The organism is Methylobacterium mesophilicum (assembly GCF_022179445.1).
Lineage (GTDB): Bacteria > Pseudomonadota > Alphaproteobacteria > Rhizobiales > Beijerinckiaceae > Methylobacterium > Methylobacterium mesophilicum.
This window is the reverse complement of sequence record NZ_BPQU01000006.1, coordinates 52,712-108,419: the sequence shown is the minus strand read 5'-3', so window position 1 is coordinate 108,419 and position 55,708 is coordinate 52,712. Positions and strand designations below refer to the sequence as shown.

At 69.9% G+C, this 55,708-nt stretch carries 54 protein-coding genes (2 of these 54 cut by a window edge); 26 read left to right on the top strand and 28 right to left on the bottom strand.

From position 1 onward, the window contains the following. The 3 genes in view from speG to apaG are tightly spaced (at most 35 nt apart) and all read right to left on the bottom strand, a layout consistent with a single transcriptional unit that may run on beyond the window. On the bottom strand, positions 1-307 hold the 5' portion of the coding sequence (gene speG, locus MFF40_RS09065) for a spermidine N1-acetyltransferase (protein ID WP_147857100.1). It extends 260 nt beyond the left edge of the window; the window shows 307 of its 567 coding nt (coding positions 1-307); it begins with the start codon at positions 305-307; the stop codon falls past the left edge of the window. After that, positions 304-1,473 carry an acetylornithine deacetylase gene (gene argE, locus MFF40_RS09060; protein WP_147857101.1) on the bottom strand — a complete coding sequence of 390 codons (1,170 nt, stop codon included), beginning with the start codon at positions 1,471-1,473 and terminating at the stop codon, positions 304-306. The genes speG and argE overlap by 4 nt, the downstream gene beginning before the upstream one ends. A gap of 35 nt (positions 1,474-1,508) precedes the next feature. After that, positions 1,509-1,901, bottom strand: coding sequence for a Co2+/Mg2+ efflux facilitator ApaG/CorD (gene apaG / locus MFF40_RS09055; protein ID WP_007562424.1), 393 nt, complete (start codon positions 1,899-1,901; stop codon positions 1,509-1,511). A 264-nt stretch (positions 1,902-2,165) separates the two neighbouring features. Here apaG and MFF40_RS09050 point away from each other — a divergent pair, with 264 nt between their 5' ends. Next, positions 2,166-3,305, top strand: coding sequence for a 2'-deoxycytidine 5'-triphosphate deaminase (locus MFF40_RS09050; protein ID WP_147896345.1), 1,140 nt, complete (start codon positions 2,166-2,168; stop codon positions 3,303-3,305). A 38-nt stretch (positions 3,306-3,343) separates the two neighbouring features. Further along, a complete protein-coding gene (locus MFF40_RS09045) occupies positions 3,344-3,805 on the top strand; it encodes an Lrp/AsnC family transcriptional regulator (RefSeq protein ID WP_147856497.1) in 462 nt (153 codons plus the stop codon). A 180-nt stretch (positions 3,806-3,985) separates the two neighbouring features. Here the strand turns inward: MFF40_RS09045 and argC are convergent, their stop codons facing one another. The 9 genes from argC to MFF40_RS09000 form a co-directional block, all read right to left on the bottom strand. Continuing rightward, on the bottom strand, positions 3,986-4,963 hold the full coding sequence (argC, locus tag MFF40_RS09040) for an N-acetyl-gamma-glutamyl-phosphate reductase (protein WP_147856498.1): 978 nt from the start codon (positions 4,961-4,963) through the stop codon (positions 3,986-3,988). 214 nt (positions 4,964-5,177) lie between these two features. After that, positions 5,178-5,699: a cysteine dioxygenase family protein gene (locus tag MFF40_RS09035; protein WP_238260192.1), complete on the bottom strand. Its 522-nt coding sequence runs from the start codon at positions 5,697-5,699 to the stop codon at positions 5,178-5,180. A 309-nt stretch (positions 5,700-6,008) separates the two neighbouring features. Beyond that, on the bottom strand, positions 6,009-7,076 hold the full coding sequence (locus tag MFF40_RS09030) for an HD-GYP domain-containing protein (RefSeq protein WP_238260190.1): 1,068 nt from the start codon (positions 7,074-7,076) through the stop codon (positions 6,009-6,011). Positions 7,077-7,188: 112 nt separating this feature from the next. Further along, positions 7,189-7,914, bottom strand: coding sequence for a 6-phosphogluconolactonase (gene pgl / locus MFF40_RS09025; protein WP_147854497.1), 726 nt, complete (start codon positions 7,912-7,914; stop codon positions 7,189-7,191). 25 nt (positions 7,915-7,939) lie between these two features. Continuing rightward, the gene (gnd, locus tag MFF40_RS09020) at positions 7,940-8,920 is read right to left on the bottom strand and encodes a phosphogluconate dehydrogenase (NAD(+)-dependent, decarboxylating) (protein ID WP_147854503.1); all 981 of its coding nucleotides are present in this window, start codon (positions 8,918-8,920) and stop codon (positions 7,940-7,942) included. Between the two features lie 274 nt (positions 8,921-9,194). Beyond that, complete coding sequence (locus MFF40_RS09015) at positions 9,195-12,041, bottom strand: bifunctional transaldolase/phosoglucose isomerase (protein WP_238260188.1); 2,847 nt, start codon at positions 12,039-12,041, stop codon at positions 9,195-9,197. 237 nt (positions 12,042-12,278) lie between these two features. Further along, entirely contained in the window at positions 12,279-14,354 is a 2,076-nt protein-coding gene (gene tkt / locus MFF40_RS09010; protein ID WP_147854499.1) for a transketolase, read from the bottom strand. Further along, entirely contained in the window at positions 14,351-16,240 is a 1,890-nt protein-coding gene (locus tag MFF40_RS09005; protein WP_147854500.1) for a glycoside hydrolase family 15 protein, read from the bottom strand. Before MFF40_RS09005 ends, tkt begins: the two co-directional genes overlap by 4 nt. Before the next feature lie 139 nt (positions 16,241-16,379). Further along, complete coding sequence (locus MFF40_RS09000) at positions 16,380-16,967, bottom strand: hypothetical protein (RefSeq protein ID WP_187277691.1); 588 nt, start codon at positions 16,965-16,967, stop codon at positions 16,380-16,382. A gap of 181 nt (positions 16,968-17,148) precedes the next feature. Here MFF40_RS09000 and MFF40_RS08995 point away from each other — a divergent pair, with 181 nt between their 5' ends. The 12 genes from MFF40_RS08995 (at position 17,149) to MFF40_RS08940 (ending at position 30,247) form a co-directional block, all read left to right on the top strand. Next, positions 17,149-17,736, top strand: a complete 588-nt coding sequence (locus MFF40_RS08995; protein ID WP_147854501.1) for an ANTAR domain-containing response regulator — start codon at positions 17,149-17,151, stop codon at positions 17,734-17,736. Then, the gene (locus MFF40_RS08990; RefSeq protein ID WP_238260186.1) at positions 17,733-18,746 is read left to right on the top strand and encodes a CmpA/NrtA family ABC transporter substrate-binding protein; all 1,014 of its coding nucleotides are present in this window, start codon (positions 17,733-17,735) and stop codon (positions 18,744-18,746) included. The genes MFF40_RS08995 and MFF40_RS08990 overlap by 4 nt, the downstream gene beginning before the upstream one ends. Before the next feature lie 95 nt (positions 18,747-18,841). Beyond that, positions 18,842-19,054, top strand: coding sequence for a hypothetical protein (locus tag MFF40_RS08985; protein WP_187278025.1), 213 nt, complete (start codon positions 18,842-18,844; stop codon positions 19,052-19,054). Positions 19,055-19,586: 532 nt separating this feature from the next. Next, entirely contained in the window at positions 19,587-20,840 is a 1,254-nt protein-coding gene (locus tag MFF40_RS08980) for an NAD(P)/FAD-dependent oxidoreductase (RefSeq protein ID WP_238260184.1), read from the top strand. A 101-nt stretch (positions 20,841-20,941) separates the two neighbouring features. Beyond that, positions 20,942-22,753 carry a NirA family protein gene (locus MFF40_RS08975; protein WP_147856327.1) on the top strand — a complete coding sequence of 604 codons (1,812 nt, stop codon included), beginning with the start codon at positions 20,942-20,944 and terminating at the stop codon, positions 22,751-22,753. Beyond that, positions 22,750-24,354, top strand: a complete 1,605-nt coding sequence (locus tag MFF40_RS08970; protein ID WP_147896336.1) for a sulfite reductase subunit alpha — start codon at positions 22,750-22,752, stop codon at positions 24,352-24,354. The genes MFF40_RS08975 and MFF40_RS08970 overlap by 4 nt, the downstream gene beginning before the upstream one ends. 267 nt (positions 24,355-24,621) lie before the next feature. Next, a complete protein-coding gene (locus tag MFF40_RS08965; RefSeq protein ID WP_147896335.1) occupies positions 24,622-27,318 on the top strand; it encodes a nitrate reductase in 2,697 nt (898 codons plus the stop codon). Positions 27,319-27,471: 153 nt separating this feature from the next. Then, positions 27,472-28,950 carry a siroheme synthase CysG gene (gene cysG / locus MFF40_RS08960; protein ID WP_147896334.1) on the top strand — a complete coding sequence of 493 codons (1,479 nt, stop codon included), beginning with the start codon at positions 27,472-27,474 and terminating at the stop codon, positions 28,948-28,950. An 89-nt stretch (positions 28,951-29,039) separates the two neighbouring features. After that, on the top strand, positions 29,040-29,285 hold the full coding sequence (locus MFF40_RS08955) for a type II toxin-antitoxin system Phd/YefM family antitoxin (RefSeq protein ID WP_147856309.1): 246 nt from the start codon (positions 29,040-29,042) through the stop codon (positions 29,283-29,285). Beyond that, a complete protein-coding gene (locus tag MFF40_RS08950) occupies positions 29,275-29,562 on the top strand; it encodes a type II toxin-antitoxin system RelE family toxin (protein ID WP_147856308.1) in 288 nt (95 codons plus the stop codon). The genes MFF40_RS08955 and MFF40_RS08950 overlap by 11 nt, the downstream gene beginning before the upstream one ends. A 98-nt stretch (positions 29,563-29,660) precedes the next feature. Next, positions 29,661-29,912 (top strand): DUF4926 domain-containing protein, encoded by a 252-nt coding sequence (locus MFF40_RS08945; RefSeq protein ID WP_187277834.1) that lies wholly within the window; start codon positions 29,661-29,663, stop codon positions 29,910-29,912. Then, on the top strand, positions 29,909-30,247 hold the full coding sequence (locus tag MFF40_RS08940; protein ID WP_238260183.1) for a DUF6883 domain-containing protein: 339 nt from the start codon (positions 29,909-29,911) through the stop codon (positions 30,245-30,247). The genes MFF40_RS08945 and MFF40_RS08940 overlap by 4 nt, the downstream gene beginning before the upstream one ends. 15 nt (positions 30,248-30,262) lie before the next feature. On the opposite strand, the gene nudC is transcribed toward MFF40_RS08940, so the two are convergent. From nudC to MFF40_RS08915, 5 genes are all read right to left on the bottom strand, one after another. Then, a complete protein-coding gene (gene nudC / locus MFF40_RS08935) occupies positions 30,263-31,162 on the bottom strand; it encodes an NAD(+) diphosphatase (protein ID WP_147856306.1) in 900 nt (299 codons plus the stop codon). Between the two features lie 6 nt (positions 31,163-31,168). Beyond that, entirely contained in the window at positions 31,169-31,588 is a 420-nt protein-coding gene (locus MFF40_RS08930) for an HIT domain-containing protein (RefSeq protein WP_147856305.1), read from the bottom strand. Positions 31,589-31,670: 82 nt separating this feature from the next. After that, on the bottom strand, positions 31,671-32,276 hold the full coding sequence (locus MFF40_RS08925; RefSeq protein WP_147856304.1) for a hypothetical protein: 606 nt from the start codon (positions 32,274-32,276) through the stop codon (positions 31,671-31,673). A gap of 61 nt (positions 32,277-32,337) precedes the next feature. Next, positions 32,338-33,201: a universal stress protein gene (locus MFF40_RS08920; RefSeq protein WP_147856303.1), complete on the bottom strand. Its 864-nt coding sequence runs from the start codon at positions 33,199-33,201 to the stop codon at positions 32,338-32,340. A gap of 27 nt (positions 33,202-33,228) precedes the next feature. Beyond that, entirely contained in the window at positions 33,229-34,377 is a 1,149-nt protein-coding gene (locus MFF40_RS08915) for an acyltransferase family protein (RefSeq protein ID WP_187278024.1), read from the bottom strand. 208 nt (positions 34,378-34,585) lie between these two features. Here MFF40_RS08915 and MFF40_RS08910 point away from each other — a divergent pair, with 208 nt between their 5' ends. After that, the gene (locus tag MFF40_RS08910) at positions 34,586-35,290 is read left to right on the top strand and encodes a DUF4142 domain-containing protein (protein ID WP_238260182.1); all 705 of its coding nucleotides are present in this window, start codon (positions 34,586-34,588) and stop codon (positions 35,288-35,290) included. A gap of 283 nt (positions 35,291-35,573) precedes the next feature. On the opposite strand, the gene MFF40_RS08905 is transcribed toward MFF40_RS08910, so the two are convergent. From MFF40_RS08905 to MFF40_RS08895, 3 genes are all read right to left on the bottom strand, one after another. Next, positions 35,574-36,236 carry a carbonic anhydrase gene (locus tag MFF40_RS08905; RefSeq protein WP_147856742.1) on the bottom strand — a complete coding sequence of 221 codons (663 nt, stop codon included), beginning with the start codon at positions 36,234-36,236 and terminating at the stop codon, positions 35,574-35,576. 45 nt (positions 36,237-36,281) lie between these two features. Continuing rightward, entirely contained in the window at positions 36,282-36,797 is a 516-nt protein-coding gene (locus MFF40_RS08900; protein ID WP_147896331.1) for an NUDIX hydrolase, read from the bottom strand. 90 nt (positions 36,798-36,887) lie between these two features. Then, a complete protein-coding gene (locus tag MFF40_RS08895; protein ID WP_147896330.1) occupies positions 36,888-37,628 on the bottom strand; it encodes a DUF429 domain-containing protein in 741 nt (246 codons plus the stop codon). A 95-nt stretch (positions 37,629-37,723) separates the two neighbouring features. On the opposite strand from MFF40_RS08895, the gene MFF40_RS08890 reads away from it, so the two are divergent. The 3 genes from MFF40_RS08890 to MFF40_RS08880 all read left to right on the top strand — a co-directional run bounded on the left by MFF40_RS08890 (position 37,724) and on the right by MFF40_RS08880 (position 41,733). Further along, positions 37,724-38,605 (top strand): HpcH/HpaI aldolase/citrate lyase family protein, encoded by an 882-nt coding sequence (locus MFF40_RS08890; RefSeq protein WP_147856743.1) that lies wholly within the window; start codon positions 37,724-37,726, stop codon positions 38,603-38,605. Then, a complete protein-coding gene (gene dut / locus MFF40_RS08885; protein WP_147896329.1) occupies positions 38,602-39,072 on the top strand; it encodes a dUTP diphosphatase in 471 nt (156 codons plus the stop codon). Before MFF40_RS08890 ends, dut begins: the two co-directional genes overlap by 4 nt. 495 nt (positions 39,073-39,567) lie before the next feature. After that, entirely contained in the window at positions 39,568-41,733 is a 2,166-nt protein-coding gene (locus tag MFF40_RS08880) for a TonB-dependent receptor (protein WP_238260181.1), read from the top strand. Between the two features lie 409 nt (positions 41,734-42,142). Here the strand turns inward: MFF40_RS08880 and MFF40_RS08875 are convergent, their stop codons facing one another. Continuing rightward, a complete protein-coding gene (locus MFF40_RS08875) occupies positions 42,143-43,009 on the bottom strand; it encodes an ATP-binding protein (RefSeq protein ID WP_147855608.1) in 867 nt (288 codons plus the stop codon). Between the two features lie 151 nt (positions 43,010-43,160). Here MFF40_RS08875 and MFF40_RS08870 point away from each other — a divergent pair, with 151 nt between their 5' ends. The 5 genes from MFF40_RS08870 to MFF40_RS08850 all read left to right on the top strand — a co-directional run bounded on the left by MFF40_RS08870 (position 43,161) and on the right by MFF40_RS08850 (position 46,925). Continuing rightward, positions 43,161-43,604 carry an OsmC family protein gene (locus MFF40_RS08870; RefSeq protein WP_147855607.1) on the top strand — a complete coding sequence of 148 codons (444 nt, stop codon included), beginning with the start codon at positions 43,161-43,163 and terminating at the stop codon, positions 43,602-43,604. Positions 43,605-43,725: 121 nt separating this feature from the next. Continuing rightward, the gene (locus MFF40_RS08865) at positions 43,726-44,091 is read left to right on the top strand and encodes a YybH family protein (protein ID WP_147855606.1); all 366 of its coding nucleotides are present in this window, start codon (positions 43,726-43,728) and stop codon (positions 44,089-44,091) included. Positions 44,092-44,182: 91 nt separating this feature from the next. Continuing rightward, entirely contained in the window at positions 44,183-45,517 is a 1,335-nt protein-coding gene (serS, locus tag MFF40_RS08860; RefSeq protein ID WP_147855605.1) for a serine--tRNA ligase, read from the top strand. Further along, positions 45,517-46,281, top strand: a complete 765-nt coding sequence (surE, locus tag MFF40_RS08855) for a 5'/3'-nucleotidase SurE (RefSeq protein ID WP_147855604.1) — start codon at positions 45,517-45,519, stop codon at positions 46,279-46,281. The genes serS and surE overlap by 1 nt, the downstream gene beginning before the upstream one ends. Further along, positions 46,278-46,925 (top strand): protein-L-isoaspartate O-methyltransferase family protein, encoded by a 648-nt coding sequence (locus MFF40_RS08850; RefSeq protein ID WP_147898981.1) that lies wholly within the window; start codon positions 46,278-46,280, stop codon positions 46,923-46,925. Before surE ends, MFF40_RS08850 begins: the two co-directional genes overlap by 4 nt. Before the next feature lie 155 nt (positions 46,926-47,080). On the opposite strand, the gene MFF40_RS08845 is transcribed toward MFF40_RS08850, so the two are convergent. From MFF40_RS08845 to MFF40_RS08820, 6 genes are all read right to left on the bottom strand, one after another. Further along, complete coding sequence (locus tag MFF40_RS08845) at positions 47,081-47,959, bottom strand: phytoene/squalene synthase family protein (RefSeq protein WP_147855369.1); 879 nt, start codon at positions 47,957-47,959, stop codon at positions 47,081-47,083. Further along, the gene (locus MFF40_RS08840) at positions 47,959-48,357 is read right to left on the bottom strand and encodes an Mth938-like domain-containing protein (RefSeq protein WP_147855370.1); all 399 of its coding nucleotides are present in this window, start codon (positions 48,355-48,357) and stop codon (positions 47,959-47,961) included. The genes MFF40_RS08845 and MFF40_RS08840 overlap by 1 nt, the downstream gene beginning before the upstream one ends. 12 nt (positions 48,358-48,369) lie before the next feature. Beyond that, positions 48,370-49,311: a protein translocase subunit SecF gene (secF, locus tag MFF40_RS08835; RefSeq protein ID WP_058191332.1), complete on the bottom strand. Its 942-nt coding sequence runs from the start codon at positions 49,309-49,311 to the stop codon at positions 48,370-48,372. A gap of 232 nt (positions 49,312-49,543) precedes the next feature. Continuing rightward, complete coding sequence (gene secD / locus MFF40_RS08830; protein WP_147855371.1) at positions 49,544-51,148, bottom strand: protein translocase subunit SecD; 1,605 nt, start codon at positions 51,146-51,148, stop codon at positions 49,544-49,546. A gap of 57 nt (positions 51,149-51,205) precedes the next feature. After that, positions 51,206-51,541, bottom strand: a complete 336-nt coding sequence (gene yajC, locus MFF40_RS08825) for a preprotein translocase subunit YajC (protein WP_147855372.1) — start codon at positions 51,539-51,541, stop codon at positions 51,206-51,208. 120 nt (positions 51,542-51,661) lie between these two features. Continuing rightward, the gene (locus tag MFF40_RS08820; RefSeq protein WP_238260180.1) at positions 51,662-52,546 is read right to left on the bottom strand and encodes an alpha/beta fold hydrolase; all 885 of its coding nucleotides are present in this window, start codon (positions 52,544-52,546) and stop codon (positions 51,662-51,664) included. A 137-nt stretch (positions 52,547-52,683) separates the two neighbouring features. On the opposite strand from MFF40_RS08820, the gene MFF40_RS08815 reads away from it, so the two are divergent. Together MFF40_RS08815 and MFF40_RS08810 are read left to right on the top strand one after the other, a co-directional pair. Beyond that, positions 52,684-53,076, top strand: coding sequence for a YidB family protein (locus MFF40_RS08815; protein WP_147855368.1), 393 nt, complete (start codon positions 52,684-52,686; stop codon positions 53,074-53,076). Positions 53,077-53,256: 180 nt separating this feature from the next. Then, entirely contained in the window at positions 53,257-53,598 is a 342-nt protein-coding gene (locus tag MFF40_RS08810) for a YidB family protein (protein WP_147855367.1), read from the top strand. Between the two features lie 94 nt (positions 53,599-53,692). Here the strand turns inward: MFF40_RS08810 and MFF40_RS08805 are convergent, their stop codons facing one another. After that, positions 53,693-55,147: a peptidoglycan DD-metalloendopeptidase family protein gene (locus tag MFF40_RS08805; RefSeq protein WP_238260179.1), complete on the bottom strand. Its 1,455-nt coding sequence runs from the start codon at positions 55,145-55,147 to the stop codon at positions 53,693-53,695. 190 nt (positions 55,148-55,337) lie between these two features. On the opposite strand from MFF40_RS08805, the gene MFF40_RS08800 reads away from it, so the two are divergent. Further along, on the top strand, positions 55,338-55,708 hold the 5' portion of the coding sequence (locus MFF40_RS08800; protein WP_147856042.1) for a GNAT family N-acetyltransferase. It continues 184 nt past the right edge of the window; only the first 371 of its 555 coding nucleotides appear in the window; it begins with the start codon at positions 55,338-55,340; the stop codon falls past the right edge of the window.

Sequence of the window (55,708 nt, the reverse complement as noted above, 5' to 3'; positions counted from 1 at the left end):
CATAGCCCCGGCCCTGGAAGCTGGGGTGGATCGCGATCTGGAACTCGCAGCGCCGGTGCAGGTGGTTGATCTCCACGAGCTCGATCAGCCCCGCCGGCTCGCCGCTCGGATCGGCCACGATGAAGCGGCGCTCGGTCTGGTTGTGGATGTTGCGCTCGTAGAGCTGCTGCAGTTCGGCGAAGGACTCGTAGGCCTCCTCGAACCAGTAGCGCATGATGCTGTCGTTGTTGTTCAGCTGGTGGACGAAGCGCAGGTCCTCGCGTTCCAGCGGGCGCAGCTTGATGGTGATGCCGATGAGCGCGTTCATGACGCACAAGCCTCGATCAGGGCCCTCAGGAACCGCTCGCCCTTGCCGAGCGCGTCGAGGGTGATGAACTCGTCGGGTTGGTGGGCCTGGGCGATGTCGCCGGGCCCGCACACGACGGTCGGGATCCCGGCCTGCTGGAAGCGCCCGGCCTCCGTGGCGTAGGGCACCGCAATGGTGCGGTTGCGCCCCGCGAGCCTCAGGCACAGCCGTTCGGCCTCGGAGCCTGGATCTGGTGCGAGCCCCGGGATGTCGACCTCCTCGAGCGTCTCGATTCGCCCGTACTCACCGTAGCGGTTCAGGCGCTCGCGCGTCACCTGCTCGACCACCTCGGCGAACAGGCGCGGGACCTCGCCCGGGTCGAGGTCCGGCAGCCCGCGGTATTCCCAGAGGAAGCGGCATTCCTTGGCCAGGATGTTGCGCGCGGTGCCACCGTGGATCGTCCCGACATGGACCGTGGTGGCGGCCGGATCGAAGCGCCCGGAGGCGTCGCCGCGCTCGATCATCAGGTCGGCGATCCGGTTCAGGCCGGCGACCAGGTCGCAGGCCGCCGCCACCGCGTTCGCCCCCAGCGCCGGCCGGGCCGAATGGGCCTCGTGCCCGTGCACGGTGGTCAGGCAGGTGACGATGCTCTTGTGCGCGTCCGCGACTTCCATGCCGGTCGGCTCGCCGACGATCACCGCGCCCGGTCGCGGCAGGTCGACGCCGAACCGGGTGATCGCGTCCATCGAGCCGAGGCAGGTGGTCTCTTCGTCGTAAGAGAGCAGGATGTGGATGGGCCGCGTAAGGTTGGTTGCCAGCATGTCGGGCACCAGAGCCAGCGCCAGGGCGTCGAAGGCCTTCATGTCGACCGCGCCGCGTCCGTAGGCCCGCCCGTCGGCGACGCGCAGGGTGAACGGGTCGCTGGTCCAGGCCTGACCCGCCACTGGGACCACGTCGGTATGGCCGGAGAGCACGACGCCACCATCGGCCATCGGGCCGATGGTGGCGTACAGGGCCGCCTTGTCCCCGCCTGCGTTCGGCAGGCGCAGGTAAGGGACACCCCAACCGTCGAGATAGGTGCAGACGGAATCGATTAGGGCCAGGTTTGGCTTGTCGCTCTCGGTATCGAACGACACGAGGCGGGCGAGCATGTCGAGCGGGCTGAGCCGCTCGCCGATCCCAGGCATAGGTCCCTCCGGAGCAAGGCCCCGGAGCCGGGACCTCAATGCAGGCTGCGGCGAACGTGCGGGCTGTCGAGGGAGAAGGCGGGAATCTCGGCCTCGAAGCTCTCGCCGGCCACCGTCGCCATGGTGTAGCTGCCGGCCATCAGGCCATCGGGCGTGTTGAGCGGGCAGCCGCTCGTGTAGCAGAAGGACTCGCCGGGCTCTAGCACCGGCTGCTTGCCGACCACGCCCGTGCCCCGCACTTCCTGGCAGGCCCCGTGCCCGTCGATGATGCGCCAGTGCCGGGAGCGCAGCTGCACCTGCTCGCTGCCGGTGTTCACGATCTCGACCGTATAAGCGAAGAAGTAACGACTTTCATTCGGCGAGGATTCCTCCTCGACGAAGCGAGGCTGAACGGTCACACGAATTCCCCGCGTCTCGGCCTTGTACATCGCCCTATTAGGCCCTTCTTCGAACGGTGCGATTCGATGAAGACGAATTGAACGCGCTTCACTGGCGGTGGTAGTGGCCAGTGAAATCGGCGTCAATTGCGGCGGACTACCTCGCGCGGATGATGCCGCAGCCTCGTCCGAGGGTGGTCGAGTCCCGAGCCGCGCGTATCGTACCATCCGGATTAAGCCGGCATTAGCCAGTCTGGGCGGAGAACGTTGGGGATCGCGGATCCACCCGGAGGCGCGCGAAGGAGTCGAGGCGCGATGAACGCGGGCGCAGGCCAGGATGCCGCCGATTCGCAGGCCGCCGATCCGGACGTCGAGACCCGTGGCGGCATCCTGCCGGCCGAGGCGATCGCGGCGCTGGCGCAGGCGGGCGGGATCCGCGCCGCTGCGGCCTTCGCGCCGGACCAGATCCAGCCGGCGAGCCTCGACCTGCGCCTCGGGGCCACGGCCTACCGGGTCCGCACCAGCTTCCTGCCCGGCGCGACCCGGACGGTCCAGGCCTGCGTCGAGCGCCTGTCGCTGCACAGGATCGACCTGCGCCCCGGCGCTGTGCTGGAGACGGGCTGCGTCTACATCGCGGAACTGCAGGAGGGCTTGGCGCTCCCCGCCGACCTCGCGGCGGCCGCGAACCCTAAGAGTTCGACCGGCCGCATCGACGTGTTCACGCGAGTGATCACCGACCGGGGCGAGGCGTTCGACCAGGTCGAGCCCGGCTATACCGGGCCGCTCTACGCCGAGATTTCACCGCGCACCTTCCCGGTGCTGGTCCGGACCGGATCGCGCCTGTCGCAGATCCGCTTCCGCCGCGGGGCGCCACGGCTGACGGAGGCCGAACTCGGCCAGTTGCACCTGCGCTCACCGCTGGTCGATTGCGCTGCCCCGTCCTTCCAGGGCGGGGTCGCGGTCTCGGTGGACCTGTCCGGCTTCGATGGATTGATCGGCTACCGGGCCAAGCGCCATACCGGGCTGGTCGACGTCGACGCCCCGGGCCGCCACAGGGCGGCGGACTTCTGGGAGCCGCTGCCGGCCGACGGCTCGGGCGCCCTGATCCTCGATCCCGGCCAGTTCTACATCCTGGCCTCCAAGGAATCGGTGCAGGTCCCCCCCGACCACGCCGCCGAGATGGTGCCGTTCGATCCGCTGGTCGGCGAGTTCCGGGTCCATTACGCCGGGTTCTTCGACCCGGGCTTCGGCCATGCCGGGGCCGGCGGGGCGGGTGCCCGCGCCGTGCTGGAAGTCCGCTCCCGGGACGTGCCGTTCCTGCTGGAGGATGGCCAGATCGTAGGCCGGCTCGTCTACGAGCGGATGCTGGCGATCCCCGGGACGCTTTACGGCGCCGGGGCCGGATCGAACTACCAGGCTCAGGGGCTGAAGCTCTCGAAGCACTTCTTCCTGTAGACCCGGCAGCCCGGACCCCGCGCGGGAGCGATGGTCGTATGGACGCGGTGGACCGAAAAATCCTGGACGTCCTGCAGCAGGACGCGACGCTGCCGGTCGCCGAGTTGGCCGAGCGCGTCGGTGTGAGCGCCGCCCCGTGCTGGCGCCGGGTCAAAAAGCTGGAGGCGTCCGGCGTGATCCGGGGTCGCGTCGCCCTGGTGGACCGTCGCAAGGTCAACGTCCCGACCACGGTGTTCGTGGCCGTGAAGGCGCCGCGCCACGCCGCGGACTGGTCCGATGCGTTCCGCCGGGTGGTCGCGGGCTTCCCCGAGATCGTCGAGGCCTGGCGGCTCACCGGCGAGATCGACTACCTGCTGCGCATCGTCGTGCCCGACATCGAGACCTACGACGCGGTCTACCAGCGCCTCATCGCCAAGCTCGAATTCTCGAACCTCTCCTCCTCCATCGCCATGGAGGAGATGAAGTACACGACCGCCGTGCCGACGATGTATATGGCGTGAGGCAGCTTTTCAGCAGGGCGTCGGGCAGGCGCCTTCGGCATCATCGCGACCAGGGACGCAATCCGGAGCGACGCGCGGTCCCGGCCAATCGCCGATGTGCCGTGATGCAAATCCCGACCGAGGTCTGCGCGTTACGCACTTCCGGCCGTCCCGAATCGACAACGCGCACGCGCAAAAGCCTCACGGCCAGACTGGAACGCCATCCAGCCCTGCGGTTTCCGGCAGGCCGCAGATGAGGTTTGCATTCTGGACGGCCTGACCGGCAGCCCCCTTGCCCAAATTGTCGACGACGCCCATCGCGATCACCAAGTTACGCTCGGGATCTGCCGCATAGCTGACGAACGCGAGGTTCGAGCCGGTCGCCCATTTGGTCTGCGGCGGCTTGTCGGTGACGCGGACGAACGCACGTCCATCGTAGAAGCGCCGCGCCGCGTCCAGGCAGTGATCCGTCGTGGCGCGGCCACGGCAGTAGATTGTGACGAGGACGCCGCGGGTCATAGGAACCAAGTGCGGTGTGAACACCAGCCCGGCCGCGCTGCCGCCGCTCAGCCGCTCGATCGTCGCGGCGATCTCGGGCATGTGGACGTGCTTGAGCAGGCCGTAGGGCACCAGGTTCTCGTTGCTCTCCGCGTATCCGAACCGGCTGTTGGCGCCGCCCCGGCCGGCGCCGGAGATACCGGTCTTGGCATCGATCACGATGTTGCCGGGCTCGATCAACTTGTCGGCCAGCAAGGGCGCCAGCGCGGTCAGGGTCGCTGCGGGGAAACAGCCGGGGTTGGCGACGCGAGCCTGATCCACGATCCGGGCCGGCCAGACGTCTGCCAGGCCGTATGACCACCCCTCGACGTAGCGGTGGTCACCACCGATATCGACGATCTTCACGTCCCTGGGGACGCGCGCCAGCGCCTCGGCCGAGGTGCCCGTGGGCAGCGACGCGAACAGCACGTCGAGCTTGGGCAGGGCCCCGGGGTCCCACTTCTCGATCACCAGCTCGGCCAGCTTGGCCGGCACGCCGGGGAAGCGATCCGCCAACCGGCTGCCGGCGCTACCCTCGCCCGCAGCGTAGACGAGGTCGAAGGACGGGTGACCCGCGATCAGGCGCATCGCCTCGCCGCCGCCAAAACCACTGATCCCGACGATGCCGACGCGAAAGCTCATGTTAGCGTCCTGCTGCTGGAGTGAGCGAACCGTCGAGCCGAGTGACGACTCGGTCGAGGGTCGCCTTTCGTTCCTGTAGCGGACTTCTGCCCTGCGCCGGAAGCAACCGCCGCAAGGAGGTACCACGCGTGAGACCCGGGCGACCGGGTTGCCATGCGCCGGCCAAGGAGCAAAATCCGAACGCCTCAGCCGGGCGCCGTATAGGCGCCCGCCGTCACCCCGCCGCGACCGCGTAGGTGCGGTGGACCGAGGACGCCCGCTCCCGGTGATCGTAGCCGTAGACGTGGATCGAGATCGCCGGCTCCGGGCCGTCGTTGGCGATGCGATGCAGGTTCGGCCCCGAGGGCATCATGCAGGCCACGTAGCCCGGCTCCCGGACCGCATCGCGGGTCGCGACCGCGTGGCTGTCGCTGATTGGGCGATACCAGGTCTCCCGCAGGCTGCCGCTCAGCAGACCGAAGCAGCAGGAACAATGGTGATCGTGCACCGGCGTGACGGCGCCTGGGCTCCAGACCATGGCCCAGACGCTGATCGCCCGCGTCCCGAACAGCAGGTTGCGGCCCAAACCCTCCGGCGGTGCGGCGAGCCGCGTCCGGTCGAGCAGGTCCGGGCGCGCCAGGATCCGCACCAAGGTCGTCCGGGCCGAGGCCAGGTAGGCGTCCGGCGAGCGCGCGGCCGAGAGCGCCAGGTCCGCCATCATCGCCTCGATGTCGGCCGGATGGGTCAGCGGGGTCACGGCGATCTCCTTCGAAGCCCTCCGTCAGGCTGAGTGGAGCCTAGCGCGGAGGGGCCGGAGACGGGTTGCGAAGTTCGCGCTCGGGTGGCCTGCGTGAGCAATGGCATTGCGCGGAATGGCGGACGATAGAAATGTCATTCCCATCCCACTGAAAGAGGCGCAGTGAGACCGCGGGTCGGCCCGATATCGCGCAATGAGATCAGCGCGCGTCGCATGCGAGTCTTGGTCCGTCCGTGCGCAGCTCAACCATCGTCGTTGCGAGCGCTGGATAGAGGGGCCGGATCGCGCTTCGGCACCCGCCCCCGTCCATCAGGATCCGGCGACGGAGCGCTCGAAGGCGCGCACCAGCGCCCGGTCGAGCTTGCCGTCCATGCCGTGCAGGATCGCCATGGCCGCGGCGGCCGGCATCGGGGCCCGGTAGGGACGGCGCTCCACCAGGGCGGCGTAGACGTCGCAGACGGTGATCAGCCGGACGATGTCGTCGATGGCGTCCCCGGCGAGCCCGTCCGGATAGCCCGAGCCGTCGAGCAATTCGTGGTGGTGGCGCACCACCTTCAGAACCGCGTCGTCGAAGCCGCCGGCCTGAACCAGGATCTGGTGACCCAGAGCCGCGTGCTCGCGCATCACGGCCCGCTCCGCCCCGTCGAGGGGACCGGCCTTGTTCAGGATCTCCAGGGGGATCTTGGCCTTCCCGACATCGTGCACGAGGGCGGCGCGCACGAGCTGCTGGCGGTCGGCGTCGGAGAAGCCGAGGTCGATCGCGAAGGTGGCGGCGAGGCCGGCGACCAGGAGGCAATGCTGATAGGTCGCGTCATCGTAGGCGCGCACCGTGTCGAGCCAGGCGGTGAGGCCGCCCTGGCCGATCGCCCCGAGGATCGGTTCGAGGCCGTCGTCGACCACGGCGGCATCGACCGATCCGGAGGCGCGCGCCGCGTCGAGCAGGTTGGCGATGACGGCGCCGGCCTTGTCGGCGGCCTGGACGATGAGGGGCGTCCCGACGCGCCCGCCCGGCCGCGGCACCTCCGGGACGGGCGGCAACTGCGCCAGCAGGGCCTCGGCCACGGTCTCGGCCGGCGTATCCACCGGGAGGCAGAGGCGCGCCCCGAGCCCGCGCGCCGCCGAAAGGCTGCGAGACCCCATGCTGCGCATCAGGAACACCCGCGGGAGAGCCGGGGCGGCGGCGATCAGGGTTCGCAGGCCGACGAGCGGGGAGGGCTGAAGCAGGTCGAGATCCGCCACCAGGGCGAGGCAGGGACCGGCAGGCGGCATCGCGGCCGCGTCCAGCACCGTGCAGGGGGCGATGTCTCCGAGCACGCGCAGGAGTTCGCCGCGGCGGTCGGGCTGGTCGGTGTAGAGGACGACGGTGCCCGCGCGCATCTGGCTCTTCGTGGCATGCCCCCGGGTCCGACAGGCGGCGGGATCCGCGTCGCGTCGCAGGCAGGGCGTTTTAACGCCTCGACCTTGCCAGACGGTAACGCCGGATCCGCGCCTACTGCGCCGCCGCCGCGTCGAGCAGCCAGGCCACGTCGCCCACGCTGGTGACCCGCCCGGCCGGCAGGTCCTCCCCGGCGGCGAGCCGGGCCAGGGCCTCGCGCTTTCCGGCGCCCGTGACCAGGAACAGCACGTGCCGCGAGGAGGCGAGCGCCGGCAGGGTCAGGCTGATCCGCGGCACGAACGGCGCCAGACCGGCTTCCGGCACGGGGGCGACCAGCCGGTGGGGCTCGGCCACGGCCGGCTTGCCCGGGAACAGGGAGGCCGTGTGCCCGTCCTCGCCGAGGCCGAGCAGCACCAGGTCGAACAGCGGCCTGGAAGGATCGAGGCTGTCGGCTCCGTAGAAATCCAGCAGGGTCTGCTCGTAGGCTCGCGCTCCCGCCTCCGCGCCCGCGTCGGAGGGAATGAAGTGCAGGTGGGTCGCGGGGATCCGGGAACCGTGCCCGAACGCCTCGCGGACCATCCGGACGTTGCTGCGCTCATCGTCCCAGGGGACCACCCGGTCGTCGCCGAAGAACCAGTGGATCCGCTCCCACGGCACCCGGGCGGCATAATCTGGGCCGGCAAGCAGGCCGTAGAGCAGCTTCGGGGTCGAGCCGCCGGACAGGCAGATCGCGATCCGCTCGGATTCGGTCTCGCCGCAGGCCACGATCAGCCGCTCGGCCGCCTCGCGGGCGACCGCCTGCGGATCGGACAGGACATGGGTTCCGGTGGGAAGGCTCATCGGCGCCTCGGGATGATTATCGGCTTCAGGACTTCTTGGGCTCCTGGTGGCCGCCGAACCCCTTGCGCATGGCCGAGAGCAGCTTGTCGGCGTAGCTCTCGTGCTCGCGGGAGCGGAAGCGGCGGTACAGGGCGGCGGACAGTACGGTCGCCGGGACGCTCTCCTCGATGGCGGCGTTGATCGTCCAGCGGCCCTCGCCGGAATCCTCGACGTAACCGGAGAAGTCGTGGAGGCTCTCGTCGCCGGCCAGCGCCTGGGCGGTCAGGTCGAGCAGCCAGGACGAGACGACGCTGCCGCGCCGCCAGACCTCGGCGATGTCGCCCATGTTCAGGTCGAAGCGCCGCTCCGGCGGAAGCGCATCCGAATTGGCGTGCTTCAGGATGTCGAAGCCCTCGGCATAGGCCTGCATCAAGCCGTACTCGATGCCGTTATGGACCATCTTGACGAAATGGCCGGCCCCGGTGGGTCCGGCATGGATGTAGCCCTGCTCGGCGCGCGGGTCGCGGCCGTCGCGGTTGGGGGTCTTGGGGATGTCGCCGATGCCCGGTGCCAGGGTCTTGAAGATCGGGTCGAGGCGGTCGACGGTCTCGGTGTCGCCGCCGATCATCATGCAATAGCCGCGCTCCAGGCCCCAGACGCCGCCCGAGGTCCCGACATCGACGTAGTGCAGGCCCTTCTGCTTCAGCTCCAGCCCCCGGCGCACGTCGTCGCCGTAGAAGGAATTGCCGCCGTCGATGATGCAGTCGCCGGATTGCATCAGGCCGCCCAGGGTCTTGACCGCCTCCTCGGTGATCGCGCCGGCCGGGAGCATCACCCAGGCGGTGCGCGGCACCTCCAGCTTGGCGACCAGATCCTCCAGGCTCGACGCGCCGACCGCGCCGGCTTCCACCAGCGCGGCAACCGCCGCCGGGTTCTGGTCGAAGACCACGGCCGTGTGCCCGTCGCGCAGGAGGCGCCGGACGATGTTGCCGCCCATCCGGCCGAGGCCGATCATGCCGAGTTGCATCGCTGCCATCCCTTACCGATCGCCCCCGCGGGGCGGGGCTTAAGTGCTTCGCCGGCTACGCCAATACTGAAGTATGCGGCGCACCCTTTTCCCGGACACCTGTAACGTAGTGAACGGCAATCCCGGATCCCGTGAGAAAAGCGCCGCGCAGCGGCTCGAACTCGACGCTGGGTCTCGATGTCACGACGTTTCGCGCGCTCTTGTGCCGGCCCCCGGGTCGCATTTCGCTGACGCTGCATGCGCCCGGGAACGGGCGGCCAGACCCATCCGCTCTCTAAGCCACGGCCGCCTTCAATGCCGCCGCCACGCGCTTCAGCCCGGCGTCGAGATCGCCCTTGATGTGGACCCGCAGCGCCCGGCGGCCGCGCTCGGCCAGCACCGCGAAGTCGCCCCGCGCCTGCGCGGCCACCACGGTGCTGAAGCCCAGCGCCCGGCCGGGGATCGGCAGGTCCTCGGAGGGGGCCGAGGTGATCTGCAGGAACACGCCGGTATCCGGGCCGCCCTTGTAGGCCTGCCCGGTCGAGTGCAGGAACCGGGGCCCGAATTCCAGGCAGGTCGCGACCTTCCGGGCGTCGCGCACGGCGAGCCGGGCCTCCTGCAGGATGCCGGCGGCCTTCGCGTCCCGCGGGACGTAGGCGAGCAGCCCGAGATAATCGCCGTCCTTCAGGCGGGCGAGCTGCGCCTTGAGCGCAGCCTCCAGGCCCTGCGTAGCCTGCGGCAGGGAAGCGGCATTCTCCCGGTCGGCGTAGAGGGCGACGGCGTCGTCCTCGAACAGTGGCGTCTCGGCGGGGAGGGCGCCGTTCGCTTCCGCTTCCGAGAACAGCTTCTTCGTCTCGATCTTGCTGGCCTCGACATCGGGCTGGTCGAACGGGTTGATGCCGAGCACCGCGCCGGCGACCGCGGTCGCCATCTCCAGGCGGTAGAATTCCTGCGGCAGCTGCTCGATCGAATCGAGGGTGATCCGGGCGATCGGGTGGCCGTCGCGCTCCAGGGCGCGCAGGGCCTCGTCCTGTGCCTCCTGAGCCTGACCGTCGAGGCGCAGGTAGATGAAGAACCGGTCGCGGCCATAGACCGCCGGGACGCTCGCCGGCTCGCCGTCCACCGGCACGAGGCCCTTGCCCTGCTTGCCGGTCGACTCGGCGATGAGCTGCTCGGCCCAGGCGCCGAAGCTGTCGATTCCCGGCGAGGCGATGATCGTGACCTTGTCGCGTCCGGCAAGACCCGCAACGCCCATCGCGGCACCGAGCAGCACGCCCGGATTCTGCGCGGGCGGCACCACCGGCCCGCAGGAACGGACCATGATCCGGGCCGTCTCCAGCAGCGCCTTCACGTCGAGGCCGAGGGCCGCGGCCGGCACCAGCCCGAAGGCCGACAGCACGGAGTACCGCCCGCCGATCTGCTTCACGCCGTAGAAGATTTTCTTGAAGTTATCGGCTTTGGCGGCGCGCTCCATGTCGGAGCCCGGGTCGGTCACGGCGACGAAGTGATCGCCCGCCCGGTCGCCCAACTTCTCCTTCACCCGCCCTAGGAAGTAGTCGCGAAAGACGTTCGGCTCCAGCGTCGAGCCGGACTTGGACGAGACGATGAACAGGGTCCGCCCAAGATCGATGCTCGCCTCCAGGGCGCGCACCTGATCCGGGTGGGTCGAATCGAGGATCTGGAGCTTCGGGAAGCCTTCGCGCTGGCCGTAGGTGAGGCTCAGCACCTCGGGGCCGAGGCTGGAGCCGCCCATGCCCAGCACCACGGCGTCGGTGAAGCCCTGCTGCTTCACCCACTCCGAGAAGGCGGCGTAGTCGGCGGCCTTCTCTAGCTCGTCCTCGACGATGTGCAGCCAGCCGAGCCAGCTCGCCTCGTCGTGGCCGGACCAGACCGTCGCGTCCCCGGCCCAGAGCCGGCGGATGGCGCCGCTCGCCCGCCAGGATTCGACAGTCTTCTTCGCCTCCGCGGCGAGGCTGTCGTCCATCACGAGGCTCTGGCCGTCGAGGCGCTGGCCGAGAAGCGCCGCGCGCTTGCCAGCGACCGCGCCGAGCAGGTCGTCGGCGGCGTCGATGAAGAGCTGCACGCCCTCCCTCACCAGCTGCTCGGCGACCTTCTCGATGTCGATGCCGGCCCGGGCGAGCCGGGTCATGACCGCCTCGGCGCCCGGCACTTCCTCTTCGATCGTCGCCCGCACGGTGCCGTGGTCACGGAACGCGTCCATGGTGGCGGGGGGCATGGTGTTGACGGTGTTCGGGCCGATCAGCTCCTCGACGTAGAGCACGTCGGAATAGGCCTTGTTCTTCACGCCCGTGGAGGCCCAGAGCAGCCGCTGCGCCTTGGCGCCCTTCTCGGCCAGGGCCGTCCACTTGGATTCGGCAAAAATCTTCCGGTAGCGCTGGTAAGCCAGCTTGGCGTTGGCGATCGCGACCTTGCCCTTGAGCTGGGCGAGCGCCGTCTTTTCGTCGGGGTCGTTGGCCTGGGCGATCTTCTCGTCCAGCAGCTTGTCCACCAGCACGTCGATCCGGCTGATGAAGAAGCTCGCTACGCTGGCGATCTTCGACACGTCGTGGCCGGCCTTGGCCCGCGCGTCGAGTCCGTCGATGAAGGCGCGGGCCACCGCTTCGTAGGCCTCCTGCGAGAACAGGAGCGTTACGTTGATCGAGATGCCCTCTTCCGTAAGCTGCCGGATCGCCGGAATGCCCTCCGGGGTGGCGGGCACCTTCACCATCAGGTTGTCGCGGGCGACCGCCTTGTGCAGGCGCCGCGCCTCGGTGAGCGTCGCCTCGGTGTCGAGCGCCAGGTAGGGCGAGACTTCGAGGCTGACGTAGCCGTCCGCCCCGTCGCTCGCCTCGTAGACCGGACGGAGCACGTCGGCGGCGGCCTGGATGTCGGCGATGGCCAAGCCCTCGTAGAGGTCGATGACGCGGCTGTCGCCGGTCTCCTGCACGGCCTTCAGGCTGGCATCGTACTCGTCCGAGTGACCGATCGCCTTCTCGAATATCGACGGGTTGGACGTCACCCCGCGCAGGCCGTCCTCCTCGACGAGGCGCTTCAGCGCACCTTTCTGGATGAAGCCGCGGGCCACGAAGTCCAGCCAGACCGCCTGATCCTGTTCGTCGTGCAGGGCCTTGAGCGCGTTCATGTCGGTTCCTCGTCTCGCATACCGCTACTCGGCGGGCGCCCTCCCTCCCCCCTTTGCGGGGGAGGGTGGCCCTCGCGTCAGCGAGGGTCGGGAGAGGGGAGCCCGGCTTCCAGAAGAGGCGCGACCCTCATGAAGGCCAAGCCATATTCTGCACCGTCGCTCCCCTCTCCCGACCCCCTTTCGGGGGCCACCCTCCCCCGCAGAGGGGCGAGGGGACCGTCGCGCATCCGCCGTTACTTACCGCCTGTGCTTGGCGAGCTGCGCCCGGGCGGCCTCCAGCACCTTGTCGGGGGTAAAGCCGAACTTGGTCTGGAGATCCTTGATCGGAGCCGAGGCGCCGAACGTATCCATGCCGATGACCGTGCCCTCGGTTCCGGCGTAGCGGTCCCAGCCGATGATGCTGCCCTGCTCCACGGTCACCCGCGCCTTGACGGCGGGGGGCAGCACGGAATCCCGGTAGACTTGGTCCTGGCGCTCGAACAGGTCCCAGGACGGCATCGAGACCACTCGGGCCTTCACGCCCTCGGCCTTCAGCGTCTCGTAGGCGCCGACGCAGAGCTGCACCTCTGACCCGGTGCCGATCAGGATCACGTCGGGCGTCCCGTCGCTGTCGGCCAGCACGTAGGCGCCCTTGGCGGTGCCGGAGGCCGCGCCGAACTTGGTCCGGTCCATCGTCGGCAGCGGCTGGCGCGAGAGCGCCAGCACGGCCGGCTGGTCTTTGAGCGAGAAGATGACCCGGTAGGCCTCGGCGACCTCGTTCGCGTCGGCCGGGCGCAGGGTGACGAGGCCCGGGATGCAACGCAGCGAAAGCAGCTGCTCGACCGGCTGGTGCGTCGGCCCGTCCTCTCCCACACCGATCGAATCATGGGTGAAGATGTGGAAGATCGGCAGCTCCATCAGGGAAGCGAGCCGGACCGGCGGCCGCATGTAGTCGGCAAACACCAGGAAGGTCGCACCGTAGGCTCTCAGGCCGGAAAGCCCGAGGCCGTTCACGATCGAGCCCATGGCGTGCTCGCGCACGCCGAAATGCAGGTTGCGGCCGCCGGGCGTGAACGGTCCGAACGAGCCGGCGCCCTCGAAGGTCAGGTTCGACTTGTTGGACGGCGCCAGGTCGGCCGAGCCGCCGAGCAGGAACGGCACGTGCTGCGCGATCGCGTTGAGCACCTTGCCGGAGGATTCGCGGGTGGCCAGGCCCTTCGCATCGGGCTCGAACACCGGGATGTCCTTGTCCCAGCCGTCGGGCAGGCGGCCTTCCAGCAGGGCGTCGAGGTCCTCGGCGTGGTCGGCATCGGCCTCCCGGGCCTTGGACAGCAGATCCTGCCAAGCATCGTAGAGGGCGGCACCGCGCTTGCCGATGCCGTCTCGGAAGTTCTCGTGCACGCCATCCGGCACCAGGAACTGCGCGTCCTCCGGCCAGCCGTAGGCCCGCTTCGCGCCCTTGACCTCCTCCTCGCCGAGCGCGTCCGAGTGCGCCTTCGAGGTGCCCTGCTTCTTCGGGGCGCCGTAGCCGATCACCGACTTGACGACGATCAGGGTCGGCCGATCGTTGGTGGCCAGGAACGTCTCGATCGAGCCGGCGATCGCGTGGACGTCGTTAGCGTCGGCGACCCGCAGGACTTGCCAGCCATAGGCCAGGAACCGGGTGGCGACCTCTTCACCGAAGGCGAGTTCCGTGTGGCCCTCGATGGTGACGGTGTTGTCGTCGTAGATCCAGCAGAGGTTGGCCAGCCGCAGGTGGCCGGCGAGAGAGGCGGCCTCCGAGGCGACGCCCTCCATCAGGTCGCCGTCCGAGCAGATAGCGTAGACGTTGTAGTCGAACAGCGGCAGGTTCGGCCGGTTGAGGTGCTGGCCGAGGAAGCGGCCGCCGATCGCCATGCCGACCGAGTTGGCTACACCCTGGCCGAGGGGCCCGGTGGTGGTCTCGACGCCGGTGGTGAAATGGTACTCCGGGTGCCCCGGGGTGCGGCTGTCGAGCTGCCGGAACTTCTTGATCTCGTCCAGCGTCACGGCCGGCGCGTTGCCGCCGTCGCTCTCGGCGACGTTGGCGAGGTGCAACAGGGCGTAGAGCAGCATCGAGGCATGGCCGCAGGACAGCACGAAGCGGTCGCGGTTCGGCCAGTGGGGATGTGCGGGGTCGTAGCGGAGGTAGCGGTTCCACAGCGTGTAGGCGACCGGGGCGAGGCCCATCGGCGCGCCCGCATGGCCGGAATTCGCCTTTTGCACCGCGTCGATCGCGAGCGTCCGGATGGTGTTGATGCTGAGCGTATCGATCTCAGCGAGGGCCGCCTTGGCGGGAGTATCAGCGCCGCTCATGATGTCGCGTCTTCCAGTTCGCCTCTTGCGTGCCGCTTGTCGGCTTCACGCTGCCGCAGGACGGCGGGAGGGGCTCCGTTGGCCTTACCACCCTGCCGATCCGCCGGCCCTTCGCCGCGCGTATAGCTGAGCAGCGTGTTGACGAGCGCCACATGGGTGAATGCCTGGGGGAAGTTACCCACAAGGCGCTTGGCATGCACGTCGTATTCCTCGCTGACGAGGCCGAGATCGGTGCAGATCCCGATCAGGCGCTCGATGATCGTCCGCGCCTCGTCCCGCCGGCCGAGGCCGATCAGGTTGTCGGCATACCAGAATGTGCAGGGCAGGAACGCCCCCTCGTTGCCGGACAGGCCGTCGGTGGTCTGCCCCTGGGTCTCGTAGCGGAGGATGAAGCCGTCCCGCATCAGCCCCTCGCCGATCGCCGCGACGGTGCCGACCACCCGGGGATCGTCCTGCGGCAGGAAGCCGGTATGGGCGATCAGCAGCAGGCTCGCGTCCAACGCCTTCGACCCGTAGGACTGGACGAAGCTGTTGAGCTCCGGGTCGAAGCCCTGCGCGCAGACCTCGGCATGGATCTCGTCGCGGACCGCGCGCCAGCGCCCGGCCTGCTCCTCGGTGGCGCCCGATTCGTGCATCGCGTGCATGCGCAGGGCCCGGTCGAAGGCGACCCAGGCCATCACCTTCGAGTGGGTGAAGTGGCGCCGGCCGCCGCGCACTTCCCAGATGCCCTCGTCGGGCCTGCGCCAAGCGTTCTCGAGATGGCCGAGGATCGCCAGCCCGACCCGCAAGCCATCCTTGCTGATCGGCAGGCCCCGGGCATGGGCCTGATAGAGCGCGTCGAACAATTCGCCGTAGACGTCGATCTGGAACTGCGAGGCCGCGGCGTTGCCGATCCGCACGGGCTTGGAGTTCTCGTAGCCGGGCAGCCAGTCGAGTTCGATCTCCGGCAGCAGGCGCTCGCCGCCGATGCCGTACAGGATATGCGCCTGCTCCGGGTTGCCGGCCACCGCCCGCAGCAGCCAGGCGAGCCAATCGCGCGCCTCGTCGATATAGCCGGCGTCCATCAACGCGATCAGCGTCAGCGTCGAGTCGCGCAGCCAGCAGAATCGGTAATCCCAGTTGCGCTCGCCGCCGAGCCCCTCGGGCAGGGACGCGGTCGGCGCGGCGACGATGCCGCCGGTGGGCTCGTAGATCAGCGCCTTCAGGGTCAGAAGCGAGCGCTGCAGCATCCGGTCCCAGGCGGTGCCGCCGGCGCAGCGGCTCGACCATTCGCGCCAGGCCTGGTCGGTGGCCTCGAGGGTCTTCAGCGGCTCGATCGGATGCGGGTCGTCCTCGTGCGAGGCGCCGTAGCTCAGGACGAAGCGGCACCGCTCGCCGGCATGGACGGTGAACTCGGACACCGTCGTCTGCGCGTCCGATCCCTTGAGGTGGACGTCCGTCCGCAGCACGACCTTGTGGGGACCGGAGACGGCGCGCAGGTCGCCCAGTTCCGAGCGCGAGACCCACGGCACCGCGGAGCCGTAGTCGAATCGCACCGCCATCTCCATACGCATGGCGACGCGCCCATGCACGCACTCGACCAGGCGCACCAGGTGGGCGCCGTCCCCAGCCGGCATGAAATCGGTCACCAAGACCTCACCCAGCCGGGTCTTGTGCCGGGTCTCCAGAACCAAACTTCCCGGACGGTAGGCCCAGCTGGTCTCGACATGCACGGCCTCGGGAAAGATCTTCCAGAAGCCGTGGGCCTCCGTCCCGAGCAGGCTGGTGAACAGGGCGGCGGCGTCGAAGCGCGGCCAGCACAGCCAGTCGACGCTGCCCTGCCGGCTGATCAGCGCGGCGCTGCGGCAATCCCCGACGAGCGCATAATCCTCGATGCGTGCAGCCATACGGCCCCGGCTCCCGCGCGGCCGGGGAGCCCCGGCCATCCGCTGCAACGCACCTAGGACGCCCGGTTGCGAGGTCCAGAGGCGGTGGCGTGGCGAGCCGAGTGGAATGCCGTGCGGTACGGCCGGCGTTTCGTGCGCGTCAGCGCAGGCAGTCGGCCACCACCAGGGCGACGGATCCCTGTACGGCGGCCGCGCCGTCGCGCATCAGGTTCGCCGCATCGCCGACGACCCGGGCGGCGGGGGTCAGCCGTTCGACCACCGAGGCGGCGAAGGGCAGAGCGGCGGGGGGCAGCAGATCGGCCTCGTCCGACTCCGCGGCCTCGGCACGGCCGGCGGCCAGCGGATCGGTCACGTGCTGAGGCGTCTCCGGGCAGCGGCGCCCGGGGCAGACATGGCGGCCCGCGATCGCGATATGCGACGTCGCCCGGGCCGCGAGCACAGGCCGGGCCGGCTGCGTCGGGGCCAGGGGATAGACTTCGGCGAAGGCCACGGCGGCCGGGCGGCGGACCGAAACGGACACCGGCGCGGCTTTGAAGAAGGCGGTGGGCGACGGAGCCTCGGGCGCAACGACCTCGGCGCGGGCCTCCGACGGCGGCGTCAACTGCGACGACGGACAATAGAGGGAAGCGACACCCAGAATTCCCACCACGACCAACGTCGGCAGGAACGGCATCGAAACGCGCCCGGTGGCGGCGTCCGTCAGGGCAAGCGGGTCTGGCCTGCGCATCCGTTTCACCACCCCCGCCCTAGTTCCGACGACGCAAGAATGCCCCCAGCATTGCGGCGGAAGCTGGACCGTTTCTTTGCGCGGCGGTAACGCTGGCGACAGCTGCGGGGCATACGCCTTGCTTGGCCGGAGCGCCCGAACCGGGTCGCCCTCTCAAGAAGTCCCGCCCGACCGGGCCCCGATGACCGAATCCAACCTCACCGTCGCCGTGATCGACCCGAGCCGCGCCCGCGCGGCGATCCTGGAGGAGGGGCTGCGCGCCGCCGGCATCGGCCGGATCGTGGTGATTCCCGATACCGTCGACCTTCTGGAGCGGGTGACCGCCCTGAAGCCCGACGTGGTCGTGATCCACCTGGAGAGTCCCAGCCGGGACATCCTGGAGCAGATGTCGGGGGTTTCCCGGCAGGTCGAGCGGCCGGTGGCGATGTTCGTCGACCGCTCGGACACCACCATGATGCAGGCGGCGGTCGACGCCGGTATCTCGGCCTACGTGGTCGACGGCCTGCGGGCGGAGCGGATCAAGTCGATCCTCGATATCGCCATCCTGCGCTTCAACGCCTTCGCGCGGCTCCAGCGCGAATTGTCGGAGGCCCGCGGCGAGCTGGCCGACCGCAAGCTGATCGAGCGCGCCAAGGGCATCCTGATGAACCTGAAGGGGCTGACCGAGGACGAGGCCTACAAGCAGCTCCGGCGCAAGGCCATGAACGAGAAGCGCAAGATCGCCGACATTGCCCGGGCCATCGTCACCACGGCGGACCTGCTCGGATGAGGCTTCAGCTCGGCTACGTCCCCCTTTGCGATGCCGCGCCGCTGATCGTGGCGCACGCGTTCGGCTTCGCCCGGGCCGAGGGTCTGGAACTCGACCTCTCGGCCGAGCCGTCCTGGGCGACCCTGCGCGACCGCCTCGCGCTGGGCCATCTCGACGGCGCCCACATGCTGGCGCCGCTGGCGCTGGCGAGCCGGTTGGCCCTCTCGGGCCCGCCCTCCGACCTCGTGGTTCCGCTGCAGCTCAGCGCCAACGGCAACGCCATCACGGTGTCTCGGGGGCTCTGGGCCGCGATGGAGCCGGCGAGCGAGACTCTGGCGGACGTGGCCCGGGCCTTCGCCCGGGTGGCGGCCGAGCGCCGGGACGCGGGCCGGCCGCTCACGCTCGGCACCGTGCATCCGTTCTCCTGCCACAGCTATCAGCTGCGGCTGTTCGCCGAGGCCGGCGGCCTCGACCCGTCGGCCTTCCGCACGGTCGTGGTCCCACCCCAGCACAGCGTCGAGGCCCTGGCCCGCGGCCTGGTCGACGGCTACTGCGCGGGCGCGCCCTGGAACGATGTCGCGGTGGCGGCCGGCCACGGGCGGATTGCGGCACTCGGTTGCGACCTCGCACCGGACGCCCCCGAGAAGGTCCTTGCCGTGTCGGGCCGGCTCGACGACGCGCTGCTGCCCCTCGTCCGGGCGGTGGCGCGGGCCGGCCAATGGTGCGCGGACCCGGCCAACCGCACCGACCTGATCCATTGCCTCGCGCACCGGACCTATCTCGACCTCGACGTCGAACTCGTGGCCCGGGGCTTCGCAGGCGATGCGATGCTGGACGCGGTCGGCGCGACGCGGCCGATGCCGAGCCGTCTCGACCTGGGCGCGGCCGTGCAGGAGCCGCGGCCCGAGGCCGCGCGCTGGCTCGTGGCACAGATGGCTGCCGCGCAGCAGATCCCGCCGGGGCGACACCCTGAGGCCGAAGCAGCCGCCATCTACAGGTCCGACCTGTACCGGGCCGCCATGGCGCTCTGAGCGGCAGCAGACGCCACGCGCATTTCGTCATTCGGCCGTTGCCGAGATGCGGCGGATCGGGAACGTTGCCAGGTCTCGGCCGTTGTCGCTTCGCCATGCCCGGATGCCGTAAACTCGATACCGAATCGTCGACATCGCATCCGCGCAGCCGGATCGAGCTCCGACGCTATGTTCGTCGCGGCGCCAAGGCTCCGCGCGCCAGCAACGACAACCGCCGTGCCGGCGGTGTCCCGTCCTGGTATTGGGTCCTCGTGGCCGGCGCTATGCCGACCCTGGGCCTGCTGGCGATGCTCTCGACCCTGATCTGAATCGCATCGGGTATCTGACCCGAACCGGTGGGCAGTTCGCTGCTTCTCCGCCCTTGCGAGTAGAGCGGAGCAACCCATCGTGGGCCGCTCTCCAAGCGTATCGGACCCTTACGTGGCTTCGCTCCGCCCGCAATGGCGGCGGAGGGCGATGCCGCTGCCGTCTGTTCACGTTTGCAAAGACCGCCGGGACGCCAGTTCGGCCGCCACGGCGATGATCGTTTAAGCGACCACCCGCCTGCTTTTTATGCAGTGCAATGCACCACGCTTCAGCGTGCAAGGCCTTCTAGGCTACCGAAATTTATTTCGCAATCAGAACACCTTACCGATGCGGATCGTGCTTGGCACAGGATCTGCTTGATAGCTCGCGTCCGTCAACGGCGACGGGCAGCGCCGTCAGCGAGGCCGCTGATCCGGTTCTCCTGCGGCAGAAGCCTGCCCCGGGGGATGACCGGCAGCGGCTTTTTCGTGGGCGGTCCGCCGACGATCCTGCACTCGAGGTTCCCGACGCGATCGAGAGATGGCGACATCCCCAATGGATACCAGCGCACACGATTCGCGCGCCGAGACCGGCCTTCCACGCGAGCGGCTCGTCGTCGTTGGCAACGGCATGGCCTCGCTCCGCTTCCTGGAGCGCCTGACCGAAGGGTCGCCCGGCCGCTTCGACGTGACCTGCGTCGGCGCCGATCCGAAGGCTGCCTATAACCGGGTCCTGCTGTCCTCGCTGCTGGGTGGCGAAGTCGACGAGGCGGCCTGCGAATTCCGCGGCCTCGACTGGTACGCGGCCCACGGCATCCGCCTGATCACCGGCGCCCCGGTCACCCAGATCGACCGTGAGAACGGGTTGGTGATCGTGGGAGAGACCCACGTTCTGCCCTTCGACAAGCTCGTGCTGGCGGTGGGGTCCCTGCCGATCCGCCTGCCCAAGCCCGGCATGGACCTCCCCGGAGTGATCACGTTCCGCGACCTCGCCGACGTGGCGGCGATCCGCAAGGCCGCCGTGCAGCACGCCCGGGCGATCGTCATCGGCGGCGGCCTGCTCGGGCTGGAGGCCGCGGTCGGCCTGGCACGGCTGGGGGTCGACACGACCCTGCTCCACGTCATGGACCGGTTGATGGAGCGCCAGCTCGACCATCACGCCGCGGGGCTGGTGAAGCGGGCCATGGAGGCCCGCGGCGTGCGGGTGCTGCTCAAGGCCGACACCGCCCGGGTCGAGGGTGACGGCCGGGTCGAGCGCCTGATCCTGGCCGACGGGACCGTACTCCCAGCCGACCTCGTGGTGATGTCCGTGGGGGTGCGCCCCTCGGTTGCCCTGGCGCAGGGGGCGGGGCTGGAGATCGGCCGCGGGATCAAGGTCGACGACCGGATGACCACCTCGGACGCCAACGTCTTCGCCCTCGGGGAATGCGCCGAGCATCGCGGCCTGATCTACGGGCTGGTCGAGCCGGCCTACGAGCAGGCCGACACCCTGGCCCGCCACCTCGCCGGCCAGAGCGCCGCCTATGCCGGCACGTCGCTCGCCACCAGCCTCAAGGTCTCCGGGCTGCCGGTCTTCTCCGCCGGCCTGGTGGACACCCCCGAGGATGCCGAGGCGATCGTCCTGTCCGATCCCGGCGCCGGGCTCTACCGCAAGCTGCTGGTGCGGGACGGCCGGCTGATCGGTGCCGTGTTCGTGGGCGACATCGCCGAGCAGGGCGCCTGTAAGGGCCTGATCCGCTCCGGCGATCCGGTCGAGAACCTCGATGATCTGATGTTCGGGCGCCCGGCGCCCGAGCAACTGGCTGCTTAGTTCCCCGGCCGATCGGCAGGGGAACTAAGCCTTTGATTTTACACGCTCGCTTACGCCTAACCGGCATCCACTTCGGCGGCGAGCGATCCAGGGAGGCGCAGATGGCCGAGACCACCCCACAGACCGCCCCGGACGGCTTCAACCCCGAGCAGAAGCGCTACCTCGAAGGCTTCGCCTCGGGCGTCGCCGCGGCCCGCCTGACCGGCGGCCTGGCGATCGGGCAGGGCCCGGCCGCGCCGGCCGAGCCCACCGGGCCGGATGCGATCCACATCAAGGCGCAGGACAAGACCGTCAAGGATGGCGGCAAGCTCTGCGAGCAGGAGAAGTGGAAGCGCGCCGAGAACCCGTTCGACGGCCATAACCGCCTGATCGCCGATGCCGCCGCCGGCAAGCAGCCGAAGCCCGAGGACAATTTCCGCTGGCGCTACCACGGCCTGTTCTGGGTCGCCCCGAACCAGGTCAGCTACATGGCCCGCCTGCGGATCCCCAACGGCATCCTGCACCATTGGCAATTCGCGGGCGTCGCCGACCTCGCCGACCGGCACGGCGGCGGCTACGTCCACGTGACGACGCGCGCCAACCTGCAGGTGCGCGAGATCGGCCCCGAGCACGCCCAGCCGTTCCTGGACGGGCTCGTGGATATCGGCCTCACCGCCCGCGGCTCGGGGGCCGACAACATCCGCAACGTCACCGGCTCGTCCACCGCCGGCATCGACAGCCAGGAGTTGCTGGATACCCGCCCGCTGGCGAAATCCTGGAACAACTGGATCATCAACGACCGCTCGCTCTACGGCCTGCCACGCAAGTTCAACGTTGCCTTCGACGGCGGCGGCGTGATGCCGACCCTGGAGGAGACCAACGATATCGGCTTCCAGGCGATCGAGGTTCTGGACGGCGCCGCGGTGGCCGCGGGCGTCTACATGCGCCTCGTGCTCGGCGGCATCTCCGGCCATCGGGACCTCGCCCGCGACACCGGCATCGTCCTGAAGCCCGAGGATTGCAACGCGGTCGCGGACGCGATCATCCGGGTGTTCATCGAGAACGGCGACCGGACCAACCGCAACAAGAGCCGGATGAAGTACGTCCTCGACGCCTGGGGCTTCGACAAGTACATCGCCGCCGTCGAGGACAAGCTGGGCCGCAAGCTCGACCGGGTCGATCCCGCCCATGTGGCGCCGCGCCGGCCCACCGACCGGTTCGCCCATGTCGGCGTCCACGCCCAGAAGCAGCCCGGCCTCAACTGGATCGGTGTCGTCCTGCCGGTAGGCAAGATGACCAGCGACCAGGTCCGGGCGCTGGCCGAGATCGCCCGCGACTGCGGCGACGGCCAGATCCGCCTCACCGTCTGGCAGAACTTTATTTTTTCAGGGATTCCGGATGCGAAGGTGTCCGAGGTCGAGAGCCGTATCCTCGAACTCGGCCTGACCACCAAGGCGGCCGGCATCCGCTCCGGCCTCGTCGCCTGCACCGGCGCCCGGGGCTGCAAGTTCGCCGCCTCCGACACCAAGGGCCACGCGCTGATCATCGCCGACCATGTCGAGCGCACCGTCACCGAGCTCGACGTGCCGGTGAACGTTCACCTCACCGGCTGCCACCATTCCTGCGCCCAGCACTACATCGGCGATATCGGGCTGATCGGCGCCAAGGTGGTCGTCTCGGAGGAGGGCGACACCGTCGAGGGCTACGACATCGTGGTCGGCGGCGGCTTCGCCGAGAACCCGAAGATCGGCACCGAGATCTGGAAGGCCGTGAAGGCCGAGGACGCGCCGTTCCGGGTCGAGGCGCTGCTGCGCACCTACCTGGCCCGCCGGGAAAGCCCGGACGAGAGCTTCCAATCCTTCACCGCCCGCACCGGCGCCGAAGCCCTGCGGGACGCCGCCGAGGAACAGCCCGCCCTGAAGGCCGCCGCATGACCCAGCACGTCGCGCCCCCCCTCGTCCTGATCCCCGAGACCGCGCCCTTCGACGCCGACCAGCGCTCGTGGCTCTCGGGCTACTTCGCGGCCCTGCTCGGCCCCGCCGTGACGGGAGCCACCGCCCTCGCTCCCGGCGACGCGCCCGCCGCCGGCCCGAAGCTGGCCGACAACGACGACGCGCCCTGGCACGACCCCTCCGTGCCGATCGGCGACCGGATGGCGATGGCCAAGGACCGGCCCGAGCCGCACAAGCTGATGGCCGCCATGGCCCAGCAGGATTGCGGCCAGTGCGGCTACAACTGCGCCGACTACGCCAACGCGATCTTCCTGAAGAACGAGGAGCGCCTGAATCTTTGCCAGCCCGGCGGCAAGGAGACCCTGCGCATGCTCAAGAAGCTGGAGGAAGAGTTCGTCGCCGCCGGTGGCGCGCCCGCGGCCCCGACGTCCGAGGGCGACGCGCCCAAGCCGGCAGCCGATCTCGGTCCCCAAGGCTTCTGCCGTGAGAACCCGGTCGAGGCCCTGTTCCTGTCCCGCCGCCGCCTCAACGAGCCGGGCGGCGAGAAGGAGACCTGGCACATCGAGATCGGACTGGACGGCACGCCGATCACCTACGAGGCCGGGGATTCGCTCGGCCTGTTCCCGGCCAACGCCCCGGCTTTGGTGGACGCGGTGATCGCTGAACTCGGCGCCCGGCCCGAGCGGATGATCGGGACCCAGACCCTGCGCGACCACCTGCTCAAGGACTACGCACTCGGCGCCGCGCCGGACAACCTCTACCAACTGCTGTCGCTGCTCACCTCCGGCGCGGCCCGCAAGAAGGCGCAGGCCCTGGCGTCCGGAGAAGACCCGGACGGTGACGCCGCCTATCTCGACGTGCTCGGCGCCCTGCACAAATTCCCTGGCGCCCGGCCCGACGCGGAGGTTTTTCTGGAGGCCCTCGACGAGTTGCAGCCGCGGCTCTACTCGATCTCGTCCTCGCCCAAGATGGATACCGGGATCGTGTCTCTGACCGTCGACGCGGTGCGCTACAACCACCGCTCCCGGCTGCGGCTCGGCGTGGCCTCGACCCATCTCGGCGAGCGCCTGCCCGAGCAGACCAAGGTGAAGATCTACCTCCAGAAGGCCCACGGCTTCGCCCTGCCGGCGGATCTCACCAAGGACGTGATCATGTGCGGCCCCGGCACCGGCATCGCGCCGTTCCGGTCGTTCCTACGCGAGCGCGCCGCCACGAACGCCCCCGGCCGCAACTGGCTGTTCTACGGCCACCAGCGCCAGGCCACGGACTTCTTCTACAAGGACGAGCTCAACGCACTGAAGGACGACAAGGTGCTCAACCGCCTGTCGCTCGCCTGGTCCCGGGACGGCAACGAGAAGACCTACGTCCAGGACCGGATGCGCGAGAACGGCGCCGACCTGTGGAAGTGGCTTGAAGGCGGCGCACATTTCTACGTCTGCGGCGATGCCAAGCGCATGGCCAAGGACGTGGAGCGGGCGATCATCGACGTGGCGGCCAGCCATGGCGGCAAGAGCCCCGAGGATGCGGTCGCCTATCTCGCCGCCCTCAAGAAGACCGGCCGCTACCAGGCCGACGTGTACTGAGCCGCGCCCTCTCCATGCGGGCCACGGGGGTCACACCGCGTTCCATGCGGAGCGCGACGCGCCCCCTCTCCCGTGCGGGAGAGGGTTGGGGTGAGGGGTCAGGTCTCTCTGGAGAGGTCGCATCCCTCACCCTGTCCCTCTCCCGAACGGGAGAGGGGACCCGCGCCCCATCTGGCCACGAGGGCGATCCACTCGCTGTCGAGTGACGGGGAGCGCGGCCCACCTCTTGCGGTCGCTATCGAACAAAGAACTTTCGAGGACCCAGCCATGACCCTGTCCGTGGCAGACCCGGCGGTGCGCACGACCTGCCCCTATTGCGGGGTCGGATGCGGCGTGCTCGCGACCCCGGACGGGAACGGCGGCGCGGCGATCGCGGGCGATTCCGAGCACCCGGCCAATTTCGGCCGGCTCTGCTCGAAGGGCTCGGCGCTCGGCGAGACCCTGTCGCTGGAGAACCGCCTGCTCCACCCGCAGGTCGATGGAGTTCAGGCCTCGTGGGACGCGGCACTGTCGACCGTATCGGAAAGACTGCGCGCGGTGACCGAGGCGCACGGATCGGAAGCGATCGCGTTCTACCTCTCGGGGCAGCTCCTCACCGAGGATTATTACGTCGCCAACAAGCTGGCCAAGGGCTTCATCGGCACGCCGCACGTCGACACCAATTCGCGGCTGTGCATGTCGAGCGCGGTGGCGGCCCACCGCCGTGCCTTCGGCTCCGACACCGTACCCGGCTGCTACGAGGACTTGGACGAGGCGGACCTGATCGTCATGGTCGGGTCCAACGCCGCCTGGTGCCACCCGGTCCTGTTCCGCCGCATGGCCGACGCCAAGGCCCGGCGGGGCACCAAGTTCGTAGTGATCGACCCGCGCCGGACCCAGACCGGCCAGGAGGCCGACCTGTTCCTCGGGATCCGTCCCGGCAGCGACGTAGCGTTGTTCTCGGGGCTGCTCGTGCACCTTTCGGATAACGGCTTCCGCGACCGGGCCTTCGTGGAGGCCCACACCGCCGGGCTCGATGCCGCCCTCGACCGCGCCCGCCTCATCGCGCCGGACGTGGCCGCGGTCGCCGCCGCGACCGGCGTGCCAGCATCCGACATCGGCGCCTTCTACGACCTGTTTGCGGGCACCCGCCGGGTGGTCACCGCCTTCTCGCAGGGTGTGAACCAGTCGGCGCAGGGGACCGACAAGGGCAACAGCATCATCAACTGCCACCTGATCACCGGCCGCATCGGCGAGACCGGGATGGGGCCGTTCTCGCTCACCGGCCAGCCCAACGCCATGGGCGGCCGCGAGGTCGGGGGTCTGGCCAACATGCTGGCCGCCCACATGCACTTCGCCCCCGAGGAGGTGGACCGGGTGCGCCGGTTCTGGGGCGCCCCCCGGATCGTCACCGGCGAGGGCATGAAGGCGGTGGCCCTGTTCGAGGCGGTCGCCCGGGGCAAGATCAAGGCCCTGTGGGTGATGGGCACCAACCCGCTGGTCTCGATGCCGCAGGCCGATCGGATCCGCGAGGCCCTCAAGGGGCTCGAACTCTACGCCGTCTCCGAGGTGATGGCCGATTCCGACACGGTGCGGGGCCTCGGCAAGACCACGGTGCTGCTGCCGGCCCTCGCCTGGGGCGAGAAGGACGGCACGGTCACCAATTCCGAGCGGCGGATCTCCCGGCAGCGCCGGTTCCTGGCCGCTCCCGGCGAGGCACGGGCCGACTGGGCGGTCCTGTCCGAGGTCGGGCGCCGGCTCGGCCACGATCGCGCCTTCGCCTTCCCGTCGGCGGCGTCCGTGTTCCGCGAACATGCCGGGCTCTCGGCCTACGAGAACAACGGCACCCGCGACTTCGATCTGGGCGCGCTCACCGACGTCGGCGACGCCGCCTACGACAGCGCGTTGCCGGTGCAATGGCCGATCCCGAAGCGCTCCGGCCCGAAGGGCGCGCCGCAGGGCAGGGCCCGGCTGTTCGGCGACGGCCGGTTCTACACCTTCGACCGCCGCGCCCGCTTCGTGGCGGTGCAGCCTCCGGGCGTGGCGCAGGCGGTCTCGGAGGATTTCCCGTTCGTGCTCAACACCGGCCGGGTGCGCGACCACTGGCACACGATGACGCGCACCGGGAAAAGTCAGCGCCTCTCGGCGCATCGTGCCGTGCCGTTCGTCGAGGTACATCCGGATGACGCGGCCGGCCTCGGCCTCATCGAGGGCGGCATCGCCCGCCTGCGGACCGAGCACGGCGAGGCCGAATTGGAGGTGATGATCACCGACACGGTGGTGCGGGGCTGCCTGTTCATGCCGATGCATTGGGGCAGCGCCCACGCGTCGAAGGCGCGGGTCGGCGCCCTCGTCCGCGGCGTACCGGACCCGGTCTCGGGCCAGCCCGAGTTGAAGGCGACGCCCGCCGCCCTCGAGCCCGTCACCTACCGGGCCCGGGGCTTCCTGCTGTCGCGCCGCCAGGTGGCGCTGCCGGAGGGCTGGTGGTGGGCGCGGGCGGCGATCACCGGCGGATGGGGCGTGCAATTCGCCACCGCAGCCAGTTCAAGCGCCGTGGCGCTGATGGTCCGCGGACTGATCCAGAGCGAGGCGCTCGCCGGCTACGAACTCGCCGAATACGCCGACCATGCCCGCGACCGCTACCGCTGCGCCGTCTACTACGGCCCGCGGCTGGTCGCGAGCCTCGCCTACGCCCCCGCGGAAGCACGCCCGGACTGGGAGGCGGCCAAGGCCCTATTCGCCGTCGAGGCCCCCGAGGCGGCCGAGCGCCGCGCCTTGCTCTCGGGACGCGCCGCCACCGCGCCGGCCGGGCCGGTCGTCTGCGCCTGCCATGGGGTCGGCGGCGACGTGATCGCCGCGACCATCGCGGCGGGAGCTGATTCCGTCGAGGCTGTGGGCGCGGCCTGCAAGGCGGGCACGAATTGCGGCTCCTGCATCCCCGAGATCCGCAAGATGCTCCCCGGCCAGACCGCCCGCGCCGCGTGATTCTTTGATATATGCCGAATCGAGAACGGAGCGGCCCGTCCCACCAGCCCCCTCATCCCGGGATGCGGGCGCGGAGCGGCGGCAGCGACGCGGCACCTCAGGATGAGGTTGTCGGTTGGGATAACCGGCACGATGTAGGCTCAGGATAGATTCGTGACCGACACCCCAAGCCTCCTGCGCGCGGCCCGCGCACCCCGCGAGACCCAATCCGCCGGCCTGGAGCCGTTGGCGGTGCTGCCGGTGTTCGTGCCCCTGCGCGGCAAGCGGGTGGTGCTCGCCGGATCCTCGGGTGGGGCGCCCTGGAAGGTGAAGGTCCTGGCCGCCGCGGGCGCCCATGTCGACGTCTACGCGCCTCAGCCCAGCGACGAGCTGCGCGCGGTGCCGAACGAGATCGTCGACGGCAGCGTCGATCTTCACGAGCGTGCCTGGACGCCCGACGACCTCTGGGGCGCGGCCTTCTGCATCGGCGCCATGGAGGACGAGGCCGACTGCGTCGCCTTCGTGGTCGCAGCCCGCGGCGCCGGGGCCATCGTCAACGCGGTGGACCGACCGCACCTGTGCGACGTCAAGTTCGGCGCCATCGTCAACCGCTCGCCGCTGGTGGTCGGCATCTCCACCGAGGGCGCGGCGCCGGTCTTCGGGCAGACCGTGCGCGCCCGGATCGAGGCGATGCTGCCGCGCGGGTTCAGTCGCTGGGTGGGGGCCGCCCGCGACTGGCGGGACGGCGTCACCGCCCGGTTCCACGGGTTCAGCGAGCGGCGCAGCTTCTGGGAGCGCTTCACCGATCGCGCCTTCGCGGAGCCGGACCGCGCCCCGACGCAGCAGGACCTCGCCGAGCTGCTCGGCGAGACCGAGGCGGCGCCGAAGGGCGGCGCGGTGAGCCTCGTCGGCGCCGGTCCGGGCGACGCGGAGCTGCTCACGCTCAAGGCCCTGCGGGCGCTGCGCAATGCCGACGTGATCCTGTACGACGACCTCGTCGCCCCGGAGATCCTGGACTATGCCCGCCGCGAGGCGCGGACCATGCTGGTGGGCAAGACCGGGCACGGCCCGTCCTGCCGCCAGGACGACATCAACGCGCTGATGGTTCAGCTCGCCCGCACCGGCAAGCAGGTGGTGCGGCTGAAATCCGGCGACCCGCTGGTGTTCGGCCGGGCCGGCGAGGAGATCGAGGCTTGCCGGGCCGCGGGCATCCCCGTCACCGTGGTGCCGGGCATCTCGGCCGCGCAGGGGGCCGCAGCGGCGCTGGGCCTGTCGCTGACCCACCGCGACGCCGCCCGCCGCCTGCAATTCGTCACCGGCCACGACCGCCGCGGCGCCCTTCCGGACGACCTGAACTGGGGCGCGCTCGCCGATCCGAGCGTGACCACCGTGGTCTACATGCCCAAGCGCACCTTGCGGGCGCTGCTCGCCCGGGCGGTGGAGGAAGGGCTGGCACCCGCGACCCCGGCGCTGCTGGTGTTCAACGTCAGCCGCCCGAATCAAGCGTCGCTGCGCGGCACCGCCGCCGACCTCGCCGACCATGTCGAAGCCGCCGGCCTCGACGGACCGGCGCTGCTGATGGTGGGCGAGGCATTCTCGGAGACACGGGCGGCGGTGCCGGACGAGGCGGCGCCGGTGCGGGTGGCGATCTGAGCCCGAGGGGTGGCGTTTGGCGAGTCGAAATGCAGTACCGAATCCGGTATCGAATTTCGGAGGCAGAACGGAATCCTTCGGAGCTTGAGATGCAGGCCGTGCTGGCGAACGTAGCCGTGAGCGTGTCGGATCTGAAGAAGAGTCCCGCCGGCGTGTTGAGTGAGGCGCAGGGCGAGACGGTCGCGATCCTCAACCACAACCGGGTCATGGCCTACATGGTCCCTCCGGCCGCCTACGAGGCGATGATGGAGCTGATCGACGACGCCGAGCTGGCTACTTTGATCCGGGCGCGATCCGGCGAGGTGCCGGTGAAAGTCGCGCTGGATGAGCTATGAGCTGCAATTCCTTCCCTCCGCTCTGAAGGAATGGCGCAAGCTCGGCGACACCATCCGCCAGCAGTTCAAGGCCAAGCTCGCTGAGCGGTTGGAGACACCCCATGTCCCGGCGGACAGGCTGCACGGCGCAGAACTGAAGGATTGCTACAAGATCAAGCTGCGCGCCGCCGGCTATCGCTTGGTTTACCGAGTCAGCGATGCAGCGATCACGGTGACCGTGATCGCTGTCGGCAAGCGCAGCCGGGACGACGTGTACCGGACGGCGCAGAAACGATGACTCAGCCGGGGGTGGAGTCACGATCCAGCATTGGCAATGCCGAAGCAATCACGCCCATAGCTTTTGCTGGCCGGCGTGATCCGCGGTAGAATAATCGCATGTCATTTGACTCGACCTTCTACGGCCGAGCTTTGGGGCAAAGTGCCGCGATCCGCGAGCTGAGCTGGATCGCGCTTGTCGATCATCACGAGACTGAGGACGGGCACATCCTGCCAGCCGGAAGCGAGGGCACGATCGTCGGGACCTGGGCGCGGGGGGCGGCCTACGAAGTCGAGTTCACCAAACCCTTCGCGGCCCTCATCACGTTCAAACCGGACCAGTTCCGAGTCACGGCGGAACCGATCTTTTGATCGGCTCCCGTGTTCCCTTCAAGAACGTGCTCGTTCCGCACGAGAAGATCGTCCACTACCTGCTCGATCTGGCGCATCCGGACGGTGGATCCAAAGCCACATTCTTCAGTGCGCCCGGCTTCCGCCCGGACGATCCGAAGGCACTGGCCGACGCCCTGCTTGAACGTGTCGCCACGAACCCGGTCGTCAGTATCCGGCACGGACGCTCCGGCGCTCAGCTCGCCGTCGAGGGCCGCATGCCGATGCCGGATGGCACGAGCCGCAACGTCCTGTCAGTGTTGCGCCATCAGGAAACGGGCGACGGCGTCTTCGTCACCGCCTATCCGCAGAGCTAGAACTGCACGGACGGCTCAGGTTTCGCCGGCCACGAACGCCCGCATCAGGTAGTTGGCGATCGCCATGGGCGGCGGGGACTGGATGCCCTCGGGGTGGGTGCCGGCCAGCATGGCGGCGACCGCGGCGCGGTCGAACCAGCGGGCGTCCTCCAACTCGCTCGGGTCGGTGACAATGTCGCCGTCGAGGGCCTCAGCGGCGCAGCCCAGCATCAGCGAGGACGGGAACGGCCAGGGCTGCGAGGTCCGGTATGTGACCGCGCCGACGCGGATCCGCGTCTCCTCGAACACTTCGCGGCGCACCGCGTCCTCGATGGTCTCGCCGGGCTCCAGGAATCCGGCGAGGCAGGAATACATGTGGGGGCGGAAATGGGGGCCGCGCCCCAGCAGGCAGGTCTCACCCCGGCGCACCAGCATGATCACCACCGGGTCGACCCGGGGGAAGTGGTGGGCGTTGCAGGATGGGCATTCCCGGCGGAAACCCCCGGCCTTCGCCGCGGTGGCCGTGCCGCAATTGGCGCAGAAGCCGTGTCGGGCGTGCCAGTCGAGCATCGACTTGGCCACCGCCAGCAGACCCAGTTCCTCGGCCTCGACGGCGGATTCGGTGGCGATGGCGCGCAGGTCGAGGGTGCGGGTCCCGCCGGCGGCAAAACCCTCCGCGGCCTCGGCCGGCGCCGACGCGGCGAAGACCGGCCGCCCGTCCCGATGGCCCAGGAAGATGCGCGTGTCGGACAGGTCCGGCGCCTCGGCCGGGGTGATCAGCGCGGTAGACCCGCGCAGCACGATCCGGTCGCCGCAGATCACGACGAGGCGTGCGTCCGGTGCATCGAACGGAGGCACCGCCTCCTCGGGCTGCTCCGCCGAGTGCCGGTCGAGGCGGTTGCGGACGAAGCCGAGGGTGTCGCGGGGATCGGTCATACGGGTTCAAGCCGCGGAGAACAGGGTGCCGGCGCGCTCGATCAGCTGGGCGCGGGCATGGAACGGATAAGGTTTTCGGCTTTCGAAACCCCAAACCGGGCCCGGCCAGGCCGGGTCGGAGCGGAACCGGCCGACCACGTGGACGTGGAGTTGCGCCACGACGTTGCCCAGCGCCCCGACATTGACCTTATCGGGCTTCGACAGCGCCTGCATCACCCCGGTGGCGATGCGGATCTCCCGCCACAGCGCCGCGGCGTCGGCCTCGGACAGGTCGGTAGTCTCGGAGACGTCCGGCCGGCGCGGCACCAGGATCAGCCAGGGGAACCGGGCATCGTCCATCAGCAGCACGCGGCACAGAGCGAGGTCACCCACCTCGACGGTGTCGGCGGCCAGGCGCGGATCGAGGGCGAAGGCGGACTCGGTCATAACTCGAACCTGTAGCGCAGCCTGGACCGCGGCGCGCCTGCCCGATGCGCGGATCAAGAACGCAGCCGCAGCAACGCAATCGTCAAAAGGAAGGCACCGCCCCCTGACGGCCCACCGCGATCGTGCCGACAGAGAGGGTCCCGTCCGACCCGGACTGGGCGAACAGGGTGACGGCCGCGCCCGGTTCGAGCAGGGCCTTCTCACCGGGAGCGATGGCGGTGACCGGGGTCCCATCCGGCACCGAAAAGCTCGCCTGGCCGCCGCCGTAACCCAACGTCAACCGGAGCGGGCGCCCGCGCTGAAGGTCGGCAACCCAGCCCGCCGTGAGGGTCGCGCCCGGGTCGGTATCCCAAGGCTGGGTCCCAGCCTCGAAGCCGCGCTCAGAGGGGGAATACAGCGTCACGGCCTTGGCCCGAACCGGCTCGGCGCCGGGCGTAGCCAGAACGCTGACGTAGCTCTCGGGCTTGATGTTGCGCAGGGCCGCCTCAGTCACGGCGAAGACGCGGGTCCGGGGGTTCATTCGCAGGGTCAGCGTGCTGCCGCCGGGCCGGCGGATCTGGATCCGGTCGGCCTCGGCCCAGTCTACGATGCCGCGGAACCGCACGGTGGTCGTCTGCGCCCGGACGGCGGTCGCACCGGCGACCATCATCAGGGCGGCGAGGAGGAAACGAGTCGCGAATGTCGTCACGGTGATCCTGATCCGGCTGCCGTGGCCGAACGCCAGGCGCGCGCGGCGGTTCCGATCACCGTCAATGCGCCAGCAGCACCGGCATGTCGGCATGGGCCAGGACGTGGCTGGTGACGCCGCCGAAAATCATCTGGCGCAAGCGGCTCTGGGTGTAGGCGCCCTTGATCAGCAGATCGCAGCCAAACGCCTTGGCTTCCGCCAAAAAGGTCTCGCCCGGCGCGCGCCGGCCGGACGGAAGAGAGCGGTGCGAGGCCGCCACGCCCTCGCATGCCAACGCCTGGGCGAGGTCCTGTGCGCTCGGCCCCGGAACCATGCCGCCCTCGACGCTGAGCACCAGCACCCGCTCGGCCCGGCGCAGGAACGGCATCGCGAAGGCCACCGCCCGGGCGGTCTCGGTGGAGCCGTTCCAGGCGATCAGGATCGCCTCGCCGAGTGACGTCGGGGCGACCGGTGGCGCCAGCAGGATCGGCCGGCCGCCCTCGAACAGCGCGGTCTCGAAGGTGGTCATCCGCGGGGCGTTGTCGGTGGTCCCCGGGCGTCCGACCACGGTGGCCGAGAACAGCCGGGCGTATTGGCCCAGGAACGCGTCGCCGGTGGGCACGTCCTGCCGCCAGCGGTAGCGCGGCCCGGCATCCGCCACTTTCTCGGGGATGCACAGGCCGTCGCGGGCGTGCCGCGGGATCCCGGCCGCATCCATGAAGGCGACGAAGCGGCCGCCGGCCTCCTCGGCCTCGGCGCGGTCGGCCTCCTCGTCGCGCAGCCAGGTCATGCCGCCGACCATGTCGACGGGGACGTACTCGGCGAGCGCCGGGCGCAGGGACACGCCCTCAATCAGGCTGCCGAAGCGCGACGCCGCGAGCCGCGTGGTCTCGAACACGGAGGTCAGGCCGTCGTGCATCGCGACGGGTACGAGCAAGGTCTTCATCGCGGCATCCTCCTCCGGTGCGCGAGGCTAATCCGCCCGAGGCCCGGTGGGAACCGGGGCTGGGACGGGGCGCACACCGTTTTGCGCGGCACCGGGATCCAGGCGGTCGCGCGCCCAGCGGCTCAGCGGCCGCTCGACGAACCGGTGGACCAGCAGGGCGGCCGCGACGCTGCCGACGAGCATCGCGGCGACGCTGCCCCAGGGGTGCAGGATCGGGGCGAGGCCGAGCCGCAGCAGCGCCTCGCGCCCGAGGCGCAGCGCGAACGGGTGGACGAGGTAGAGCGCGTAGGAGGCGTTCCCGAGCATCACGAGCCCCCGCGCGGGCGCGGGCAGCGCTCGGATCTCCGTGGCGTCCCGCTCCGGACCGAGGGCGGCGGCCACCAGCAGCGCCGACGGCAGGCCGACGAGCAGCGGGCGCAGGAACCCATCCGCGGCCCCGTCGCCGCCGAGCAGGCGTGCGGCCAGGGCCAGGCCGAGAATCCCCGTCACCCCGAGCCCGAGGCGAAATGCGGATCCAGGCCGAAGCCCCTCCCGATGGGCGAGGGCGAGCCCGGCGCCGAGCAGGAATTCCAGCACGATCGGGTTGGCCCAGAACCGGATCGGCACCGGCAGCCCGGGCACGAGCGCACCGGCGGTCACCAGCAGCACCAGGGCCAGAGCGAGCCAAATCACGGCGCCGCGCCGGCCGAAGCCCAGCCCGAAGGCGAAGAGCCCGTAGAAGAACGCCTCGTAATTGAGGGTCCAGCCGAGGCCGTAGAGGGGCTGGATGGCGCCGTCCGGCCGGGCCGCCGGCCAGAACAGGAACCCGGCCAGGATCGTGCCCGGCTCGCCGACGAGGGCCGCGGCATCGCTCAGCCATTCGGGGCGCGCGAGGGCGAGGGCCAGGACGATCAGGCTCACCAGCCAGTACAGGGGCACCACCCGGGCGACGCGGTGCGCCAGGAAGCGGGCCCGCCCACCCGGCGCCCCGAACAGCCGGCCGCTCGCATGGACGATGACGAAGCCCGAGATCACGAAGAACAGGTCGACCCCGCCCCACCACGGCAGGAGCGTACCGGGATCGAGGGTCGGGCCGGCGCCGCGCGCAGCCAATAGCCCGGCCTCGTGCCGTGCGTGATGCCAGACCACCATCAGCGCCGCGGCGGCGCGCAGGACCTGGATTCCGAACAGGGTCACGGAGCCTTCAGCACAAATGGAGTTCCTCAAATCCCAGGTTCTCAGCAGAAAACGGCAGGAACCATAAGCCGATAGCCCCGTTGTCGAACCAATTCGCGAACGTGTCGCCGTACGGTTTCGGCTGCGAGATCTTGGACCTTCGACGAGGTCCGGACCTTTGCTGGCCCCGCGGGCCGCTTCGCGTCTTCAACACGTACTCGAGGTTTTCATGCTTAAGAACTACGCTGCTGCGTCCGCGCTCGTCCTGGCGCTGTCGACCCCCGCCTTCGCGCAGGGCGCCAACGATTTCCGTTTGCAGTCGATGCAGGCGAACGCCTTCGAGGTCCAGTCCTCGCAGATCGCCCTGTCCAAGTCGCGCAATCCCAAGGTGCGGTCGTTCGCCCAGGAAGTCATCCGCGACCATCGCGCCGCCAACGTGGCGCTGGCTGGCGGCGAGAACAACTACATGGCGGCTCGTGACGAAGGCCTCGGCGGCCTCGTGACCGCCCCGCTGGCCGTGGCGGGCGGCGCTGTCGGCGCCGGCGTGGGCGCGGCGACGGGTGTGGTCGGCGGCACCCTTTCGGGCGGCCCGGTCGGCGGCCTTCAGGGCGTCGGCACGGGCGCGGCCAACGGCGCGGCGGCGGGCAGCCGCCTCGGCCGCGGCGATGCCATGGCCACCGGCGCCTCGACGGTCGTCCCGCCGAGCCCCGAGCAGCAGGCGATGCTCGCCGAGCTGTCCGCGACCCCGGCCGGCCCGCGTTTCGACCGTCTCTACGCCAGCCAGCAGATCCAGGCGCACCAGATGACGATCGCCATGACCCAGGCCTACGCTCAGGGCGGCCCGAACCCGGCCCTTCGCAATTACGCCCAGCAGGCCCTGCCGGCCCTTCAGATGCACTACGACCACGCCCAGCGTCTCCCGGGCGCGATGTGATCTTTTAGGATCGCCCGGCTTCGGCCGGGCGGCACGGCGAGAGGCGGCAGGCGCGAGCCCGCCGCCTTTCTCGTGTCTGGTCGCGACGAAGATGTCCTGCCTTGGACACTCCCACCCCCGCGCCCTCATCCTGACGCCGGCGGACTTCGAGGGATGAGGGGAAGGTTTGGATATCTGGCGTGCGGATACGTCGCCCCGCGGAGCCCCTTCCAGTCAAACCAGCCTATGAGCCGAGTTCGACCGGATCGCGATCGCGCCCGGTGCTCCGCCTCGAAGCAGCCCCTCAGTCGCAGGCCACCGCGGTCGGCAGGATCTTGCGGCCGGCATCGTCCACCGCCGGGTGGAAGTCGCCGGTCTCCGGATTCCGTACCAGCAGCACGCCGTTGGCGACGCCGAAATGCGCGCCGTGGATGTTGAGCCGGCCGTCCTCGACCCGCTCTTTGATGAACGGGAAGCTCAACAGGTTCTCCATGCTCTGGCTGACCATGGCGTGCTCCATCCGGGTCAGGTAGTCCGGCGCGCTCGAATCGCCGGCCTTAGCCTCCGCGGCGCCCACCAGAGAGACCCACTTGCCGATGAAGTTGCTGCTCGAGAGCGGCGCGGCCTTGTTGGCGAAGGCCTTGATGCCGCCGCAGGTGGCGTGGCCCAGCACGACGATGTGCTTCACCTCGAGCGCCTGGACCGCGAACTCGATGGCCGCCGAGGTGCCGTGATAGGCGCCGTCCGGCTCGTAGGTCGGCACGATGTTGGCCACGTTGCGGATCACAAACAATTCACCGGGGCCGGCATCGAAGATCGCCTCCGGGGCCACGCGGCTGTCGCAGCAGCTGATCACCAGGATCTGAGGCTCCTGGCTCTGAGCGAGCTGCGCGAAGCGCCGCCGCTCGGTGGGAAACCGGTCGGCCAGGAACGCGCGGTAGCCCTCGGTCAGGAATTCAGGGAACATGCCATCTCCTTCAGGTTCGGGATCTTCGCAGGTGCGAGATCCGCATCAGTGATCGTGCCAAGTCAGAACGCGCGGCCGGGGCGGAATAGTCCCGGCCGCAAGATCGGCTGCGAGATCGGCCAGCCCTGCCGGCTCGACGCGCTCGCCGCTCGCCTTGAGTTCGGCCAGCGGCCACCAGCGGGTTCCGATCACCGGGTTGTCCTCGGTCTCGGCGAGCCGGCTGGTATCGATCCGGTCGTCGGGTAGGCGGGCCAGGAAGTAGCGCTCGCGGGCGTCCCGCGATTGGCGGAACAGGTGGAACGGGCCGTCGCAGGCCGCGACCTGCGGACCGATCGCGACGTCGTCGCGTCCGATCTCCTCGCCCAGTTCCCGCCGGCAGGCGGTGACGTGATCCTCGCCGGGCTCCAGGCCGCCACCGGGCATGAACCAGAAGCGGAGCGGCTCGCCGTCCGGCCCCCTGGCGTGGACGGAGGCGTAGGCGATCAGCAGGATTCGGTCCTGCGGGTCGAGGACGATCGCCCGGGCGATGTGGCGGATCGCGGGTGTGTTCGGTTCGCTCATGCAATTGAGCTAGAGCGCGGCCCCCCGGACGGACACCGCTCTGCCACGATCACCAAGTTGTGAGCGATCGCGAGACCTTGCTGTAGCGGCTCACGGCACACGCGCGGCCGGCGCCCAGATCACCATCGGCAGACCGTACGCATCCCGCTCCAGCGGGTCCGGCAACGGCACCGCGCGGCCTTCGAAGATGTCCCGGGCCACCACCAGGGCGGCGAGGGCGTCGAGATGGTCGTCGGCGGGCATGCCCTTCGTGCGGGCCTCGATCAGGGCGACCGGCAGGCCCGCCGCCGCCAGCAGGCTCCGGCGCAGCGCATGGCCCTCGCGGGCCCGGGCACCCTTCTTGGGCAAGCCGAGGGGCCGGAGACCGTTCAGGGCGTGGAAGGCGACCTCCGGGTGGACCTCGTGGACGCGCGCCAGCGCCTCCGGCCGCGCCCGCAGCAACGTGTCCACCGCGCGGACATAGCGGAAGATGTTGTAGCCCTGGATCGAGGGCGCGACGGGCGGGTCGCTCGTCGCCCGGGCGATGGCCTTGGCCGCGTCGTAATCCGCCGCGTAGACCGCCGCCCGGGCCGGCATCGGGAAGACGGACGAGCGTGCCGGGCCGAGTCTGAGGCGGGCGGCCCTGTCGGCGCCCCGGCCGCCGGAGAAGATCCGGTCCGGCAGGCCGATCGGTATGTCGATGCCGACGATCAGCGGCTGCTCCGGCGCGTCGAGGAGCGCGGCCACGTCGGGGAACAGGGCACAGCGGTGCCGGCCGGGATCGTCGAGGTCGAGGAGCGCCCCCGCCCAGGCGCCCCGGCAGCCGTCCAGCCCTGCGACCCAGCGCGCCATCCCGTCCCCGCATCCCGCGATGCGTTCTTGCCCGGGACGCGGTGGAAAGCTATCGGCCACCCGAAGGGCATTGCCGCCGGCCCGGGAGAAGCGTGATGAGCGAGATCCGTCCCCGCCGCAGCGTGCTTGCCATGCCCGGCTCCAACGCCCGCGCCCTGGAAAAGGCGCGCACGCTGCCCGCCGACGTGATCCTGATCGACCTGGAAGATGGCGTCGCGCCGGAGAAGAAGGCCGAGGCCCGCGCCCTCGTGGCCGCCGCGGTCTCGGGACCGGGCTTTGGCCGGCGCGAGGTGGTGGTGCGGATCAACCCACCCGAGACCGAGGACGGCGAGGCCGACCTTGCGGCGCTGGCCGGCGCCGGCCCGGACGCGATCCTAGTGCCGAAAGTGCGCAGCTCCGACGCGCTGATCATGGTGGGCGCCCGCCTGCGCCGGCTCGGGGCGCCCGCGGCGACGCGGATCTGGGCGATGATCGAGACCCCGATGGCGGTGGTGAACGCCGCCGAGATCGCCGGGGCCGCCCGGGACGTGGACGGAAGGCTCGCCGCCCTGGTCATCGGCCCCAACGACCTCCTGAAGGCGGCGCGGATCCGCCCCCCCGGCCGGGCCGCCCTGGTGCCCTGGCTGATGACTGTCCTGGCCGCCGCCCGGGCCTACGAGATCGAGGCGATCGACGGGGTCTTTTCGGGACTCGACGACGCGGCCGGATTCGAGGCGGAATGCGCGGAGGGCCGCGACCTGGGCTTCGACGGCAAGATGCTGATCCACCCGAGCCAGATCGGCCCGGCCAACGCCGCGTTCGGGCCCGACGCGGCCGAGATCGCGGAGGCCCGCCGGGTCGCCGCGGCCTTCGACGCACCGGAGACCCAGGCCCACGGGGTCATCGCGCTGGACGGGCGCATGGTCGAGCGCCTCCATGTCGAGGCCGCACGGCGCACCCTGGCCTTGGCCGAGGCAATCGAACGGCTCGGCGCGTGAACGAGCTCCCCGAGGTCGGCCTGCGTCTCCTCGACCCGCGGCTGCCTGGCTGGGGCTTCCCGCGCTGGGGCTCGGCGGCGGCGGCCGGGCTCGACCTCCACGCCTGCCTGGACGCGCCGCTGACGCTGCCGCCCCGGGGCGCACCCGCCCTGATCTCGGCGGGCTTCTGCGTGCTGATCCGCGACCCCGCCTGGTGCGGCCTGATCTTCCCGCGCTCCGGACGCGGCCATCGCGACGGGCTGGTGCTAGGCAACGGCACCGGCGTGATCGACGCGGATTACGAAGGCCCCCTGATGGTCTCGGCCTGGAACCGCGACGACGCGCGGCCGATCCGGATCGAGCCGGGCGACCGGATCGCCCAACTGGTCTTCACCCGCGTGACCCGGCCGGTCCTGACCGTGCTGGACGACGCGCCCGGATCGGGCTCGGGCCGTGGGGCAGGGGGGTTCGGGTCGAGCGGGCGGTAGGCGACGCGCGTCCGATCCCGAAACCGCGCAAGAACGCCAGGCATCCAGATTTCCGCCCCATCCCATCCAACCACTTCTTCCTGAGACGCGCGCGCAGCGGGGCTCGAAGGAGGCTTCCAGGGATCACAGAGGCTTCTGGAGGGCTCCTTCGAGTGCTACGCTTTGTTCCGCCAGATCAGGACGAGAACGAGAATTAAATATCATGTTTTTTCTCCACTAATTTCCAATCGAGAAAAGCCGATTGAGATATTAAATTATTTTACCTCTCAATATTGAGTGACAATAAATTGCCATACTAACAGCTTGAAATTTATATAATCTAATTTTTATTTCTTGCTTGAGAATTTCGCCGCTGGTAGCCGCGATCCGTTGACGCAACGATGATTCCCACGCCGATCCGCTTGCGGAGAGAGGAACCGGTCGTCGACTCAATGCCTCGACTTGATCGGCGCCCGGAAATTCATGACCTGCACATACATCCGCCACGTCGTACCTTTGACAACGCTCCTCCTGACTACGAACCACGCTGCGTTCGCGCAGGACAGCACGGGTCGCACCGCACAAGCGGTCCAACTCGACACGCTCTCGGTCGAGGCGCGCAACCCCAATGCGGGCCGGCTGGGGCAGGGGGAGGCGGGCGGCCTTCCGAAGGCGTTTGCCGGCGGTCAGGTCGCACGCGGCAGCCGACTCGGCATCCTGGGCAACCGGGATTACATGCGGACGCCGTTCAGCACGGCGAGCTACACCGAGAAGACCATCCGCGACGCGCAGGCGATCAGCGTCGGCGATCTCCTGACGCGTACCGACCCGTCCGTGCGAGCCTCGATCGGCAGCGGCAACCGCTACGACGCGCTGACGATCCGCGGCTTCCGGGTCGACAACCGCGAGTTCGCCCTGAACGGGCTGTACGGCCTCGTGCCCGATTACCGGATCAGTCCGGCCCCACTCGAGCGGATCGAGGTGCTCAAGGGGCCGGTGGCGTTCCTGTTCGGCGCGTCGATCTTCGGCAGCGTCGCCGGCACCGTGAACGTGGTCACCAAGCGCGCGGGCGACGAACCGCTGACCCGGGCGACCGTCGACTACGCCTCAACGACCCGAGGCGGGGCGCAGGTCGACGTTTCTCGGCGCTACGGCGAGGCAGGGGAGTTCGGCATCCGCATCAACGGCGCGGGCTTCGGCGGCGACACGCCGATCGACCGGACCGCGCAGCGCAACGGCGTCGGCTCACTGGCCCTCGACTATTCCGGAGACCGGCTCCGGCTCTACGCCGACGTGATCTACCAGCACGACGCCTACGACGCCCAGACCCGGGGCGGAAATCCGCAGCCGGGGCTGCACGTCCCCCGGGCACCGAACCCGCGCCGGAACATGTCCCAGGACTTCGATTTCTCCCGCGCCGACAGCCTCACCGGCCTCGGCCGCGCGGAGTTCGACCTGACCTCGGACATCATGCTGTTCGCGGCGCTCGGCGGTAACCGCTTCACCTACGACAAGCAGGAGAACCCGGCCTTCACCCTGCTCGATCGACGGGGCAATACGCAGGTGAACTCGATCTTCCAGACCGGCGGCACGTCGACGCTGTCAGGCGAGGCGGGGGCACGGGCGCGGTTCGACACCGGCTGGATCCGGCACGAGGCCGTGTTCAGCGCGACGATCCTTGATCAGGACCTGACGCTCGGCCAGATCACGTATCCGAACTACCGGTCGAACCTCTACGCGCCCGTCCGTCTGGCCTCGCCGGGGCTACCGCTGGCCGCCGGCACGTATCCCCGCGGCCGGGCGAGCTACGACCGGATGACGAGCTACGCCGTGGCCGACACGATGTCGGTGGCCGACGGACTGGTCGAGTTCATGGTCGGCGCCCGGCGTCAAGAGATCGAACTCGGCAACTATGCGCCGATCACGGGCCTGCTGAGCACGTCCTACGACAAGAGCGCGACGACGCCGGCCTTCGGCCTCGTGGTGCGGCCGACCGAGGCGCTTTCGCTCTACGCCAACGCGGTCCAGGGCCTCACCGCGCTGCGGGCGCCAAACACCGCGATCAATACCGCCCAGACCTTCGCGCCGGCCCGGTCGCGGCAATATGAGATCGGCGCGAAGCTCGACTTCGGGACCTTCGGGGCGACGTTGGCCGCCTTCGAGATCACCCAGCCGGCCGGCAACGTCGATCCCATCACCAACCGTTTCGGCGTCGCTGGCTCTCAGCGGAACCGCGGCTTCGAGGGAACGATCTTCGGCGCGATAGCGCCGGACCTGCGGGTCATCGCCGGCGCGACCCTGCTCGACGCCCGCTGGCGCCGGACCCGGGGCGGCCTCTACGACGGCAATCCCGCCACCGGCGCGCCGCGCTTCCAGGCCACCACGGGCCTCGAATGGGACACGCCGTTCCTGCGCGGTCTCACGGCGATCGCCACGATGGTCTACACCGGCGCGTCCTACGCCGGCACCACCCTGACCAGTGCCGCCTTCTCCAAAATCCCGGACTGGACGACGCTGGATCTCGGGCTGCGCTACGTGGCGCTGGTGCAGGACAGGCCGGTCACGCTACGCGTGACCGTGTCCAACGTCACCGACAACCACTACTGGATCGCCAACGCGAACGGCGCCCTCATCCTCGGGGCCCCGCGTACCACGTGGCTCTCGGCGTCGGTGGATTTTTGAAAATCTGCGGCGGCGGCTTGGCGTCTGCAGGGCGACGCGACCGCAGCCGAATGAATCACCGTGTCATCCTTGGGCGCCGGAGGCGAACCCGGGACCCAGAGCCGCCGACGGTACAACGCGTTGCTCCACCTGTGGTTTTGGATCCTTGGCTCCAATCTGCGGCCCCGGGATGACGGGGTGCGTGGACCGATGTCGGCGCATCCACCGACGACCGCCCGGGCAGCGCCTGTCCCATCCACGCCCTCATCCTGAGGCGACGGAGCGCAGCGAACGCTGCGAAGGAGGCCTCTAGGGATCACAGAGGCTTCTGGAGGGCTCCTTCGAGGCCCGGCGATCTTCGATCGCCGGGCACCTCAGGATGAGGTCGCGGGTGGAATATCTCAAATCGATCAGGCGCTTATAAGAATCCTCAATCCAGCACCTTCCCCATCCGCCCGGCCAGGTCCTGGATGAACTGGAACGCGGTGCGGCCCGAGCGGGAGCCCCGGGTGGTGGCCCATTCCAGGGCCTCGGCGCGCAGGCGCTCCGCGGGCAGGTCCAGGCCGTAGCGATCGGCATAGGCGCGGATCATCGCCAGGAACTCGTCCTGGCTGCATTTGTGGAAGCCGAGCCAGAGGCCGAACCGGTCCGACAGCGAGACCTTCTCTTCGACGGCCTCGCCGGGGTTGATCGCCGTCGAGCGCTCGTTCTCGACCATGTCGCGGGCCAGCAGATGCCGGCGGTTGGAGGTGGCGTAGAACAGCACGTTGCCGGGACGACCCTCGATGCCGCCGTCCAGCGCGGTCTTGAGCGACTTGTACGAGGTGTCGTCGCCGTCGAAGGAGAGGTCGTCGCAATAGACCAGCCAGCGATGCGGGTCGGGCCGGAGCAGGGCCATCAGGTCGGGCAGGGCCTCGATATCCTCCCGGTGGATCTCCACCAGCTTCATCGGCCGCGCGCCCTCGGGCCGGCGGGCGTTGATCTCGGCATGGGCCGCCTTGACCAGCGAGGATTTGCCCATGCCGCGGGCGCCCCACAGCAGGGCGTTGTTGGCCGGCAGGCCGCGGGCGAAGCGCTCGGTGTTCTCGATCAGGGTGTCGCGGGCCCGGTCGATGCCGGTGAGCAGGCCGATCTCCACCCGGGCCACCTGCGGCACCGCAGTGAGCCGCCGCTCCGGCCCCCACAGGAAGGCGTCGGCGGCGTTCGGGTCGAAGGCCGGCTGGGCGGGCGGCGCGGCGCGCTCCAGGGCGGTAGCGATCCGCTCCAGGAGCGGCATCAGGGTCTCGAAGCTCGTCATCGGATCGGGGGTTCGCTTCCGGATCGGTCGAGCGACCGTACTACGGCGTTCGGTTGCAGAAATCATCTGTCCCCGTGCGGCTCGAACGCGAAGCCGGATCGGGCGTTGAATTCTCCGCGTGGGCGGTCGGATCGGCCCCGGGAGGGCGCCGATGGATGCAGGACCGACGATCCGGATCACCCAGGTCGGGGCTTACGTCTTCACCGTCGATTTCGGCGCGGGGCTGTCCGGCCTGCTCACCGACGAGGCGCCCCCGGTCGGCGGCGGCACAGGTCCGATCCCCGAGCAGCTGCTGGCCTCGGGCGTGGCGAACTGCCTGTGCGCCAGCCTGGTCTTCGCTCTGGGCAAGTTCCGGCAGGACGCGCAGGGCGTCGCCGCCGAGGCGACCTGCCGGATGGCACGCAACCCGGAGGGCCGCCTGCGGATCGGCGGGATCGCCGTGCGCATCCGGCTGGGGGCCGCGGCCGAGGCCATGCCCCGGATCGACCGGGTGCTGGAGCAGTTCGAGCGCTTCTGCACCGTCTCGGAGAGCGTGAAGGCCGGGATCCCGGTGACCGTCTCGGTGGAGGATGCCGACGGGGCGCGCCTCGCATGAGTGCCGGCCGGGCGTATGGCGTTTCGGACCATCCCGCAGCGTCGTGGCCGACGTCTTCTCACACATCCGGGCGCGCAGCCCGAGATGTCACACACACCCATAGCCCACACAGGAGTTGCCCGTGGCCCACGAGAACCGACACGCTGCAACCGAGCCGGCGGCGCTGGCCCAGCTCTTCAACGAGCGGGCCAATGCCGGCGATGTCGAGGGGCTGGTGGCGCTCTACGAGCCCGACGCGGTGCTGGCCGCCGGCCGCGTCGTGGCCACCGGCCATGCCGAGATCCGGGCCTTCTACACGGATCTGCTGGCGCGCAAGTCCGACTTTCCGGCCCCCGAGACGCTGGAACCCGTGCGCAACGGCGCCCTCGCGTTGACCTTCGCGCGGCTGCCCAACGGCGCGCTGTCGGTGGAAGTCGCCCGCGCGCAGCCGGACGGCACCTGGCTGTGGGCGATCGACCAGCTGAAGATCGCGCCGCCGAAGGCGTGAGGGCGCCCCGCGCTTGTCCCACCGGACGCGATGCGGCAAAGCGGGGGCCGCGCGCGCCGAGCCTCGTGCGCCGCAGATCCGAGCCGACACGATGCACGACATCCGCGCCATCCGGGACAACCCGGACGCCTTCGACCGCGACCTCGCCCGCCGGGGGCTCGCGTCGCTCTCGTCCGCGCTGATCGCCCTCGACGAGGCCCGCAAATCCGCGGTCTCGGCGGCCCAGGCCAACCAAGAGCGGCGCAACGCGCTCGCCAAGGAGATCGGCGGAGCCAAGAAGGCCAAGGACGAGGCCCGCGCGGCCGCCCTGATGGCGGAGGTCGCCGCGCTTAAAAGCGCCGAGGCCGACTTGAAGGCCGCGCAGGACCGGGCCGACGCGGCGCTATCCGAAAAACTCGCCGCGATCCCGAACCAGCCCAAGCCCGACGTGCCGGACGGCGCCGACGAGCACGGTAACGTGCTCTACCGCAGCCACGCCTCCGCCCGCGAGCGGCTGACCGAGGGCCGCGAGCATTTCGAGCTCGGCGAGGCCAGCGGGCTCATAGATTTCGAATCCGCCGCCAAGCTCTCGGGCTCGCGCTTCGTGGTGCTCAAGGGCCAGCTCGCCCGGCTGGAGCGGGCGCTGGGCCAGTTCATGCTCGACCTGCACACGCAAGAGCATGGGTATTTGGAAGTGGCGCCGCCGGTTCTGGTGCGCGACGCAGCGATGTTCGGCACGGCGCAGCTTCCGAAATTTGCGGATGATCAGTTCTCGGTCTTTAAGGGGCTCGATACCGCAACGGCGACGGCAACCGGAACGGAGCCGGACAGGACCGAAAAATTCTGGCTCATCCCCACCGCCGAAGTCCCGCTGACCAACCTCGTCCGCGAATCCATCCTCCGCGAGGAGGAACTACCCCTGCGCTTCACCGCGCTCACCCCCTGCTTCCGGGCCGAGGCCGGGGCGGCGGGCCGGGATACGCGGGGCATGCTGCGCCAGCACCAGTTCAACAAGGTCGAGCTCGTCTCGATCACGTCGCCGGAAGAATCCGCCAACGAGCACGAGCGGATGCTCACCTGCGCGGAGGCGGTCCTGAAAAAGCTCGATCTGCCCTACCGGGTGATGACGCTCTGCACCGGCGACATGGGCTTCGCGAGCCAGAAGACCTACGACATCGAGGTCTGGGTACCGGGCCAGCGGACCCATCGCGAGATCTCGTCGTGTTCCGTCTGCGGCCCGTTCCAGGCCCGGCGGATGAACGCCCGCTACCGGGGCAAGGACGGCAAACCGGCCTATGTCCACACGCTCAACGGCTCGGGGGTCGCGGTCGGCCGCGCCCTGATCGCCGTGATGGAGAACTACCAGAACCCGGACGGGAGCATCACGATCCCGTCGGTGCTCCACCCCTACATGGGCGGGCTCAACCGGATCGAAGGGGCCCACTGATGCGCATCCTAGTCACCAACGACGACGGCATCCACGCGCCGGGGCTCGCCACTCTGGAGGAGATCGCCCGGGAGCTGTCCGACGACGTCTGGGTGGTGGCGCCGGAGAGCGACCAGTCCGGCGTGTCGCACTCGCTCTCGCTGAACGACCCGCTGCGCCTGCGGCAGGTCTCGGAGCAGCGCTTCGCCGTGAAGGGCACGCCCTCCGATTGCGTGATCCTGGGGGTGCGCCACATCCTCGGCGATCACGGGCCGGACTTGGTCCTGTCGGGGGTCAACCGCGGCCAGAACGTCGCCGAGGACGTGACCTATTCGGGCACGATCGCGGCCGCCATGGAGGGCACGATCCTCGGCATCCGCTCGATCGCGCTGAGCCAGGCCTACGGGGCGGGCGGACGGACCAATCTCAAGTGGGACTGCGCCCGGGAGCACGGCCCGAAGGTGATCCGTAAGATCCTCGAGACCGGGATCGAGCCCGGCATCGTGATCAACGTCAACTTCCCGGATTGCGCGCCGGCCGACGTCCAGGGCATCGCGGTGGCGGCGCAGGGCTTCCGGAACCAGGCGCTGCTGTCGATCGACGCCCGGGTCGACGGGCGCGGCAATCCGTATTTCTGGCTGGCCTTCGCCAAGGCCCGGTTCGAGCCGGGCCACGGCTCGGATCTGAAGGCGATCGCCGAGAAGCGGATCTCGGTGACGCCCCTGCGCCTCGACCTCACGGACGAGCCGACCCTGACCCGGTTCGCGCAGGCCTTCTCGGCGTGATCGATCTGGGCGGCCTCGAGGAGGCTGCCGGCAACGCGGCCTTCGTCATGGCGCTCCGGGGCCGGGGGATGCGGGACACCGCGATCCTGCGGGCCATGGAGCAGGTCCCGCGGGAGCCGTTCGCCCCCGAGGCCCATCGCGCCCAGGCCCGGCGGGACCTCGCCCTGCCGCTGCCCTGCGGCGCCTCGATGACGGCCCCCACCCAGGTGGCCCAGATGCTGGCGCTGCTGCGCGTCGAGCCGGGCCACCGGATCCTCGAGATCGGCACCGGCTCGGGCTACGCCACGGCGCTGCTGGCCAAGCTCGGGGCCGGCGCGGTCCTGAGCCTGGAGCGCTACGCCACCCTGGCCCGGGAGGCCGCCGCGCGGCTCGCCGCCCTGTCCGAGGTCCACGTGGTCCAGGCCGACGGCCTCGCCCCGGATCTGCCGGATGGCGGCTTCGACCGGATCCTCGTGCACGGCAGCGTCGAGGCCATCCCGCCACACTGGCGCGCCGCCCTCGAACCGGGCGGACGCCTGGTGACCGGCCTCAGCCGGGATGGCCGCTGCCGGATCGCGACCCTGGCGAGCCCGGAGGCCGAACCGGAGCTCGGGCCGCCGACGCGTCTGGCGGCGCTGGTGCCGGGGTTGGCACGGGTGCTGTGACGTCCCCGTTCCCCACCGTCATTGCGAGCGTAGCGAAGCAACCCAGGGAAACGCCACCATTCTGAGATCGCGCGCTGCCCTGGGTTGCTTCGCTGTGCTCGCAATGACGGTGCGGGTCCTTTGCCAGAAGGCGAGAACGAACCGCCCGACGGTGTTCAACCAATCCGTCGCGACGCCCGCCACAGCCGCCACAGCCGGCGCCAGCGCGGCAGGTCGGTGAGCGTGTTGAGCGGGTCGTAGCTCGCCCGCTCCATCATGGCGAGATAGGGCTCGACCAGCGCCACCGGCAGGAACGCCGTGCCGGCCAGCGGTGCGATCGCCGGGCGGGCGGCCTCGAAGGCCTTGAGATGGGTCCGGGCGAGGTCGCGCAGGTCGGCGCAGGCCCGGCGCAGGCCGGGGCCGCCGCGGCCGCTGGTGATGTCCTCGCGGGTGACGCCGTAGCGGGCCAGCACGTCGGCCGGCAGGTAGACCTGGCCGGAGCGGGCGTGCCAGGGCAGGGCGCGCAGCAGGCCGGTAATCCCGTAGGCGACCCCGGCATGGCCGGCGGCCCCCGCGCCGCCCGGCTCGGTGCCGTTGCCGATCACCAGGCTCGCCAGCCGGAACAGGGCGGAGGCGGTCTCGCCGCAATAGCCCTCCAGGTCGTTCACCCGGGGCATCGGATCCTCGTAGAGGTCGAACACCCTTGCGTCGATCAGGTCCACGAAGGGCTGGCGCAGCAGGCGGTTCACCCGGATCGCCTCTTCGAGGGCCGCCGCCACCGGGTTGGCGCGGACATCACCTCGGGCCTCGCCCTGGAGCGCATCGCGCCACCATTGCAGGCGGATCTCGCCGGCCATCGGGTTCGAGGCGGCCTCGCGCACCCGTGCGACGGTCAGGCTGAAGGCGTAGAGGGCGAAGAGATGCGGGCGGGCGGCGGCCGGGGCGAACAGGGTCGCGTAGTAGCGGTCCGGATCGCCATCGCGGACCAGCTGCTCGCAATGGGCCTGCGCGAAGGCCAGGCCGGTCTCGGCGGGCTTGTCGTCGACCTCCGGCATCAATCGACCACGATCAGGGCGGCCGCGACCTTGCGGTTCTCGGCCACCAGGATGTTGTAGGTGCGGGCCGCCGCCCCGGTCTGCATCACGTCGAGGCCGACGCCGGCATCCTTGAGCCAGCCGCGCAGGGACGGGTCGATCGCCGCGATGTCGAGGCCGGTGCCGACCAGCAGAAGCTCGATCTCCGCGGCCTCGGCCTGGACCGGGCGCAGGGCCGTGCGGTCGATCGCCTTCGCCGACGTGACGTCCCAGGCCCGAACGCCCGAGGGCAGGAGCAGGAGCGAGCCGCGATGCGACATCCCGGCGAAGCGGAAGCCGCCGTTGCCGTAGGTGTCGATGATGTGGCGCCCCGGCACGAAGCCGGATTCGAAGCCCTTTGACGTCTCCTGCTCGGCCATGTCCGAAAAAAACTACTCCGCGGGTTGCGGGACGCCCGACCGCTCGGCCGCCGCGCGAGCGCCCGAGAGCATCAGCCCCAGATAGATCAACACCGGAGTCGACACGAAGATCGCCGAGTAGGTGCAGATCACGACGCCGCAGAGCATCACGATGGCGAAGCCCTTGATCGCCTCGCCGCCGAACAGGACCAGCGCCAGCAGCGACAGGCCCGACGAGATCGAGGTCATCACGGTGCGCGACATGGTCGAGTTGATCGACAGGTTGAGCAGGTCGACCGTGGGGATCGTCTTGTAGCGCCGCATCAGCTCGCGGGTCCGGTCGAACACCACAACGGTCTCGTTGAGCGAGTAGCCCACGATGGTCAGGATCGCGGCGATCGAGGTCATGTTGAACTCGATGCGGGTGATGATGAACACGCCCACCGTCAGCACGATGTCGTGGAGCGTGCCGACGATGGCGCCGAGCGCCAGCTCCCGCTCGAACCGGAACCACAGGTAGAGCAGCACCGCGACCACCGACAGCACGACGCCGAGCGTGCCGGACTGGACCAGCTCGCCCGAGACGCGCGGGCCGACGGTCTCGGTGCGGCGGAAGTCGTAGTCGGCGTCGAAGGCGGCGTGCGCCTTGTTCATCACGGCGGTCTGGCCCTGCTCGCCGGGCTGGAGCGGCAGGCGCACCAGCACGGTGCCCTGGTTGCCGAGTTCCTGCACCTCCGGCTCGCCGAAGCCGAAGCCGACCGCGGTGTGCCGAATCGCGGCCACGTCGGCGGTCCCGGACTTGGCCTGCAGTTCGACCAGTGTGCCGCCCTTGAAGTCGATGCCGAAGTTCAGCCCGATGGTGAGGAACAGCACCACGGTGACGAGCGACAGCACCGCCGAGAGCGGAAAGGTCAGCCGCCGGAAGCGCATGAAGTCGAAATGCGATTCATCGGGCCAGAGGCGGAGCAGGCGCATTTTTTCGGACCTAACGTGTGGAAGATGTCAGCACCGGCACGATACCGTCCCACCCGCGACCTCATCCTGAGGTGCTTGCGCCCCGCGCAAGCCTCGAAGGAGGCCTGCAGGCTGCGCGCGGTCCCTGGATCCCTCCTTCGAGGCCCGCTGGCGCGGGCACCTCAGGATGAGGTTCGGGGTTTGGAGCGGCGGATCACACCGGCGGCGATGCATCTCCCGAAAGGAAGTTCAATCAGAACGGCAGGGCCTTCGGCCTGAACGTCTTATACCACACCGCGATCATCATCCGGGTCAGCGTCACGGCGGTGATGACCGTGGTCAGGATGCCGAGGATGAACACCACGGCGAACCCCTTCACCGGCCCGGAGCCGAGGAAGAACAGGATCAGCGCGGCGATCGCCATGGTCGAGTTCGAGTCGATGATCGTCGCGAAGGCGCGGTCGAAGCCGGCCTGGAGCGCGGAGATCAGCGAGCGGCCGGCATGGCTCTCCTCGCGCATGCGCTCGTAGATCAGCACGTTGGAATCCACCGCCGTGCCGATGGTGAGCACGATGCCGGCGATGCCCGGCAGGGTCATGGTCGCCTCCAGCACCGACATCAGGCCCAGGATCAGCCCGACATGGACCATCAGGGCGATGTTGGCGATGAACCCGAAGGTGCCGTAGGTGGCGAACATGAAGCAGACCACGAGGCCGGCGGCCACCAGGGTCGCGAGCTTGCCGGCCTGGATCGAGTCCCGGCCGAGGCCGGGGCCGACGACGCGGCGCTCGACCACGGTGAACTTCGCCGGCAGGGCGCCGGCCCGGAGCAGGACCGACAGGTCGTTGGCCTGCTGAACCGTGAAGTTGCCGGTGATCTGGCCCGAGCCGCCGGTGATCGCCGAGCGGATCACCGGGGCCGAGACCACCTCGTTGTCGAGCACGATCGCCATGCGCCGGCCGACATTCTCTGAGGTCGCCTGGCCGAAGCGCTGGGCGCCGCGCAGGTTGAATTTGAAGCTGACCATCGGCTCATGCGACTGCTGGTCGAAGGCCGGCTGGGCGTCGGTTAGCTCGCCGCCATCCGCCATGACCCGGCGCTCGACCGGAACCTTGGCGCCCTTCTCGTCCTTGGAGGGCAGCATGTCGACGTCGCCCGAGGGGCTGTCGGCGAGCATGCGGAATTCGAGCTTGGCGGTGGAGCCCAGCAGCTTCTCCAGCCGCTCCGGGTTCTGCTCGCCCGGGACCTGGATCAGGATCCGGTCGGCGCCCTGCTGCTGGATCGAGGGCTCGGTGGTGCCGGTGGAATCGAGGCGGCGGCGGATGACCTCGATGCCCTGGCTGACCGCCCGGCGGGTGCGCTCGGTGATGCCGACATCGGTGAGCGTCAGGCGGATCACGCCGCCGGGCTGCTCGGTGATGTCGAGTGTGCGGGCCGCGGTCTGGCCGATCGACGTGGTTATCGGCAGCGACAGTTCCTGCAGCTTCGGCAGGACCTTGGCCCGGGCCGCGTCGTCCGCGACCTTCACCTGGACGCCGCGCTGGAGCAGGCCGACGCCGCCGTCGGCGCGGACATTCTCCTGCTGGAGCGTGCGGCGCACGTCGTCGCGCAGGGCTTTGGCCTGGGAGGCGATCAGCTCGTTCTGGTCCACCTCCAGCAGCAACTGCGAGCCGCCCTGAAGGTCGAGGCCGAGCACGATGCCCCGGGTCGGGACGATCCAGGTCGGGAACCAGGACGGCAGGCTCGCCACGAAGCCCTTGCGCTGCTCGGGCGAGAAGAAGCTCGGCACGGCGAGCATCAGACCGATCAGGATCGCCGCGAGGGTCGTGATGATCTTCGCACGGGAGAAGCGCAGCATCGGCCGATGTTTTCTCTGTCAGGCCGGCGGGTTACGCCGGCCGCTTCATGGAAGGTGTCAGACGGCCTTGGCCGGTCCGCCCTTGGCGCGGACCTCGGAGATCATCGTCCGGACGACCCGCACGCGGACGTTCGGGGCGATCTCGACCTCGACCTCCGCCTGGTCGTCGACGGCCTTCACGACCCGCCCGACCAGGCCGCCATTGGTGACGATCGTGTCGTCCCGGCGCACGGCCTTGATCAGCGCCTGGTGGTCCTTGACCCGCTTCTGCTGCGGTCGCAGGATCAGGAAATACATGATCACGAAGATCAGGACGAACGGGATCACCTGAAAGGCGATCTCCGCTCCGCCAGCGGCCGTAGCGGCCCCTTGCGCGAAGGCGGGGGTGATCAACGAGCGTCTCCTGCGATTGGCACGCAGGCCTGCCGCCGGATGCGGCGTCCGCAGACCTGTCTGAAAGCGCGCGGACTATAGCCAGGGGCTTCCCGAAAGCAACGCCCCGCGCTCAGACGGTCACAGCAGGCCGAGCACCGCCTCCGCAAAGGCGTCCGGCGCCTCCTGCGGAAAGTTGTGCCCGACCCCCGCGACGATGGCGCGCCGGTACGGGCCGGTGAAGTGCCGGGCGTCGGTGTCGGACTCAGGCGGCGGCCCGACCCCGTCGTCGGCACCGAGCAGCACGATCGATGGCACGGTGATCCCCGGCTGGGCCGTCAGGCTGGCTTCGATCCCGGCCAGTGCCGGATCGCCGGGCGCGAGTGCGAAGCGATGGCGATAGGAGTGGACTACGACGTCGACGAAATCCGGATTCTCTTCGAAGGAATGCGCGGTCTGGGCGAACGTTTCTTCGGAGAATTGCCATGTCGGCGACCACAGCCGCCACAGTAACGCGCAGAATTGCGCCCGGTTGGCCGCCAGGCCGGCGCGGCCCCGGGCGCCGTGGAGGTAGTACTGGTACCACAACCGATGCTCGGCCTCCGGCGATGCCGGCTCGCCCGAGGCCGGGATATTCTGGATGTTGTAGCCCACGCCGCAGCTCACGAGCCCCGTCGCCCGCTCCGGCCAGAGCGCCGCCACCACGCAGGCCGCCCGGCCGCCCCAATCGTAGCCGGCGAGCACCGCCCGCCCAATCCCGAGCGCGTCCAGGAAGGCCAGGAGATCCGCTCCCAGGGCCGCCTGCTCGCCGGAGCGCGGCGTTTGCGGGTCGCGGAACCGGGTCGGCCCGTAACCCCGCAGGTACGGGATCAGGCAGCGCACGCCCGCAGCGGCTAGGCGCGCCGCCGCCGCGTCGTAGGCGTGGACGTCGTACGGGAAGCCGTGGAGCAGGACGGCCGGCTTCCCGTCCGCGGGGCCGACCTCCAGGTAGGCGACGTCGAGAACACCGGCCTGCACGCGCTTCATCGATCACGCCCTCCCTGCGGCAGACATTTTAGCCGATCGCCGCGCAATTGCCGCATGCGCTGTTGCCGACCGCCTCTTGCCGACCGCCGGTCCCGCCCAACCTTGAGCGTGGTGATCGAACCCCGGGATACGACACGATGAGCCTGCTCGACGGTGTGAAGACCCTGATCGGCGACGTGGTCGCGGCGGCCGACCGGGCGGTCGTAAGCACCGGCAGCGGCAAGCTCGCGCTGGCGCTGGCAAAATTCTACCCGGGTGGCCTCGTCGCATTCCTGGACCGGCTGCGCGAGGCCGGCCACGGCGGGGCCGTCGACTCGTGGATCGGGTCCGGAGAGAACCGTCCCGTCCCGGCCTCCGCGATTGCCGGGTGCCTGCCGGATGCGGTGACCGAGCGGCTGGCCTACGATCTGAACCTGCCGGCCGGCCGCGTGGCGACGGCGCTCGCCGAGTTCCTGCCCGCGGCGGTCGCGGCCCAGAGCGAAGACGGCCGGCTGAAGCCCCAGCCGAACTTCAGCACGCAGATCCGCTGATTTTTTTGATCGGACGCCTTCGGCCGGAGCGGTCGGCGGCCGCCAAGTCTCACGCCAACGGGCAGCCATCGGCCACCGGGAAAAAGCTGTTGCGGATCAAATCGCTAGCGCGTCCGGCCGGTTTCGGTAAGCGGAACGATGCGCTAGGGTCTATCCGTACGGAAAGCGACGGGGATCATCATGAGCTTGCTCGACAGTCTCGGCGGTTCGTTGGGGCAGATGGCGCTCAAGGCGCTGCCTGGCATCATCCAGCAGGTCCTGCCGGGCGGCCTCAACGCGTTGCTCGATCAGCTCCGCCGCTCCGGCTACGAGAGCCAGGTCAATTCCTGGCTAGGCCGCGGCCCGAACGAGCCGATCACCGCCGACGACCTCCAAAAGGTCCTGGACAACGAGCAGGTCCGCCAGATGGCTGCGAAGCTCGGCATCCCCGTCGAACAGCTGTTTCCGACCCTGGCCAAGACCCTGCCGGACGCGGTGGACCACCACAGCCCGGACGGATCACTGCAAGCCCCCAAAACCTGATCGCAGGCACGCGATCGTTCGAGCCGGGGGCATCGCGAACGAGAACGGCGGCCCCTCTCGGGACCGCCGCACACGCCACATTGATTGCGTCGTCTCAGTTGCTGGCGAGCTGGGACATCGGATCCACGGGCGAGCCGCCCTTGCGGATCTCGAAGTGCAGCTGCGGCGAGGTGACGTTGCCGGAGGCGCCGGACTTGGCGATGGTCTGGCCGCGCTTGACCTTGTCGCCGGGCTTCACGTCGATCTCGCCGTTATGGGCGTAGGCCGAGACAAACCCGTTGGCGTGGCGCACCAGCACCAGCTTGCCGTAGCCCTTCACGTCCGAGCCGGCATAGGCCACGGTGCCTTCCTCGGCGGCCTTGACCGGCGTGCCTTCCGGCACCGCGATGTTGATGCCTTCGTTGCCTGACGTGCCGTAGCCCGAGATCACCCGACCCTTGGCGGGCCAGCGGAAGCTCTCCGACGCCGTCGCATCTGCGACGGACCCGGTGGCGGCGGGCTCCGGCTTGGCTGGCGCAGCGGCGGCGACCGGCTTCGGCGCCTCCTTGGAGGCGACCTTCTCGGGCTTCTCGGCGGCGGCGGCCTTCTGGGCCGCCTCCTTGGCCGCCTTGGCCTCCGCGAGCTTCTGGGTGGCTTCGGCCTTCGCGGCTGCCTTGGCCTCGGCCTTGGCTTCCAGGGCCTTCGCCTCGGCCTTGGCCTTCGCCTCAGCCTTCGGGTCGGCCTTCTTCTCGTCCGCCTTGGCGACCTGGCCGGGGCGAACGTGATGCTTCTTGTCGGCGTCCTTCAGGGACGCTTCCTTGCGGGCCTTGTCCTCGGCGACCTTGCGGGCTGCCGTGTCCCGAGCCAGCGCGTCCTTGCGGTCCGCCTCCTTCTCGGCGGCGGCGCGCCTGGACGCCTCTTCACGCTTGGAAACCTCCTCGCGCTTGGCGGCCTCCTTGGCCTCCTCGCGCTTCGAGGCGACCTTGGCCTCGACCTGCCGCGCGTCTTCTCGCTTCTCCTCGGCGGCCCGGGCCGGCCGGGCCGTCATCGGAGCCGCGGCCGGGTTCAGCCCGGAGGCGTTGTAGACCGGGATCACGATCTGCCGGCCGGGGGTGATCTGGCTGGCGTTGGACAGGCCGTTCGCCGACAGGATCGCCGAAGCGGGCACGCCGAAGCGCGTCGACATCTGGTTCAGGCTGTCGTTCTTCGACACCGTGATCTGTGTGCCGCCCTGGGCGCTCCAGCCGGGGGCACCGGTCGAGGCGACCCGGGCGGCCGGCGCGGCCGCCTGAGTCGGGGCCGGGATCGCCGTGGCGGCCGGACGCGGAGCAGCACCGGGGGCGCCGAGCGCCTCGGACTGGATCCGGCCGGTACGGATCACCGGCGCCGGCTTCAGGCTACCCTCCGGCAGGCTGCCAGTGGCGGCAGGCTCCGACGAGAAGGGGTTTGAGAAAGGGTTGCTCAGGCGCGATGCGTCCGAGGAACAGGCGGCGGCACCGCCACCGATGATGCCGATGAGGGCGACGCGCGACAGCGTCCGTAACCCTCGACCCGTACCGCGCACCCGCATCGACGCACCCGTTTGCCTGACGCAACTTGATGCCCCAATGAAGACGGATTCAGGTTAAGCAACCGTTCCCGTCCGGCCTATCGGTAAGCGCATTGCGCTCTGTCTGAGTAGTGACGGCGACCGTCACGGGATGAAGGAGAGGGGTCTGACCGTGCCTTTTCCGGTCCGGTCGCCACCCCACATCGGAAAGATGTTTACCATTCGCGCCGCCCGCGACAGCCTCGCCGACCTGCCTCCGATCGAGACCGCACGCCTGTCGATCGCCGCGCTGCGGCCGGAGGATGCCCAGGACCTCCGCCGGGTCACCGACGATCCCGCGATCACCGCGGCGGTGGATTTCCTGCCGACCCCCTTCACCGTACGCGACGCCGAAGACCTGATCCGCAGCGGTGGGCGCGGCCAGGACCGCTTCCTGGGAGCCTGGATGCGCCGAGCCGGTGCATCTGAAGCGGGCGAGCTAACGGTCGCATCCGATCTGGTCGGCGTGGTCGGGACGCATCTGCGCGGACCCGGTGCGATCGAGATCGGCTATTGGGTCGGTGGCGCAGCGCGGGGGCGTGG

Excerpts from the sequence above, each read along its gene's own strand:
- argE (WP_147857101.1), bottom strand. The coding sequence starts at position 1,473 with ATGCCTGGGATCGGCGAGCGGCTCAGCCCGCTCGACATGCTCGCCCGC.
- apaG (WP_007562424.1), bottom strand. The coding sequence starts at position 1,901 with ATGTACAAGGCCGAGACGCGGGGAATTCGTGTGACCGTTCAGCCTCGC.
- MFF40_RS09050 (WP_147896345.1), top strand. The coding sequence starts at position 2,166 with ATGAACGCGGGCGCAGGCCAGGATGCCGCCGATTCGCAGGCCGCCGAT.
- MFF40_RS09045 (WP_147856497.1), top strand. The coding sequence starts at position 3,344 with ATGGACGCGGTGGACCGAAAAATCCTGGACGTCCTGCAGCAGGACGCG.
- argC (WP_147856498.1), bottom strand. The coding sequence starts at position 4,963 with ATGAGCTTTCGCGTCGGCATCGTCGGGATCAGTGGTTTTGGCGGCGGC.
- MFF40_RS09030 (WP_238260190.1), bottom strand. The coding sequence starts at position 7,076 with ATGCGCGCGGGCACCGTCGTCCTCTACACCGACCAGCCCGACCGCCGC.
- pgl (WP_147854497.1), bottom strand. The coding sequence starts at position 7,914 with ATGAGCCTTCCCACCGGAACCCATGTCCTGTCCGATCCGCAGGCGGTC.
- gnd (WP_147854503.1), bottom strand. The coding sequence starts at position 8,920 with ATGCAACTCGGCATGATCGGCCTCGGCCGGATGGGCGGCAACATCGTC.
- MFF40_RS09015 (WP_238260188.1), bottom strand. The coding sequence starts at position 12,041 with ATGAACGCGCTCAAGGCCCTGCACGACGAACAGGATCAGGCGGTCTGG.
- tkt (WP_147854499.1), bottom strand. The coding sequence starts at position 14,354 with ATGAGCGGCGCTGATACTCCCGCCAAGGCGGCCCTCGCTGAGATCGAT.
- MFF40_RS09005 (WP_147854500.1), bottom strand. The coding sequence starts at position 16,240 with ATGGCTGCACGCATCGAGGATTATGCGCTCGTCGGGGATTGCCGCAGC.
- MFF40_RS09000 (WP_187277691.1), bottom strand. The coding sequence starts at position 16,967 with ATGCGCAGGCCAGACCCGCTTGCCCTGACGGACGCCGCCACCGGGCGC.
- MFF40_RS08995 (WP_147854501.1), top strand. The coding sequence starts at position 17,149 with ATGACCGAATCCAACCTCACCGTCGCCGTGATCGACCCGAGCCGCGCC.
- MFF40_RS08990 (WP_238260186.1), top strand. The coding sequence starts at position 17,733 with ATGAGGCTTCAGCTCGGCTACGTCCCCCTTTGCGATGCCGCGCCGCTG.
- MFF40_RS08985 (WP_187278025.1), top strand. The coding sequence starts at position 18,842 with ATGCCCGGATGCCGTAAACTCGATACCGAATCGTCGACATCGCATCCG.
- MFF40_RS08980 (WP_238260184.1), top strand. The coding sequence starts at position 19,587 with ATGGATACCAGCGCACACGATTCGCGCGCCGAGACCGGCCTTCCACGC.
- MFF40_RS08975 (WP_147856327.1), top strand. The coding sequence starts at position 20,942 with ATGGCCGAGACCACCCCACAGACCGCCCCGGACGGCTTCAACCCCGAG.
- MFF40_RS08970 (WP_147896336.1), top strand. The coding sequence starts at position 22,750 with ATGACCCAGCACGTCGCGCCCCCCCTCGTCCTGATCCCCGAGACCGCG.
- MFF40_RS08965 (WP_147896335.1), top strand. The coding sequence starts at position 24,622 with ATGACCCTGTCCGTGGCAGACCCGGCGGTGCGCACGACCTGCCCCTAT.
- MFF40_RS08955 (WP_147856309.1), top strand. The coding sequence starts at position 29,040 with ATGCAGGCCGTGCTGGCGAACGTAGCCGTGAGCGTGTCGGATCTGAAG.
- MFF40_RS08950 (WP_147856308.1), top strand. The coding sequence starts at position 29,275 with ATGAGCTATGAGCTGCAATTCCTTCCCTCCGCTCTGAAGGAATGGCGC.
- MFF40_RS08945 (WP_187277834.1), top strand. The coding sequence starts at position 29,661 with ATGTCATTTGACTCGACCTTCTACGGCCGAGCTTTGGGGCAAAGTGCC.
- nudC (WP_147856306.1), bottom strand. The coding sequence starts at position 31,162 with ATGACCGATCCCCGCGACACCCTCGGCTTCGTCCGCAACCGCCTCGAC.
- MFF40_RS08930 (WP_147856305.1), bottom strand. The coding sequence starts at position 31,588 with ATGACCGAGTCCGCCTTCGCCCTCGATCCGCGCCTGGCCGCCGACACC.
- MFF40_RS08920 (WP_147856303.1), bottom strand. The coding sequence starts at position 33,201 with ATGAAGACCTTGCTCGTACCCGTCGCGATGCACGACGGCCTGACCTCC.
- MFF40_RS08910 (WP_238260182.1), top strand. The coding sequence starts at position 34,586 with ATGCTTAAGAACTACGCTGCTGCGTCCGCGCTCGTCCTGGCGCTGTCG.
- MFF40_RS08905 (WP_147856742.1), bottom strand. The coding sequence starts at position 36,236 with ATGTTCCCTGAATTCCTGACCGAGGGCTACCGCGCGTTCCTGGCCGAC.
- MFF40_RS08900 (WP_147896331.1), bottom strand. The coding sequence starts at position 36,797 with ATGAGCGAACCGAACACACCCGCGATCCGCCACATCGCCCGGGCGATC.
- MFF40_RS08895 (WP_147896330.1), bottom strand. The coding sequence starts at position 37,628 with ATGGCGCGCTGGGTCGCAGGGCTGGACGGCTGCCGGGGCGCCTGGGCG.
- MFF40_RS08890 (WP_147856743.1), top strand. The coding sequence starts at position 37,724 with ATGAGCGAGATCCGTCCCCGCCGCAGCGTGCTTGCCATGCCCGGCTCC.
- MFF40_RS08875 (WP_147855608.1), bottom strand. The coding sequence starts at position 43,009 with ATGACGAGCTTCGAGACCCTGATGCCGCTCCTGGAGCGGATCGCTACC.
- MFF40_RS08870 (WP_147855607.1), top strand. The coding sequence starts at position 43,161 with ATGGATGCAGGACCGACGATCCGGATCACCCAGGTCGGGGCTTACGTC.
- serS (WP_147855605.1), top strand. The coding sequence starts at position 44,183 with ATGCACGACATCCGCGCCATCCGGGACAACCCGGACGCCTTCGACCGC.
- surE (WP_147855604.1), top strand. The coding sequence starts at position 45,517 with ATGCGCATCCTAGTCACCAACGACGACGGCATCCACGCGCCGGGGCTC.
- MFF40_RS08845 (WP_147855369.1), bottom strand. The coding sequence starts at position 47,959 with ATGCCGGAGGTCGACGACAAGCCCGCCGAGACCGGCCTGGCCTTCGCG.
- MFF40_RS08840 (WP_147855370.1), bottom strand. The coding sequence starts at position 48,357 with ATGGCCGAGCAGGAGACGTCAAAGGGCTTCGAATCCGGCTTCGTGCCG.
- secF (WP_058191332.1), bottom strand. The coding sequence starts at position 49,311 with ATGCGCCTGCTCCGCCTCTGGCCCGATGAATCGCATTTCGACTTCATG.
- secD (WP_147855371.1), bottom strand. The coding sequence starts at position 51,148 with ATGCTGCGCTTCTCCCGTGCGAAGATCATCACGACCCTCGCGGCGATC.
- MFF40_RS08820 (WP_238260180.1), bottom strand. The coding sequence starts at position 52,546 with ATGAAGCGCGTGCAGGCCGGTGTTCTCGACGTCGCCTACCTGGAGGTC.
- MFF40_RS08815 (WP_147855368.1), top strand. The coding sequence starts at position 52,684 with ATGAGCCTGCTCGACGGTGTGAAGACCCTGATCGGCGACGTGGTCGCG.
- MFF40_RS08810 (WP_147855367.1), top strand. The coding sequence starts at position 53,257 with ATGAGCTTGCTCGACAGTCTCGGCGGTTCGTTGGGGCAGATGGCGCTC.
- MFF40_RS08805 (WP_238260179.1), bottom strand. The coding sequence starts at position 55,147 with ATGCGGGTGCGCGGTACGGGTCGAGGGTTACGGACGCTGTCGCGCGTC.